54 protein-coding genes (2 of these 54 running past the window's edge) are annotated in these 56,058 nt (G+C 71.5%); 28 read left to right on the top strand and 26 right to left on the bottom strand.

The genetic code is table 11. The annotated features are described in order from the left end of the window. Positions 1–147, top strand: the 3' portion of a protein-coding gene (locus ACFC96_RS40270) for a DUF1905 domain-containing protein (RefSeq protein ID WP_376617286.1). 141 nt of this gene lie to the left of the window's left edge; 147 of the gene's 288 nt are visible here — the last part of the coding sequence; its start codon lies off the left edge, out of view; the stop codon is at positions 145–147. Between the two features lie 189 nt (positions 148–336). Here the strand turns inward: ACFC96_RS40270 and ACFC96_RS40265 are convergent, their stop codons facing one another. Further along, positions 337–846 carry a DinB family protein gene (locus tag ACFC96_RS40265; RefSeq protein ID WP_376617284.1) on the bottom strand — a complete coding sequence of 170 codons (510 nt, stop codon included), beginning with the start codon at positions 844–846 and terminating at the stop codon, positions 337–339. Positions 847–1,116: 270 nt separating this feature from the next. On the opposite strand from ACFC96_RS40265, the gene ACFC96_RS40260 reads away from it, so the two are divergent. The 8 genes from ACFC96_RS40260 (at position 1,117) to ACFC96_RS40225 (ending at position 7,690) form a co-directional block, all read left to right on the top strand. After that, positions 1,117–1,533, top strand: a complete 417-nt coding sequence (locus ACFC96_RS40260) for a hypothetical protein (protein WP_340456948.1) — start codon at positions 1,117–1,119, stop codon at positions 1,531–1,533. A 117-nt stretch (positions 1,534–1,650) separates the two neighbouring features. After that, the gene (locus ACFC96_RS40255) at positions 1,651–2,043 is read left to right on the top strand and encodes a hypothetical protein (protein ID WP_340456947.1); all 393 of its coding nucleotides are present in this window, start codon (positions 1,651–1,653) and stop codon (positions 2,041–2,043) included. 7 nt (positions 2,044–2,050) lie between these two features. Further along, complete coding sequence (locus tag ACFC96_RS40250) at positions 2,051–2,659, top strand: hypothetical protein (protein WP_376617282.1); 609 nt, start codon at positions 2,051–2,053, stop codon at positions 2,657–2,659. Positions 2,660–2,661: 2 nt separating this feature from the next. Further along, positions 2,662–3,033, top strand: coding sequence for a peptidase inhibitor family I36 protein (locus ACFC96_RS40245; protein ID WP_340456962.1), 372 nt, complete (start codon positions 2,662–2,664; stop codon positions 3,031–3,033). Positions 3,034–3,176: 143 nt separating this feature from the next. Then, entirely contained in the window at positions 3,177–3,629 is a 453-nt protein-coding gene (locus ACFC96_RS40240) for an ATP-binding protein (RefSeq protein ID WP_340456945.1), read from the top strand. A gap of 112 nt (positions 3,630–3,741) precedes the next feature. Further along, positions 3,742–5,082, top strand: coding sequence for an FAD-binding oxidoreductase (locus ACFC96_RS40235; protein ID WP_376617280.1), 1,341 nt, complete (start codon positions 3,742–3,744; stop codon positions 5,080–5,082). A gap of 175 nt (positions 5,083–5,257) precedes the next feature. After that, entirely contained in the window at positions 5,258–6,529 is a 1,272-nt protein-coding gene (locus ACFC96_RS40230; protein WP_376617278.1) for a hypothetical protein, read from the top strand. A 288-nt stretch (positions 6,530–6,817) separates the two neighbouring features. Further along, positions 6,818–7,690: a universal stress protein gene (locus ACFC96_RS40225; RefSeq protein WP_376253954.1), complete on the top strand. Its 873-nt coding sequence runs from the start codon at positions 6,818–6,820 to the stop codon at positions 7,688–7,690. Positions 7,691–7,700: 10 nt separating this feature from the next. Here the strand turns inward: ACFC96_RS40225 and ACFC96_RS40220 are convergent, their stop codons facing one another. Next, on the bottom strand, positions 7,701–7,895 hold the full coding sequence (locus tag ACFC96_RS40220; RefSeq protein ID WP_340456961.1) for a ferredoxin: 195 nt from the start codon (positions 7,893–7,895) through the stop codon (positions 7,701–7,703). 97 nt (positions 7,896–7,992) lie between these two features. Beyond that, positions 7,993–9,201 carry a cytochrome P450 gene (locus ACFC96_RS40215; protein WP_376617276.1) on the bottom strand — a complete coding sequence of 403 codons (1,209 nt, stop codon included), beginning with the start codon at positions 9,199–9,201 and terminating at the stop codon, positions 7,993–7,995. Positions 9,202–9,530: 329 nt separating this feature from the next. On the opposite strand from ACFC96_RS40215, the gene ACFC96_RS40210 reads away from it, so the two are divergent. Further along, positions 9,531–10,037: an FBP domain-containing protein gene (locus ACFC96_RS40210; RefSeq protein WP_376617274.1), complete on the top strand. Its 507-nt coding sequence runs from the start codon at positions 9,531–9,533 to the stop codon at positions 10,035–10,037. Positions 10,038–10,212: 175 nt separating this feature from the next. Here the strand turns inward: ACFC96_RS40210 and ACFC96_RS40205 are convergent, their stop codons facing one another. The 4 genes from ACFC96_RS40205 to ACFC96_RS40190 all read right to left on the bottom strand — a co-directional run bounded on the left by ACFC96_RS40205 (position 10,213) and on the right by ACFC96_RS40190 (position 14,919). Further along, a complete protein-coding gene (locus tag ACFC96_RS40205) occupies positions 10,213–10,395 on the bottom strand; it encodes a hemerythrin domain-containing protein (RefSeq protein ID WP_376617272.1) in 183 nt (60 codons plus the stop codon). Between the two features lie 108 nt (positions 10,396–10,503). Further along, positions 10,504–11,700, bottom strand: a complete 1,197-nt coding sequence (locus ACFC96_RS40200) for a hypothetical protein (protein WP_376253946.1) — start codon at positions 11,698–11,700, stop codon at positions 10,504–10,506. Between the two features lie 96 nt (positions 11,701–11,796). Next, positions 11,797–13,455 carry an amidohydrolase gene (locus tag ACFC96_RS40195; RefSeq protein ID WP_376617270.1) on the bottom strand — a complete coding sequence of 553 codons (1,659 nt, stop codon included), beginning with the start codon at positions 13,453–13,455 and terminating at the stop codon, positions 11,797–11,799. Between the two features lie 42 nt (positions 13,456–13,497). Next, complete coding sequence (locus ACFC96_RS40190) at positions 13,498–14,919, bottom strand: cytosine permease (protein WP_340456937.1); 1,422 nt, start codon at positions 14,917–14,919, stop codon at positions 13,498–13,500. A 136-nt stretch (positions 14,920–15,055) separates the two neighbouring features. Between ACFC96_RS40190 and ACFC96_RS40185 the strand changes: the two genes are divergently transcribed. The 3 genes from ACFC96_RS40185 to ACFC96_RS40175 all read left to right on the top strand — a co-directional run bounded on the left by ACFC96_RS40185 (position 15,056) and on the right by ACFC96_RS40175 (position 17,286). After that, entirely contained in the window at positions 15,056–15,658 is a 603-nt protein-coding gene (locus ACFC96_RS40185; protein ID WP_227299200.1) for a TetR/AcrR family transcriptional regulator, read from the top strand. A 71-nt stretch (positions 15,659–15,729) separates the two neighbouring features. Beyond that, positions 15,730–16,434: a ribonuclease H gene (locus ACFC96_RS40180; RefSeq protein WP_376617268.1), complete on the top strand. Its 705-nt coding sequence runs from the start codon at positions 15,730–15,732 to the stop codon at positions 16,432–16,434. 51 nt (positions 16,435–16,485) lie between these two features. Then, positions 16,486–17,286 (top strand): 4'-phosphopantetheinyl transferase family protein, encoded by an 801-nt coding sequence (locus tag ACFC96_RS40175; RefSeq protein ID WP_376253936.1) that lies wholly within the window; start codon positions 16,486–16,488, stop codon positions 17,284–17,286. Here ACFC96_RS40175 and ACFC96_RS40170 read toward each other — a convergent pair. Next, the gene (locus ACFC96_RS40170) at positions 17,265–18,086 is read right to left on the bottom strand and encodes an endo alpha-1,4 polygalactosaminidase (protein WP_376617266.1); all 822 of its coding nucleotides are present in this window, start codon (positions 18,084–18,086) and stop codon (positions 17,265–17,267) included. The two genes, ACFC96_RS40175 and ACFC96_RS40170, sit on opposite strands and share 22 nt — an antisense overlap. A 143-nt stretch (positions 18,087–18,229) precedes the next feature. Here ACFC96_RS40170 and ACFC96_RS40165 point away from each other — a divergent pair, with 143 nt between their 5' ends. Together ACFC96_RS40165 and ACFC96_RS40160 are read left to right on the top strand one after the other, a co-directional pair. Continuing rightward, positions 18,230–19,141, top strand: coding sequence for a D-2-hydroxyacid dehydrogenase family protein (locus ACFC96_RS40165; protein ID WP_340456959.1), 912 nt, complete (start codon positions 18,230–18,232; stop codon positions 19,139–19,141). 102 nt (positions 19,142–19,243) lie between these two features. Then, positions 19,244–20,275, top strand: a complete 1,032-nt coding sequence (locus ACFC96_RS40160) for a hypothetical protein (RefSeq protein ID WP_376617265.1) — start codon at positions 19,244–19,246, stop codon at positions 20,273–20,275. Between the two features lie 48 nt (positions 20,276–20,323). Here the strand turns inward: ACFC96_RS40160 and ACFC96_RS40155 are convergent, their stop codons facing one another. Further along, positions 20,324–21,583, bottom strand: a complete 1,260-nt coding sequence (locus ACFC96_RS40155) for a hypothetical protein (protein WP_376617263.1) — start codon at positions 21,581–21,583, stop codon at positions 20,324–20,326. Positions 21,584–21,957: 374 nt separating this feature from the next. Between ACFC96_RS40155 and ACFC96_RS40150 the strand changes: the two genes are divergently transcribed. After that, a complete protein-coding gene (locus tag ACFC96_RS40150) occupies positions 21,958–22,758 on the top strand; it encodes a GntR family transcriptional regulator (protein ID WP_376253925.1) in 801 nt (266 codons plus the stop codon). Positions 22,759–22,800: 42 nt separating this feature from the next. Next, positions 22,801–23,574 (top strand): sulfite exporter TauE/SafE family protein, encoded by a 774-nt coding sequence (locus ACFC96_RS40145; protein ID WP_376617261.1) that lies wholly within the window; start codon positions 22,801–22,803, stop codon positions 23,572–23,574. Between the two features lie 51 nt (positions 23,575–23,625). On the opposite strand, the gene ACFC96_RS40140 is transcribed toward ACFC96_RS40145, so the two are convergent. Together ACFC96_RS40140 and ACFC96_RS40135 are read right to left on the bottom strand one after the other, a co-directional pair. Next, positions 23,626–24,489, bottom strand: a complete 864-nt coding sequence (locus ACFC96_RS40140; protein WP_376617259.1) for a carbon-nitrogen hydrolase family protein — start codon at positions 24,487–24,489, stop codon at positions 23,626–23,628. Positions 24,490–24,492: 3 nt separating this feature from the next. Then, the gene (locus ACFC96_RS40135) at positions 24,493–25,995 is read right to left on the bottom strand and encodes an APC family permease (RefSeq protein ID WP_376617257.1); all 1,503 of its coding nucleotides are present in this window, start codon (positions 25,993–25,995) and stop codon (positions 24,493–24,495) included. 138 nt (positions 25,996–26,133) lie between these two features. Here ACFC96_RS40135 and ACFC96_RS40130 point away from each other — a divergent pair, with 138 nt between their 5' ends. Continuing rightward, positions 26,134–26,733, top strand: a complete 600-nt coding sequence (locus ACFC96_RS40130; RefSeq protein ID WP_340456924.1) for a TetR family transcriptional regulator — start codon at positions 26,134–26,136, stop codon at positions 26,731–26,733. 60 nt (positions 26,734–26,793) lie between these two features. Here the strand turns inward: ACFC96_RS40130 and ACFC96_RS40125 are convergent, their stop codons facing one another. Beyond that, the gene (locus ACFC96_RS40125; RefSeq protein WP_376617255.1) at positions 26,794–27,435 is read right to left on the bottom strand and encodes a MerR family transcriptional regulator; all 642 of its coding nucleotides are present in this window, start codon (positions 27,433–27,435) and stop codon (positions 26,794–26,796) included. Between the two features lie 88 nt (positions 27,436–27,523). Here ACFC96_RS40125 and ACFC96_RS40120 point away from each other — a divergent pair, with 88 nt between their 5' ends. The 4 genes from ACFC96_RS40120 (at position 27,524) to ACFC96_RS40105 (ending at position 31,372) form a co-directional block, all read left to right on the top strand. Next, a complete protein-coding gene (locus ACFC96_RS40120) occupies positions 27,524–28,003 on the top strand; it encodes a DUF4188 domain-containing protein (RefSeq protein ID WP_340456957.1) in 480 nt (159 codons plus the stop codon). Positions 28,004–28,075: 72 nt separating this feature from the next. Then, positions 28,076–30,160 (top strand): NAD-dependent DNA ligase LigA, encoded by a 2,085-nt coding sequence (gene ligA / locus ACFC96_RS40115; protein WP_376617253.1) that lies wholly within the window; start codon positions 28,076–28,078, stop codon positions 30,158–30,160. A 375-nt stretch (positions 30,161–30,535) separates the two neighbouring features. Next, complete coding sequence (locus ACFC96_RS40110; protein ID WP_340456921.1) at positions 30,536–30,712, top strand: hypothetical protein; 177 nt, start codon at positions 30,536–30,538, stop codon at positions 30,710–30,712. Between the two features lie 273 nt (positions 30,713–30,985). Beyond that, on the top strand, positions 30,986–31,372 hold the full coding sequence (locus tag ACFC96_RS40105; RefSeq protein WP_376253911.1) for a PPOX class F420-dependent oxidoreductase: 387 nt from the start codon (positions 30,986–30,988) through the stop codon (positions 31,370–31,372). A 9-nt stretch (positions 31,373–31,381) separates the two neighbouring features. Here ACFC96_RS40105 and ACFC96_RS40100 read toward each other — a convergent pair whose 3' ends face one another. Together ACFC96_RS40100 and ACFC96_RS40095 are read right to left on the bottom strand one after the other, a co-directional pair. Further along, complete coding sequence (locus ACFC96_RS40100) at positions 31,382–32,428, bottom strand: tetratricopeptide repeat protein (protein ID WP_376617251.1); 1,047 nt, start codon at positions 32,426–32,428, stop codon at positions 31,382–31,384. Between the two features lie 244 nt (positions 32,429–32,672). Beyond that, the gene (locus ACFC96_RS40095) at positions 32,673–34,151 is read right to left on the bottom strand and encodes an esterase (RefSeq protein ID WP_376617250.1); all 1,479 of its coding nucleotides are present in this window, start codon (positions 34,149–34,151) and stop codon (positions 32,673–32,675) included. Positions 34,152–34,561: 410 nt separating this feature from the next. Between ACFC96_RS40095 and ACFC96_RS40090 the strand changes: the two genes are divergently transcribed. Both ACFC96_RS40090 and ACFC96_RS40085 read left to right on the top strand, forming a co-directional pair. Next, positions 34,562–36,703 (top strand): NEW3 domain-containing protein, encoded by a 2,142-nt coding sequence (locus ACFC96_RS40090; RefSeq protein ID WP_376617248.1) that lies wholly within the window; start codon positions 34,562–34,564, stop codon positions 36,701–36,703. Positions 36,704–36,777: 74 nt separating this feature from the next. After that, entirely contained in the window at positions 36,778–37,305 is a 528-nt protein-coding gene (locus ACFC96_RS40085) for a GNAT family N-acetyltransferase (RefSeq protein ID WP_376617246.1), read from the top strand. Positions 37,306–37,449: 144 nt separating this feature from the next. On the opposite strand, the gene ACFC96_RS40080 is transcribed toward ACFC96_RS40085, so the two are convergent. The 4 genes from ACFC96_RS40080 to ACFC96_RS40065 form a co-directional block, all read right to left on the bottom strand. Next, positions 37,450–38,127, bottom strand: coding sequence for an AIM24 family protein (locus tag ACFC96_RS40080; protein ID WP_340456914.1), 678 nt, complete (start codon positions 38,125–38,127; stop codon positions 37,450–37,452). Positions 38,128–38,229: 102 nt separating this feature from the next. Next, positions 38,230–38,814 (bottom strand): hydrolase, encoded by a 585-nt coding sequence (locus ACFC96_RS40075; protein WP_340456913.1) that lies wholly within the window; start codon positions 38,812–38,814, stop codon positions 38,230–38,232. Between the two features lie 87 nt (positions 38,815–38,901). After that, positions 38,902–39,366, bottom strand: coding sequence for a MarR family transcriptional regulator (locus ACFC96_RS40070; protein ID WP_340456912.1), 465 nt, complete (start codon positions 39,364–39,366; stop codon positions 38,902–38,904). A gap of 118 nt (positions 39,367–39,484) precedes the next feature. After that, positions 39,485–40,903 carry a S1 family peptidase gene (locus tag ACFC96_RS40065; protein WP_376617244.1) on the bottom strand — a complete coding sequence of 473 codons (1,419 nt, stop codon included), beginning with the start codon at positions 40,901–40,903 and terminating at the stop codon, positions 39,485–39,487. 258 nt (positions 40,904–41,161) lie between these two features. On the opposite strand from ACFC96_RS40065, the gene ACFC96_RS40060 reads away from it, so the two are divergent. Beyond that, entirely contained in the window at positions 41,162–41,659 is a 498-nt protein-coding gene (locus ACFC96_RS40060; RefSeq protein ID WP_116505392.1) for a peptidylprolyl isomerase, read from the top strand. 135 nt (positions 41,660–41,794) lie between these two features. Here ACFC96_RS40060 and ACFC96_RS40055 read toward each other — a convergent pair whose 3' ends face one another. The 5 genes from ACFC96_RS40055 to ACFC96_RS40035 all read right to left on the bottom strand — a co-directional run bounded on the left by ACFC96_RS40055 (position 41,795) and on the right by ACFC96_RS40035 (position 48,046). Continuing rightward, complete coding sequence (locus ACFC96_RS40055; RefSeq protein WP_376255021.1) at positions 41,795–43,969, bottom strand: FUSC family protein; 2,175 nt, start codon at positions 43,967–43,969, stop codon at positions 41,795–41,797. Between the two features lie 272 nt (positions 43,970–44,241). Next, the gene (locus ACFC96_RS40050; protein ID WP_376617242.1) at positions 44,242–44,805 is read right to left on the bottom strand and encodes a hypothetical protein; all 564 of its coding nucleotides are present in this window, start codon (positions 44,803–44,805) and stop codon (positions 44,242–44,244) included. A 156-nt stretch (positions 44,806–44,961) separates the two neighbouring features. Beyond that, positions 44,962–46,101 carry a phosphate ABC transporter substrate-binding protein PstS gene (gene pstS / locus ACFC96_RS40045; protein WP_376617240.1) on the bottom strand — a complete coding sequence of 380 codons (1,140 nt, stop codon included), beginning with the start codon at positions 46,099–46,101 and terminating at the stop codon, positions 44,962–44,964. A gap of 179 nt (positions 46,102–46,280) precedes the next feature. Next, the gene (locus tag ACFC96_RS40040; RefSeq protein WP_376617238.1) at positions 46,281–47,069 is read right to left on the bottom strand and encodes a class II aldolase/adducin family protein; all 789 of its coding nucleotides are present in this window, start codon (positions 47,067–47,069) and stop codon (positions 46,281–46,283) included. Then, positions 47,066–48,046, bottom strand: a complete 981-nt coding sequence (locus ACFC96_RS40035; RefSeq protein ID WP_376617236.1) for a C-terminal binding protein — start codon at positions 48,044–48,046, stop codon at positions 47,066–47,068. The genes ACFC96_RS40040 and ACFC96_RS40035 overlap by 4 nt, the downstream gene beginning before the upstream one ends. Before the next feature lie 225 nt (positions 48,047–48,271). Here ACFC96_RS40035 and ACFC96_RS40030 point away from each other — a divergent pair, with 225 nt between their 5' ends. The 3 genes from ACFC96_RS40030 (at position 48,272) to ACFC96_RS40020 (ending at position 52,420) form a co-directional block, all read left to right on the top strand. Beyond that, positions 48,272–49,168 (top strand): Lrp/AsnC family transcriptional regulator, encoded by an 897-nt coding sequence (locus ACFC96_RS40030; RefSeq protein WP_340456906.1) that lies wholly within the window; start codon positions 48,272–48,274, stop codon positions 49,166–49,168. A 179-nt stretch (positions 49,169–49,347) separates the two neighbouring features. After that, positions 49,348–51,003, top strand: a complete 1,656-nt coding sequence (locus tag ACFC96_RS40025; RefSeq protein WP_340456905.1) for an amidohydrolase family protein — start codon at positions 49,348–49,350, stop codon at positions 51,001–51,003. A 73-nt stretch (positions 51,004–51,076) separates the two neighbouring features. Continuing rightward, complete coding sequence (locus ACFC96_RS40020; RefSeq protein ID WP_376617234.1) at positions 51,077–52,420, top strand: MFS transporter; 1,344 nt, start codon at positions 51,077–51,079, stop codon at positions 52,418–52,420. A gap of 109 nt (positions 52,421–52,529) precedes the next feature. Here ACFC96_RS40020 and ACFC96_RS40015 read toward each other — a convergent pair whose 3' ends face one another. The 3 genes from ACFC96_RS40015 to ACFC96_RS40005 form a co-directional block, all read right to left on the bottom strand. Continuing rightward, on the bottom strand, positions 52,530–53,882 hold the full coding sequence (locus ACFC96_RS40015) for an MFS transporter (RefSeq protein WP_376617232.1): 1,353 nt from the start codon (positions 53,880–53,882) through the stop codon (positions 52,530–52,532). Positions 53,883–54,023: 141 nt separating this feature from the next. Continuing rightward, positions 54,024–55,781 (bottom strand): sulfatase-like hydrolase/transferase, encoded by a 1,758-nt coding sequence (locus ACFC96_RS40010; protein WP_376617230.1) that lies wholly within the window; start codon positions 55,779–55,781, stop codon positions 54,024–54,026. Then, on the bottom strand, positions 55,778–56,058 hold the 3' portion of the coding sequence (locus ACFC96_RS40005; RefSeq protein WP_376617228.1) for a PadR family transcriptional regulator. 331 nt of this gene lie beyond the right edge of the window; only the last 281 of its 612 coding nucleotides appear in the window; its start codon lies beyond the right edge, outside the window; its stop codon occupies positions 55,778–55,780. Before ACFC96_RS40005 ends, ACFC96_RS40010 begins: the two co-directional genes overlap by 4 nt.

Below are 56,058 nucleotides of genomic sequence, written 5' to 3'. Positions count from 1 at the left end.
GTCGACGGTCATCCGTTCCGGAGCTCGTTCATGGCTCTCGGGGACGGGCGGCACAAGCTGCCCGTCAGGGCCGACGTGCGCAAGGCGATCGGCAAGGAGGCGGGAGACCGCGTCACCGTCCGGCTCGAGGAGCGGCTCGGGGGCTGACGCGGGGGGAGTGGTGAACGGGGCCGCCGGCCTGGGCGTGGGTAGGGAGTGGCCGGCGGCCCCTCCGCGCAGGAGCCGTCAATCCTGTGCGGGGTTTTCCCTCGTAGTGGACTGCGTCGTTCCGATGGCTGGAACCGTGCGAACACAGTGACTGGGTGCGCCCGATTCACACGGGGCGCGCGCCGGGTCTCAGAGGCGCTCGAGAATCCCCCGCACAAAGGCGGCCTGGCCCGCGTGCTGGAGATCGTCCGAGATGACGCTCACCAGTCGCACGCCCAGTGTGACCGGCGGGGACCAGGTGTCGTCGATCACCTGGTCCAGGTCCGCGTCGGTCAGTCCTGCCACGTGGGCGAGGGTGCGCTCGTGCACGGCGTCGAAGTAGCCGAGCAGCAGATCGGCCGACGGGACCTGCACCTTGGCCACCTGTTTGTCACTGTGGCCGTACCCCGTGTCGGAGGGTGGCAGGGCGAGGTCGAGGCGGTCGACCCAGCCGTCGGCGAGCCAGACCTGATCGGTCTGGAAGGCGTCGGAGATATGGTCGTCCTGCACGCGTGAGAGGTGCCAGATCAGCCACGCGATCGAGTTCGAGTCGTCATTGAGCCGGGTGTTGAGTTCCTCGGCGGAAAGATCTTCCATCGCCGAGTGAACCGTTTCGTGGATCCGTCCGAACGCGTCGGTGAGAACGTCCTTGGAGTGCATGACGTGCTGCTTCCTCGATGGCGAGGATTTCACACCCGCGCACCCGTTCCATTCCGGCCATTCGGTGCTCCGAATATGCCAGGAGACTGGCCAGAAAGGCGTGGTGACAGCGCGTCGGAAGTGTCGATACTCGTCTTCTGAGGAAGTTGAATGACGTCCGACCAATAGATCATTTCGCCGGTCCGGCCCGGCGCATCCGCACGGATCACGCACATCGAACGGAAGGAAAGTGAGGCCCGCAGGACGGCGAACGACGCGACGGGGGAGAACGTGCACGAGGAATTCCTGTGCCATGTGACCGCATACGGAATCTGTGGCGGTCAGCGCGTCGGCGTACCGCTCGGAACGTATCGCGCGCCCACTCTGCCGCTCGCGATGTGGTGGCTGCGCGACCGCGCTTCCTGGATAGCCGAACGGCTCGATCCACGCCCCGGAAATCCGCATTTCCCCGAACACGCCATTGCCCCGGTCGCCGACACCGTCCCCGACGTGCCGGCTGCGCTGCGCGACTGGTGCGGCGATATCGAGCGGCAGGAACAAGTGGCCGAGGAACTCGCCGCCGGGAAACTCGTCCGGCTGATCACTCGCGACGACACCACGGAATACGAGTTCCTCGCCGAGTCGGTCGACGCCCTGCGGATGCAGCGCACCCGCGCGTCCCGAGCCGCGCTCGTTCCCCACCCGTGATCGACGCGGCGCCCATATGACTAGTAGCCGGTACGGGTGGCGCTGCGCTTACCTGCGTAAACGCCGGGGGATTGTGGTCATGCACAGCGCAGTCACCACTCTTTCGGAGCCGCTCGAATGCACCGCAGCACCGCCTTGCTCACCACCGCACTCGCCGGCGTCGCCGCCGCGCTGACCCTCGCCGCCCCGACCGCCGTCGCCACCGCGCCGGCCGGTTCCGCGCGCGCCGCGGGACCCGGACAGGTCTGTTTCTGGACCGAGCCGGGGCAGCACGGCCAGGCCTGGTGCTACGCGCCACCCGGCTACGCCGAGGCGGAGAACGGCACCCAGCGCCACGCCTACTCCTTCGACTCCCGGGTCGGCGGCACTGTCTATGCGATCAGCTACGGACCGGGGAACAGCTGTCTCTACCGCGAGATCCGCAAGGACGACTACGACGAGAACTGGGAGGCGTGGGCCACCAAGTTCGACGGTGTCAGCGACAACAAGATGGGATGCGAAGCGGGCTGATCCGTCGATGACCCACCGACCGCGCCCCTGGGTACGGCCGCTCCGGGCACTCACCGTGCTCGGCGCGCTGTCCCTGGCCGGGCTGCTCGTCACCGGCTGCGCGGCCCCGGACCCCGGGCCCGCACTCTCCCCGGACGACACCGTCAAGGCCGCCACCCGGCTCCTGACCGACCGCTGCCTCACCGCACAGGGGCTCACCCCGCCGCGCCCCGGCAGACGGCCCGGCACACAGGCCCAGGAGGAACGCCTGTCCGAAGCCCTCTTCGGCGCCGGACGCACCGAACTCTCCCTGAGGCTGCCGACCGGATACTCCGTGCGCGCCCACACCGACGGATGCCTGGCCTCGGCGCAACGCGACCTCTACGGCGACCAGCGCCGCTGGTTCCAGGTATCGACCGTCGTCAACAACCTCAAGCCCGAAGCGGCCCACCGCAACACCAGCCTGGCCTCGGTGCGGGCCGGACACCGCACCGAGGTCGCGGACTGGCAGCGCCTTCGGGAGCACGCCCTGAACCGTGCGAGGCACCTCCTCGCCCACCAGGAACGGCAGAAGCGGCAACAGCCGATTCAGCACCAGAAGCAGCAAGCGAAGCAGCAAGAGAAAGAGACGCAGTGATCATCAAGAACTCCGCCGCGCTCCTCGCGGCCGTCGCCCTCGCCTGCGGCGGCGCCGTCGCCACCTCGTCCTCCGCCTTCGGAGCCTCGTGCCCCAGCGGCCAGTTCTGCGCCTGGACGGACGCGGACTTCGGCGGTCAGCGCACCAACTGGTCCGGCGACGACCATGACTGGGAGGACCCCATTCAGGACCAGGACTCCTCCTGGGCGAACCATGGCATTTCGGGCCCGGGCATCAAGGACCACGTGCAGGTCTACGAGAACCCGGGCCTCGTCGGTCTCGGCACCGTCTGCCTCGCCCCGGGCCAGGAGATCGCCTCCGACAGCTGGGGCAACGACAGCGGCGACTCCCATACGTGGAAAATGAGCTGCTGACCTCGCGCACCGCGTGACCGGAACGGAACGGGCGGCAGGCCCTGCCGCCCGTTCCGGCCGGTTATGACTGCCGCACGCGCCACTGGGTATCAGGAGGTCTGCAGGGAAGTTACTGTGCCGATCGATTCCATTGAGAGAACCGCATGACCGAGTACCTGGACGGAGCTTTGATGCCGACCGGTGCTGCCGACCCCGCCGAGCCGCTGCGCCGGGTGACGCAGTACACCGGAGAGCCGGGCTGCATCGCAGACGCGCGCGCCTTCGCCGAGGTGTTCCTCGAACAGCTGCGGTCCGAGTGGTGCGCCCTGATCGACGCCAGGTCCCGCGGTGATCTGCTGCTTCTGGTCAGCGAGCTCGTCACCAACGCGGACCGCCACAGCCACGGTCCGTACGTCCTCGATCTCGAGGGATCGAAGGACGAAGTGGCCGTCACCGTCTACGACAGCAGCGCCGCCGTCCCCCGCCTCTTCGCCAGGGATCCCGCGCGCATCGGCGGGCACGGCCTCGAGATCGTCCACGCCCTCGCCACCGAGGTCATCGTGGAGCGGGTACCGGTCGGGAAGTGGATCAAGGCCGTCTTTAGACTGCGACCGTAATCGAACGGTTCTCGCGCGAGGAGACGACGACATCGACACGGCATCCGACCGCGAACTCCTGAACGACCTGGCCGAGGCGCTGCCCGGCCTCGCCCTGATCGAGGACGGCGACGTGCTGTCCGGGCTCAGCCACGACGACGCGGAATGGGCGCCGGTGGGCCGGGCGCTCGCGGCGGTCCGGGTGACGGACGCCGGCGAGGTGCAGCAGGTGGTGCGCGCCTGTGCCGCGCTGTCCGTACCCGTCGTGACCCGCGGCGCCGGCACCGGGCTCTCGGGCGGCGCGAACGCCACCGACGGCTGCCTGGTCCTCGACCTCTCGCGGATGAACCGCATCCTGGAGATCGACACCGAGAACCTGCTCGCCGTCGTACAGCCCGGCGTCGTCAACAACGATCTGAAGGCGGCCGTCGCCGAACACGGCCTCTGGTACCCGCCGGACCCGGCCAGCGCCCCCTGGTCGACCATCGGCGGCAACGTGTCGACGAACGCCGGCGGCCTGTGCTGCCTCAAGTACGGCGTCACCCGCGACTACGTGCTCGGTCTCGAAGCCGTGATGGGCGGGCCCGCGGGCGAGTACGGCAGTCGCGTCCGGTTCGGCCGGCGCACCACGAAGGGTGTCAGCGGCTACGACCTGACCGGTCTGTTCGTCGGCTCGGAAGGCACTTTCGGGGTGATCACCGAGATCACGCTCCGCCTTCGTCCCGCGCCCGCCGCCGAACCCCGCACCGTCGTCGGCGCCTTCGACGGCCTCGTCGCGGCAGGCGCCGCCGTCGCGCTGTGCACGCGGCGCGGCCTCCAGCCCGCCGCCCTGGAACTCCTCGACCGCCACTGCATGCAGGCCGTCGAGGACTGGAAGCACCTCGGGATCGAACCCGGCGCCGCCGCGCTGCTCCTGGCGCGGATCGACGCGCCGGGTGACGCGGGCGCGGCGGAGGCGGCGGCGGTCGCCGAGGCGTTCACGGACGCGGGAGCGCTCTGGGCCGAACAGTCCACCGACGCCGTCGAGGCGGAGGCACTGTTCGACGTCCGCAGGCTCGCCTACCCGGCTCTCGAACGCCTGGGCCCCGTGCTGACCGAAGACATCTGCGTACCCCGCTCGGCCGTGCCCACCATGCTTGCCACCGTCGAGGAGATCGGGCAGCGGCACGGGGTACGGATCGCGACCATCGCGCACGCGGGGGACGGCAACCTTCACCCGCTCCTGATCACCCCGCCCGGTGACGCCGAGGCGCGCCGCGCGGCGCAGGCCGCGTTCGAGGAGCTGCTCGGCGCCGCGGTCGCGGCGGGCGGCACCGTCACCGGGGAGCACGGCGTCGGCCTGCTCAAGCGGGGCGGCATGCGGCAGGAACTCGGTCCCGAGGTCTGCGCGGTGCAGCGCGCGGTGAAGAACACACTGGACCCGCTGGACCTGTTCAACCCGGGGAAGGTCGTCGGCGACCCCGACGCGAGCTGACCCGGCATCGGGGCCCCTCCCGGCCTGCGGGCTCCGGCCCGGCCGGCGCCATGCACAGCGCTTTGCCCGCCGCGCCGACCTAAATGAACTATTTGTGTGCTTATCGGATTTACGGTGCGTGTGTAGTGAGGGGGGCTGCACAACGCGTCCCTCGCGGACGCGGGTTGGGATGCCGATGAGTGAGATCACCCGCAGAGGAGCCGTGGGTCTGGGACTCGGGATCGGCCTGGGCGCCGCCGCCGCGGGTCTTGCCGGATGCGGAACGGGCGCGGACGCGGACCGACCGCCCGCGGGCCCCGGCCGCCAGCCCGACCAGGGCAGAAAGGTCGCGCCCCAGCTGATCGGTGACGGTTCGACGGCGTACACCGGCAAGCAGCCGAGGCAACCCGCGGCGCCCGTCCCGCTCGAACCGGGCCAGACGCCGCCGCAGTTCGTGATCTTCTCCTGGGACGGTGCGGGCGAGGTCGGCAAGGGCTTCTTTCCACGCTTCCTCGAACTGGCCGAGAACCACGGCGCCCACATGACGTTCTTCCTGTCGGGCCTGTACCTCCTGCCCGAGTCGAAGAAGCGTCTCTACGACCCGCCGAACAACCCCGTCGGCGCCTCCGACGTCGGGTACCTCACCGACGCGCACCTCAAGGACACGCTGAAGTACGTCCGCCAGGCCTGGCTGGAGGGTCACGAGATCGGCACGCACTTCAACGGCCACTTCTGCGCGGGGTCCGGTTCCGTCGCCAACTGGACGCCCGCACAGTGGGGCAGCGAGATCGAACAGGCGCGCGCGTTCGTCAAGACCTGGCGTACGAACACGGGCTGGCACGAAGACGACCCCCTGCCGTTCGACTACGACAAGGAACTCGTCGGCGGCCGCACACCCTGCCTGCTCGGCCAGGACAACCTGCTGCCCATCGCCCGCGAGCTGGGCTGGCGCTACGACGCCTCGTCGCCCGGCGGTGTCCAGCGCTGGCCCGGGAAGCGACAGGGGCTGTGGAACCTGCCGCTCCAGGCCATCCCGTTTCCCGGCCACACCTTCGAGGTCCTCTCGATGGACTACAACATCCTGGCCAACCAGTCGAAGAACTCGACGCGAGGGCCCTCCTCCAACTACGCGGGCTGGCGCCGGCAGGCCACCGAGGCGTACCTCGCAGGCTTCAACAGGACGTACGAGACGAACCGGGCGCCCTTCTTCATCGGCAACCACTTCGAGGACTGGAACGGCGGGATCTACATGGACGCCGTCGAGGCCGCTTTCAAGGAGATCGCCGGCAAGGAAGACGTACGTCTCGTCTCCTTCCGGCAGTTCGTCGACTGGCTGGACGCCCAGGATCCGAACGTGCTCGACCGGCTCCGCTCCCTGGAGGTCGGGGAAGCACCCACGGGTGGCTGGTCGCAGTTCCTCGGAGACGTGGTCACGGCACCCACCGGCGCCGCAGGCAGCCGCGCCTAGGACCTGTCGTCACATTCCCGTCTGCCCGGCGGCGTCTGGCACGCACTCCCCCTAGCTCTCGGCTCTGCTCGAGCAGGGGGGACCCCCATGCGGCGTTGCCGAAAAGCCCTGGTAGCTCCGCTACAAGGACTCTCCGGCGCCTTGCGATCGCACGCACCAGACGCCGCCGGGCCCGCCCGTCGGGCGGACGACGGGAATGTGACGACCGGCCCTAGGACGCTCCGGGGTGTCGTCCGCCTCGCTGACGCACACTGGTCGGGACCTGATCAGCGACGGAGAGGCAGGCGCATGGACCGCTGGATCACCGCGGGAGTGGACGGATCGCCGGAGAGCTCGGCCGCCGCGGCGTGGGCGGCGCGCGAAGCGGTCCGCCGAGGGTACGGGCTGCGCCTGCTGCACGCCTGGTCCCCGCTGCCGGACGTGGCGGCGTCCGCGCCCGATGCCGCGGCGCAGGCCGATTGGGCCAGAAGTGTGGCCGATGAGGCCGGGCGCGCCGTGGCGAGCGGTCACCCCCGGCTCCCGGTGTCGGTCGAGTCCCCGTCCGACCCGGCCGTTCCCGCGCTCCTCGCCGCCGCCGCGGACGCGGAGTTCCTCGTCCTCGGCTCGCGGGGACACGGCGCGTTCGTCGGCTTCCTCGTCGGATCGGTCGGGCAGCAGGTCATCGCCGAGTCGCCGCGGCCCGTCGTCCTGGTGAGGGCCGACGACCGCGCCGAACCGGAGGCGGCGGGCCGCGAGATCGTCGTCGGCCAGGAGGGCGCGCCCGAGGACAGCCGCGCGGTCCTCGAGTTCGCCTTCACCACCGCGTCCGCACGCGGCGCGACCCTCAAGGTCGTCCGCGCGTGGACACTGCCGCCCCTGTACGCGTACAGCCCCGCCTCGCTGAAGCTCCTCGACGAGGCCGGCGGCATGGAGCCGTACGAGAGGAAGGCGCTGGCCGAGGCGCTCGAACCGCTTCGCGAGCGGTATCCCGACGTGCCGGTGGTGGAGCACGTCGAGATCGGCAGCGCCGGCCAGGTCCTTCTCGCGTCGGGTGCGGGGGCCCAACTGGTGGTCGTGGGCCGCCGCGCCCGCCGCTCGGCCGTCGGGTCCCGCATCGGCTCCGTCGCGCATGCCGTGATGCACCACGCGCCGTGCCCGGTGGCCGTCGTACCGCCCGTCTGAGCAGGGGACCTCAGCCGTCGGTGACGGTGATGGCCCGCACCGGACAGGCGCGGGCCGCCTCCCGCACCAGCGGGTCACCGGCGCCGTCCTCGCGGCCCTCCAGCACCTCGCTGAAGCCGTCGTCGTCCTGCGTGAACACGTTCGGTGCCGTCAGCGCGCACATGCCCGCGCCCACACAGCTGTCCTTGTCGATCCGGATCCGCACGGTCTGCGCCTCTCTCACGGCTCGGGTTCGGTTCTCATGGGTCGGTTCCCACGGGTCGGTCGGGAAGGCCCGGGCTCGGTTCTGACGGCTCGGGCGGTCACCAGGCGACCGGTAGTTCGAGCATGCCCTGGATCGTGTCGCCTGGCTTGAACGGGATCTCCTCGGCGGGCGCCGCCAGGCGCAGCCCCGGCAGCCGCGCGAACAGCGACCGCAGCGCGATCTCCATCTCGGCCCGTGCCAGGTTCTGCCCCAGGCACTGGTGGACTCCGTAGCCGAACGCGAGGTGGTGGCGCGTGGGGCGGTGCCAGTCTAGGGAGTCGGGGGCCGTGAAGCTGTCCTCGTCGCGGTTGATGAGCGAGGTGGAGAAGACCACCCCGTCGTCCGCCCGGATGGTCTCGCCCGCGACCTCGATGTCCTCGGTGGCGACGCGCAGGATGCCGTCCGCGATGGACAGGAAGCGCAACAGCTCCTCGACCGCGGCGGGCAGCAGCGAGTCGGCGGAGCGCAGCTCCTCCAGCCGCTCCGGATGGCGAAGCAGGGTGAACGTGCCGAGCGAGATCATGTTCGCCGTCGTCTCGTGCCCCGCGATCAGCAGGATCGTGGCGAGGCTGATCAGTTCCTCGCGGTCGATCTCCTTCTCGTCCGGCCCGCGGTGGATGAGCTCGTCGAGCAGCCCGTCACCCCCCGGTTCACGCCGCTTGCGGTCGATCAACGAGCCCAGGTACGCGTCGAGCTGCTCGCGCGCGGCCTCCGTGTCCGTCACGTCCGGCCCGCGCAGCAGCCGCCGTGACTGCTCCTCGAAGAAGTCGTGATCGGCATAGGGCACCCCGAGCAGTGAGCAGATCACCATCGACGGCACGGGCAGCGCGAACGCGCTCACCAGGTCGGCCGGCGGCCCCTGCTCGACCATCGCGTCGAGGAGCCGGTCCACGGTCTCCTGGATGCGGGGCCGCAGCGCCGTGATCCGCTTGAGGGTGAAGCTCGGGATCAGCATGCGGCGCTGGGTGTTGTGCTCGGGGTCGTCGACTCCGAGGAGGGCGATGCGCCGTTTGCGGGACAGGGCGATGCGCTCCGTGGGCATCGGGAAGGCGCGGTTCTCCCGGTCGGTGGACAGACGCGGGTCGATGAGCAGGTCGCACGCGAGCGACTGGCCGGTGACCACCCACACGGTCCGCCCGTCGAAGAGCGAGACACGGGACAGGGGCCGCGCCGAGCGCAGCGGATCGTAGGAGGCCGGCGGGTGGTAGGGACACGTGCGGTCCTGGGGGAAGGCGACGGTGTCCGGCGTGGGGGGTGTCACGGTCATGGTGACCTCGCAGGCGGTGAGTCTTCCTTGGTGATCTTCATTAGATGCCTCGGGCATCCAACCGTCCACGCGAAGATCGGCCACTCCGCCCAGTGGGGACATCTGGCCGAACCCTGTTGCTCGGGCCCGGACAAGGGCGTGTTCTGTCTGGTCGGGGCATGTGCTCACACCGGCGAGGCGGTCGGGGCGTGTGCCGTACGGCCGGAGCCGGTGGGGTGCTCTTGGGCGCGGCGCGGCTTGTTCACGCCCCGTCGGCCGCACGGGTGACGACTGCGCCCGCGAGGAAATGCGGATGCTTGTGCGAGCGGCGGTGGGTATCGTCGCCGCACGTGGAACCACTGAACGAGAAACAGATCCGAGCGTCCTTCGTGAACTGCACGAAGGGTGAGGCCGCCCGGATGAAGCTCCCCCTCGACTTCGCCGAGCTCCCCTGGGAGGACCTGGACTTCCTCGGCTGGATCGACCCGGGAGCGCCTCTGCGGGCCCACCTCGTGCGCCCCGGCCCCGACGGGCCCCTCGGCATCACCCTGCGGGTCCCCTCCGTGAGCCGGACCAGCGCCGTGAAGTCCAGCATCTGCCAGGTGTGCCTGACCGGGCACGCCTCCTCCGGTGTCGCCCTCCTCGCGGCGCCCCTGGCCGGAGCGCGCGGGCGGGAGGGCAACACCGTCGGCATCTACCTCTGCGCGGACCTCGCCTGCTCGCTCTATCTGCGCGGCAAGCGGCAGCCCAAACTGAGGGCGGGCCGCTACGAGGAGTCGCTCTCCCTCGACGAGCGCATCGCCCGTGCCATGAGCAACCTGGACGCCTTCGCGGCGAAGGTCACCGAGGCGGCCTGACCGGTCCTCGGGCAAGGGCCTTGTCGTGACCGGGTTGCGGCCGGGAGGGGCCGGCGTTGTCGTGACCTGGCTGCGGCAGGAGGCCTTGTCGTCACCGGTCTCGTGGCAGGAGGCCTTGTCGTCACCGGTCTCGTGGCACGAGGCCATGTCGTGACGGGACGTGAGGCAGGACGGCTTACCCCGCCGCCGCGTCCAGGAGCGGGATGAGCTGCTCCTCCTCGTGGAGGAGGTGCCTCTCCAGTTGGTCCGTGAGCCGCTCCACCTCGGGGAGCACCAGGCCGGGGCCGGCGCCGTTTGCGGAGAGCGTCTCCTGCAGCCGTGCGAGGAGTGCGGTGATCCGCTCGTGCTCCGCGCGCATCAGCTGCGAGGCGGCGCTCGCCACCGCCCCGGCCGGCGTCGAGCGCGACGCCGCGTTCGCCCGGGCCGTTCCGGGGCGCCTGTCCGGCGCCCCGCGGCGTGCTCCGTCCTACAGAACCTTCGCCTGGATCGCCGAGATGCAGGAGGCGATGGCCTGCTGGAGGTCTTCGAGGCGCTTGAGCATGTCGTCCTCGTAGACGTCGTCCTCGGCGTCGTCGAGGGTGAGCTCCTCGAAGACCTTCGTCGCCTTCTGCAGGCTGTTGTAGAACTTCGCCCTGCGCTCCTTCACCCGGAGGTCGGGGTCGCTCTCGACGGTCTGGGTGACGAGCTCGCGGACGGTGTCGTACGCCTCACGCGCCCACTCACCGGCCTCCTCGCCGTCGTCCAGCTCGTCGATCAGGGAGAGGTGGCGCTCGGCCTCCTCGCGCAGTTCGCGCGGTGCTTCGATCTTCTGGCCGGCCGGCGTCTTGATCTGGCCGTTCTCCGCGATCTGACGCACGTACTCGACCCGGTCGCCGGCCTTCGCCTCGGCGGCGACGGCCTTCTTCAGGTCGTCCGCCCGCACGATGTCCCTGACCAGCTCGGTGCGCAGGGCGGGGTCCTCCTCCAGGCGGTCCATCAGGGCCTTCCTGGCCGCCTCGGCGGTGCCGGGGTCGGCGAGGATCGCGGCGCGCAGCGCGGTCGGGTTCTCGGCGACCTCCAGGGCCTTGGTCGGGCGGATGCCCTCGGCCTCGGCGGCCGCCGAGATCGCGTGGCCGCGCGGTGACACGGCGATGGAGCGCGACGCGTAGTACGACAACCACACGTCGGAGTCCGGGAGTTCGACGTCCTGGCCCGGGGCGAGCGCCTCGAACTGCGGCACGAGACCGTCGTCGGCGGCCTTGTCCCAGGCCTTGTAGTAGCGCATGACGCGCTCGGCCGAGCAGCCCGCCAGCTCGCTGAACCGGCGGGCCGAGATCTTGGGGGTCTCGCCCACGGCCTGCCCGCCGGGACGCACGCTGCGCGCCACCATGAGGGCGAACGCCCAGCCGCCGGTCCGGGCGTAGACACCGAAGGCGCGTGCGTCCTCGGCGACCTGCTCGGAGACCTCCGACGTGTCCTGCGAGCGCGCGTCCCCGGTGAGGTCCGACGTGTCCTTCGACGTCTCGCCCGTCATCTCGTCCGGGGCGTCGTCCGGAGTTCCGCCCGGCACCCAGATGTTCGCCTCGGCATCGGCGGGCCCGGCCTGCGCCGGGACGGCCTCTTCGGAGGTGACGTCCGTCGCGGCGGATTCGGTCGCTTCGGTCGGGGCGATCGCTGAGGTCACGTAGGTTCTCCTGAGGCGTCTCGGGCGGACGAAGAGTGGACGCGCTACTTTATCCCTCCTAATCGACCCTTTTGTGCGCGGGTTCGTGTGCGGTTCTCAGGCGCGGTGCTCGATCTTGCCGGCTACGACGACGGTTTCGGCCACGGTGCCCGGGATGTCCTCGGGCGCGGCGCTCAGGATGTCGCGGGACAGGACCACGAAGTCCGCGGCCTTGCCCACGCTCAGCGAACCCCTTTCGTGCTCAAGGAAGTTGGCGTACGCGGATCCCATGGTGTACCCGTACACCGCGGTCTCCACGTCCACGGTCTCGCCGGGCATCCAGGGCTCGCCGCCGGCCAGCGGGCGTCGGGTCACCGCCGTGTAGATGCCGACCATGGGGTCCATCTCGGCCACGTTCCAGTCGCTGGAGAAGGCGAGGACCGCGCCCGACTCGTGGAGGCTGCGCATGGGCCAGGCCTTGTGCCAGCGGTCGGTGCCGACGTTCTCGGCCCAGTCCTTGCCGGGGCCGGCGACCTCGGGGGCGCAGTGCCTCGGCTGCATGCAGGCGACCACGCCGAGCGCGGCGAAGCGCGCGGTGTCGGCCGGGTCGAGGCATTCGACGTGGACGACCTGGTGGCGGGCGTCCCGCTCACCGTTGACCGTGCGGGCGTGCTCGACGGCGTCGAGGACCGTGCGGATGCCGCGGTCGCCGGTCGCGTGGACGAAACACTGGAAGCCGCGCGCGTCGAGCTTGGCGAGGAGGTCCGCGAACTCCTCCGGAGGGTAGAACGTCTCGCCGCGGTGGTGGCCGCACCCCGTGTACGGCTCCAGGAGTGCGGCGGTGCGCGGCTCGACGACGTCGTCGATGTAGAGCTTCAGCGGTCCGACGCGCAGCCGGTCGTCGGCGTGGCGCTCCGCGGCGGCGGCGAAGTCGTCGAGGTCGGCGTCGGTCGTGCCGCGCGGGTGGAAGAGCGCGGCGACGATCCGCGAGCGGAGCCGGCCCTCGGCGCGGGCGCGCTCGAACAGGGCGAGGTCGTCGACGGAGTTCTGCGGTTCGACGACGGTCGTGATGCCGAAGCGGATCGCGTCGTCGAGCGACTTGGCGAGGCGCCCGTACTGACGGTCGGCACAGGCCCACGGCACGCCGAGCTGCTGGAGCGCGCGGTGCCCGTCGCGTGACAGGCCCTTGACGGCGAAGTCCTTGATGAATCCGGTGGGTTCCCCGGTCTCGGGGTCGGTCGCGGCTTCGCCGAACGGCAGGCTCGTGCGGTCCTTGTCGATGCCGAGGCGGCGCAGCGCGGCCGTGTTGAGCCACGCGGTGTGCACGTCGTAGCTGAGGACGAACGCGGGGGTGTCGCCGGTCACCGGGTCGAGGTCGGCGGCGGTGGGCATCCGGCCGCCGGGGATCGCCGAGTAGTCGAATGCCTCCGCCTCGATCCAGGCGGCTTCGGGGTGCGCCGCGCGCCACACGCGGATCCGGTCGTGGATCTCGCCGAGCGTGTCCGCGCCGGACAGCTGGACACAGGCGTCGTCGGACCCGAGCCGTACGTGGTTGTGCGCGTCGATGAAGCCGGGCAGGACGAGCTTCCCGTCGGCGTCGACGACCTCGGTGCCGGGCCCCGTCCAGGCCGCGGCGTCCGCGTCGGCACCGAGCCAGACGATCTTGCCGTCGCGCACGGCGAGCGCCTGCGCCTCGGGCAGGGCCGGGTCGACGGTGTGTATGTGCGCGCCGCGCAGGACGAGGTCGGCGGGGGCGGGGGCGGGGGAGTGGGACATGAGGGGTAACTCCTCTGGTGATACGGGTGTTCGGGGGAAGGTCTACGCGGCGGGGGCGACGGTCCGCCGGGCGAGCGCCCAGTACACGAGGGCCGAGACGACCGAGCCGAGCAGGGTCAGGTCGGCGCCGCCGAGCGGGGCGACCAGTGGGCCGGTCCAGAGCTCGGAGTCGCAGGTCAGCGAGGCGAAGACGATGCCGGAGAGCAGGGCGACGACGCCGGCCGGGTGGTAGCCGGACCGGTACCAGTACGCGCCGTCGCGGCCGGTGTGCAGGGAGGGGGCGTCGTACCGGCAGCGGCGCATCACCATGTCGGCGAGGAAGACGCCGCCCCACGGCGCGAACACGATGATCAGCAGGGACAGGAACGACAGCAGCGAGTCGGTGAAGTCCGTGAGGAACAGCGCGTAGAGCGAGCCGGCCACGGTGACGCCCGCGCTGATGAGGATCGCCTTGGAGCGGCTCCACGGGATGCCGAGGACCTGGAGGTTCAGGCTCGACGAGTACAGCGTGATGATCGAGTTCGTGACGGAGCCGCCGAGCACCAGGGCCAGGAAGAGCGGCTGGAACCAGCCCGGCAGCAGCCCCTCGGTGCCGGCCACCGCGTCGGACATGTCGGCCTGCGTGGCGGCGGCGACACCCGCGACACCGAGCGCGACCGAGGAGACGAGCCCGCCGAGCGCGCCGCTCCAGGTGATCGAGCGCAGCGACGTGGTGCGCGGCAGGTAGCGGGTGTAGTCGGCGGGCATCGGGACGTACGAGAAGGGGCCCGCCAGCATCACGACGAACGCGAGGCTCCAGCCCGAGGCGCCGGGGACGCCGCCGGTCGAAGCGCCGGTGTCGGCGCCCGGGACGAGGAACACGAGGAGCGCGGCGAAGCCGACGGCGAGGATGTAGGCCATCCAGCGCTCGGCGAACTGCACGGTGGCGTGGCCCCACAGGGCGACGGCGAAGGTGAGCACCATCGTGACGGCCAGCGCGAAGGCGCGGGCGGCGGAGCCGTGCCAGCCGAGGTCCGCGCAGAACGCTTCGAGGGCGAGCGCGCCGACCACCGTGTTCACGATCGTGTAGCCGATCGAGACGATCCAGTTGAGCAGGCCGGCGGGCCAGTTCCCGCGGACTCCGAAGGGTGCGCGGGAGATCACCAGGGTCGCGGTGCCGGTGCGGATTCCGCTCAGTCCGGCGGCGCTGATCGCGAAGAAGGCCAGGCCGCCGATGACGACGGCCGCGGTCGCCTCCCAGAACGAGAGCCCGAAGGACACGGCGAGCGCGCCGTTGATCACGTACGTGAAGGTGAGGTTCGAGCCGAACCACAGCCAGAAGAGGTCCTTGGCGCCGCCGTGCCGCTCCTCGTCGGGGATGGGGTCGATGCCGTGGGTCTCGACCTGGAAGACCTCGTCACCGGTGGCGGCGACCGTCGGTCCGGCCTCCACGGGTCCGGGGTCCGCGGTGTGCTGCTGTGTCATCCCGCCGTCCTTGAATGTCGTTCTAAGTTCTTGAACGGCATTCAAGATGCGCCTCCTCGTCGCGTACGTCAAGACCCTTCTGGGAAATCGCCGGATAGGGTCATGGCGTCGGGACCACGGATCAGGGAGGCGGGCTGTGGCGGCTACGGCGCGACGGCGCGACGGGCAGGTCGCCCAGGAGCGGATGCTCGAAGAGGCGATGACGGCGATCGCCGAGGACGGCCTCGCGTCGCTCACGATGTCGGCGCTCGGCAAGCGTCTGGGCACCAGCGGCGGCCACATCCTGTACTACTTCGGCAGCAAGGACCGCCTCCTCCTCGAAGCCCTGCGCTGGAGCGAGAGCGGCCTGGCCGACCAGCGCCGGGCGCTCCTGTCCCGGCGCGTCACCGCCGAGCGCAAGCTCGACCAGTTCGTCGAGCTGTACCTGCCGCGCGGCCCGCGCGACCCGCGCTGGACGCTGTGGATCGAGCTGTGGGCCCGCACCTCCACCGACGAAGCGCTGCGCGAGGCGCAGGACGAGCTCGACCGGGGCTGGCAGGAGGACCTGGAGACCCTTCTGGACAGGGGCGTCAGGCAGGGGCGGTTCGCGCCCCTCGACACCGCCGAGCGCGCGTCCCAACTCCTCGCCCTGCTCGACGGGTTGAGTACCCGCATCGTGATCGGCCAGCGCGGCGCGGAACGGTCCGCGGTACTCGCCACCGCGCGCTCCGCGGCCGAACGGCTGGTGGAGCGGGCCTGACGGCCGGTGCGGGCGCGCGCGTGTCCGGGGTGGGCGAAGGGGGGTGGCGTTCGCAGCTCACCGGCACTGGCATGATCGGTGTCATGGCAGATCGCGTAATCGCCGCGTGTGACGGGGCGTCGAAAGGAAATCCAGGGCCCGCCGGCTGGGCCTGGGTCATCGCCGACGGCGGGGAGACCCCCGTCCGCTGGGAGGCGGGCGCGCTGGGTACGGCGACGAACAACGTCGCCGAGCTCACCGCCCTGGAACGACTCCTCGCCGCCACGGACCCGGGCGAGCGGCTCGAGGTCCGGATGGACTCCCAGTACGCGATGAAGGCGGTCACGACGTGGCTGCCCGGCTGGAAGCGCAACGGGTGGAAGACCGCGGCGGGCAAGCCGGTCGCCAACCAGGAGCTCGTCACCCGCATCGACGCGCTGCTCGAAGGGCGCGCCGTCGAGTTCCGCTACGTCCCCGCGCACCAGGTCGACGGCGACCGGCTGAACGACTTCGCCGACCGGGCCGCGAGCCAGGCCGCCGTCGTCCAGGAACCGGCGGGCACCGTCTACGGGTCCCCGGAACCCCCGGCGTCACCTGACACGGTCGCCGGCCCGTCGAAGAGGAAGCCCAAGTCGGCCTCGGCCCGGTCGAAGACGGCCTCGACCCGCACGCTCAACGCCAAGTTCCCCGGCCGCTGCGTCTGTGGCCGTCCCTACGCGGCCGGCGAGCCCATCGCCAAGAACCCCAAGGGCTGGGGCCATCCGGAATGCCGCACGGGCGCGGGCGCCGCGGAGTGACCCGGGCGGGCTGTCGGGGCCGGTGGACCGCGTGACGACGACGGGGTCGGCGTGACCCCGGCCCCGGACGTCGCGCCGGGGCCGGACCTCGGCCCCGAGCCCGCGGCTCCGGCGACACCGGGTCCCTGGGACGGCCGCCCGTCCCTGTGGCTGCTCCGGACCCCGTGGCCCGGAGAACCGCAGCCCCCACTCGACGACTCCGCTCTCGACGCGGACGAGCGGGCCCGGGCGGCCGCCTTCAGGCGGAGCTCGGACCGCGGCCTGTACCTGGCCGCACACATCTCCCTGCGTCGGCTCCTCGGCGCCTGTCTGGGGACCTCGCCGGGGAGTGTCCGGTTCACCCGCGAGGCGTGCCCGCGGTGCGGCGGCCCGCACGGACGCCCGGCCCTGCCCGGCCCCCACCCGCAGCTGCACTTCTCCCTCTCGCACTGTGAGGGGCTCGTCCTGATCGGCGTGGCGGCAAGCCCGGTGGGGGTGGACGCCGAGCGAGTGCCGGACCCCAAGGCCGTGGGTGACCTGGTGGAGATGCTGCACCCGGCGGAACGCGCCGATCTCGCCGCGCTCCCGACGCAGGCACACGCCGCGGCCTTCTGCCGGGTGTGGTCCCGCAAGGAGGCCTACCTCAAGGGCGTCGGCGTCGGCCTGGGCCGCGCCCTCGACGCCGACTACGTGGGTGACCGTCCACGCCACGACGCCGTCCACCCTTCCGGCTGGTCCCTGCGCTCCCTCGACCTCGGACCGCTGCGCGGCACACACGCCGCCGCGATCGCCCTGCGGGACACCGCGCCGCCGGTCCTGCGCATCCTGCCTGACGCGTACCCGCTCATCCCTCAACAGGTGCGCCGCACATAACCTTCGCTGCCGGGAGTCGTCACGTCGTGGTCCCTTCGGACGATGTCCAATCGCCTTCCGAAGGCGCGGCACGCCTTGCGCAGGCCGGCGTCGGTGTACTCGATCACCACGACCCGGTCGTCGAAGGCCTTCGCGTACACACCGCACTCGTCATAGGCGCCGCATTCCTCGGCGACGGCGAAGTCGACCCCCAACTGATGGCTGTCGGAGGCCAGTTCGGCGGTGTTCTTCTGGCCGACGGCGAGCCCGGCCCGGTGTCCGCGCTTCACCAGCAACGACATGAACGCCTTCGCGTCCCGCGCGCTCAGCAGGCCCTTCGAGCGCGTGTAACTGTCGTAGTTGTCCGGCTCGAGCGCGTCGAAGCCATGGTCGGCGCAGCCGTCGATCCAGGGGCCGACGCGCGCCGCCACGCGCTCGCGCTTCTTCGCCGTGCCGATGTCGAGGAGCGGCTCGTCCCAGTCCCGGTCGACGACGACCCGACCGTTCCTGTCACGCAGCAGCAAGTCGCCGGGCCAGGCGTCCCGTTCGTCGGGCTGCGCCTGGAAGGCGTTGACGTAACAGATGTTGTACAGGCCGAGGGCGGGCCGCGCCGTCCGGTCGCGGCTCACGACGCGGACGTCCTTCGCGGGCGGATGGGCGCCACCGATCTGGTAGTCGAAGCCCGCGTGCCGGGGCGGCGGACTCCAGCCGTCCCCTGTACCTTCGCCCCTGCCGCCGCCGGACGCGCATCCGGTGACGAGCCAGGACAGCAGGGCGGTGATCAGGACGGGCATGAGTATGTTCGTGTCGCGTGACGCCATGCTCCATTTGATCACCGGCCGAGGCCGTCACGCGGCCGCCTGGGGGAGCCATTAGTGTTTCCGGTACCGGACCTTTCAGGGGAGTTGCGTTGACCAGACTGCGCTGCGCCGTGCTCGACGACTATCAAGGCGTGGCCTTGTCCATGGCGGACTGGACCAGAGTGGGGACGGACGTCGAAGTCCGCTCCCTCCAGCGCCACTTGCCGACCGAGGACGCCGTCGTCGCGGCGGTCGGCGACTGCGAGATCGTGGTCGCGATGAGGGAGCGCACGCCCTTCACGGACACCCTCTTCGCCCGACTTCCGCAGCTGCGTCTCCTCATCACCTCGGGAATGCGCAACGCCTCCATCGACCTGGCCGCAGCGGCCCGGCACGGCGTCACGGTGTGCGGCACCGCCAGCAACTCCGAGCCGCCCGTCGAGCTGACGTGGGCGATCATCCTCGGCCTCGCCCGGAACGTGGTGCGCGAGAGCAACGCCCTGCGCGACGCGGGCCCCTGGCAGAGCACCCTCGGCGCCGACCTGCACGGACGCCGCCTCGGCCTCCTCGGGCTCGGGAAGATCGGCACCAAGGTCGCCCGCGTCGGCCAGGCCTTCGGCATGGAGGTGGCCGCGTGGAGCGAGAACCTCACCGAAGAGCGTGCGGCCGCGGCCGGTGTCACCCTCGCGCCCTCCAAGGAGCAGCTTGTGGAGAGCAGCGACTTCGTCTCCGTCCACCTCGTGCTCAGCGACCGCACCCGAGGCCTGATCGGCGCGGACGAGATCAAGCGCATGCGCTCCACCGCCTACCTGGTCAACACCTCGCGCGCCGCGATCGTCGACCAGGACGCCCTGGTACGTGCCCTGCACGACGGCTGGATCGCGGGCGCCGGCGCCGATGTCTTCGAGACGGAACCGCTGCCGGCCGACCACCCGCTGCGCACCGCGCCGAACTTCCTGGGCCTGCCGCACCTCGGCTATGTGACCCGCCGAAACTACGAGGGCTACTTCGAGGGCGCCGTCGAGGACATCGAGGCGTTCCTCGCGGGGAGCCCGGTGCGCACGCTGACCGCCTGAGCCGGGAGAGGGAGGGCCCGGGCCGGGGCACGGAGCGACCGGCCGGGCCGGGTAGGGTCCGGCGGGACGCGAAAGGCCACGGGGGCCGGACGGTTTTCGGTGGTGACGGGGGCAGGGACGATGCGGCGCTGGATCAAGGTGGCGGTGGCGGCCGCGGCAGTCCTCGGCCTGGGGGGCTACATCGCCGAGCCGTATGCACAGGACTGGTGGCTCGTCGGACGCGCCTGCGACGGTGTGCTGCCCCGTGACTCCGTCGGTCAACTCACACCAGACGACGCGCGGTTCACGAAGGAGGAGACGCGCCGGGTTCCGGAACTCGGCTTCTACCGGTGCAGCCTCGCCTACGACGGGGACCACACCGAGGGCGTGACGCTGGTCGCCATGTCTGCGTACACCGGCCGCGACGACCAGGACCGGGAGTTCAAGAGGGCTTTCAACGAGGGCGGCTTCGGGCAGCAGGCCGTGCTGTCGGGCGGGCTGCCCGGGATCGTCGACGGCTACGGAGGCATCCGGATCGTGACGCCGTGCCCTACGCTGGGCAAGGACGCCGAGGGCAGGCCCCGGAAGATGCTGGTCCGCGTCGGGGTGTCCAGGGACGAGGAGAAGAACGCCCCCGGAGCCGTGTACCGGACGGCAATTGCCCTCGCCAACGCGGCCTCGAAGAAGCTCGGTTGCGGCGCGCGTCCCCTCAAGATGCCGCGCAAGGCGGCCGGGTTCGACACCGAAGAGCGATGGCAGCGAACCGTGTCCCCGGCGAAGGCGGAAGGCACCGGGTGTGACTGGGTGGCCCGAGCGGGTCTCGCGAAGGACGCGGGGTGGCGTCTCGTGGCGGAGACGAACGACACGGCTCCCACGGGCACCTGCTCTCTGCGCACGGACGACAGCTACCAGGCCGGCATGACCTTCGGCGCCTGGTACGGGGACTGGAGCAACCGCCTCACGGCATCGGACGACAACGGCGAACGACGGCCCCTGACCGCCACGGCCCGCTGCGACGGCGAGGCGGCCAATTTTGCGCTCGACGCGACGAAGGACACTCCCGGCGTCGGCAGGGCGGACCGGCGGCGTCTGCTCGAGGAGTTCGCCGAGGACCAGGTGCGGCGGCGCGGCTGCTCCGGACTGCGGTTCTTCTGAGGGACGGCGCCTCGGCGCTTCTGAGCGACAGTGCCGCGTCGCGGCATGTCAGAAGCGCTCGACGTGGATCATCCACAGGGCGCGTACGTAGGAGTCGTCCATCAGCTGCCGCATGGCGGCGGCGCGTTCGGCCGGGACGCCGCGCTGCGTGGCCCACCGGTCGAGCACGGTGAACATCTGGCGCCGGCCGTCCATCACGTCGCCGCGCAGAGGCCCCGACGTGGGCCGGTCGGCGATGTCGCCCATCGGTGGTCGGGTCGTGAGGTGATGCGACACCGGTCGGAAGGTGCCGCGGCTGTGCTCGCGCACCGACCTGTCGAACGCCGCGACGTCCTGGACCGTGCCGTCCTTCGCGTAGCCGGAGCGCAGGGCCATGAGGGTGCCGATGTGTTCGGCCAGGTCCTGGAGGTCGTTGTCGGTCCAGGTCGTAGGGGTTGCGTACCTGTCGCCCGGCCGGTACGCGGGGTCGCCGCCCTGGCGGGTCAGCCGCTCCAGATAGTGCGCGAGCTGGGCACGGTGCGCGTCGTAGAGGACGGCGAACGCCTCCGGGTTCTTGGCGAGTTCGGCGACCAGAGCGGGGATGTCCGCGGTCACGTCCGCGTACCGGTCGCCGTACTCGAAGGTGGCGTGCGCCTCGCCGGGGGAGAGGAAGCGGCCCAGCCGGACCCAGCCGTGGTCGTCGAGGGCGGCTTCGGCAGCGGGGACGGCGGGTCCCGTCACGTCGTCGCTGCCGAAGCCCTCGAAGCCGTCGTCGCGGAGGGCGTCCACCTCGTACTCGGCGAGCATCCGCGCCACCGAGGGAGCGAGGGCCGCCGGGACTTCACGGCCGCTGAGCGCCGCGGCCACGGCGTAGGCGCTGCGGGCCTGCGCCATGGTGTGCGGCTTTCCGGGGCCGGACGCGCGCGTGCCCGCGTCGATGACCCGGCCGAGAGCGCGAGCCCCGTCCCCGCAGAACCCGTCGTGTGCGAGAAGCCGCTTCGCGCCACCGAAACGGTCCAGGCGGTCACCGGGGTCCAGTGCCTCGGTGGCGGCGGCGGGATCGCCCGCGAGGGCGCGCGTCGCGTCGGACACCGGGGTGCACGGCCGGGCGTCGGCACCGGATCCGGCGAGGACCAGCGGCACGGCGACCGCCGCGACGACGGCGACCGCCACCGCCGACGACAACAGCCGGTGAGCACGCAACCGGCCGGCCAGCCGCCGCACCGCGGTGGCACCGGCACCGCTCGCCGGTGTCGCGTCACCGTACTCGGCATGCCTCTTGTCGTCGTTCTCGCTCATGGCGCTGTCGCCGCTTCCCCCATCGCGCATCCGGGCAGAGTAGCGGCCGGTGGGGCTGCCGCCGTGGGCGGGGGAGCGCGCCGAGGAGGTGCGACAGCATGCCTGGCGAAGAGCCGGCTGTTGTCGAGTCGGAGCGCAGCGACACCAGTCGGAGAAGCCCCAACATGATGCTGGTCACCGGAACATCGGCCCGCCCGGCCCGCACCTTCGAGCAGCGAGCCCCAGAGCACGCGAGCGGAATCCGGCACGAGGGGTACGTGCGCGGCCCGGCGAAACCCGGAAGTCCGACCACAAAGCCGCAGCTCAACGGTTTTCGCAGGTCACGATGGGTGGCGTAACGCCGGCGTGACACGGCAGGTGCGGGTGGTGGGGTAGCTTCGGGCCCGGAAAGCAGGTGACGAACGGTGGCGAACCACCCCCAGCGTGACGAACAATCCCCGCGGCAGGGCCGGCCCCCGCACCCCGGCGGTACCCCACCCCGGGCCGAGCGGGCGCGGCGGGTCGCCGACACGCTTCGTCAGCAGATCACGTCCGGTGTCTACGCGCACGGGACGCTGCCCGACGAACGCGAGCTCGGCCGTGCGCTCGGCGCCACCCGCAATGTCATCAGGGAAGCCCTCGCTCTGCTGGGCGACGAGGGGCTGATCATCCGAAGGCGCGGCATCGGCACCCGGATCGTGACGGCGAAATACGGGCACGGTCTCGAACGCCTCACCGGCCTCGCGGAGACGCTCGTCGACTACGGCACCGTGACCAACGAGGTGCGCGCGGCCCGGATCGTGCCCCACGCGCCGCACGCGGTCACCGAACGGCTGCGGCTCCCCGACGGGTCGGGGGCCGTGTACCTGGAGCGCCTGCGGAGCCTGGACGGCCGTCCCCTCTCCGTCGACTCGACCTGGCTCGCCCCCGACATCGGCCGGCCCCTGCTCGACCGCGACCTGGCCCACCGGGACGTCTTCGACCTCATCGAGGAGACGACGGGACACCGCCTCGGCAGCGCGGAGGTCACGGTGCACGCCGTCACCGCCGAACCGGACACCGCGCGGCTGCTCGAAATCCCCGCGGGCGCAGCCCTGTTCGCGATCGACCGCCTCACCTGTCTGGCCGACGGCCGCCCCGTCGACGCGGAGACCCTGCGGGTGCGCGCCGACCGGTTCGCCCTGCAGGCCCTGGTCCACCGGGGCCCCGTACCGCCCCGCGCCTGACCGAAGTCCCCGCACGCACGGCCCTCTTCTGGAGACACCCCCATGCCCATGGACCTCGACGTCCTCACTCTTTTGCTCCTCGCCCTGTTCGGACTCGCGGGAGGCATCGGGATCACCGCGGTGGGGCCCGGCGGTGTGCTGCCCACGATCGGGATGTTCCTGCTGACGGGGCTCTCCCCGGCCGGCGTCGCCGGGACCGCCATCGCCACCCATGTGGCGACCGGCGCGCTCGGCACGGCCGCGTACACCCGGTCGGGACAGCTGCGGGACGCGGCGACGCGGCGCACGGCGACGGTCCTCGCCGTGGCCGCGCTCGTCGGCACGCCTCTCGGTGTCCTGCTCAACACCCTCGTCTCGGGGCGGGGGTTCGGAATGCTGCTCGCGGGTGCCGTCACGGTGACGGGTGTCCTGGTGTGGCTGCGCGAGCGCCGTACGCCGGTCGCGGGGAGCGAGCCGGTGAATGTGCCGCGAACGCTGGTCGCCCTGGTGGGCTTCGCGGTCGCCGTCGTGGCCGGGCTCTTCGGCCTCGGCGGTCCGATGCTGAGCGTGCCCCTCCTGGTCGTCTGCGGGCTGCCGGTGCTGTCCGCGCTGGCCGCGGCGCAGGCGCAGTCCGTGGTGATCGCGGCGATCGGCACGGTCGGGTACGTGCTGCACGGTTCCGTCGACTGGGTGCTCGCCGCGCTGGTCGGAGTCCCGGAGCTGGTCGGCGTGATCGTGGGCTGGAAGATCGCCCACGCCGTGCCCGCGCGCCGGCTCAAGTACGCCCTCGTAGCAACACTCCTGGCGCTGGCTCCGTACCTCGCCTTCCACTCCTGAAGTCCGGGCCCGCTCCTTCGGTGGCCGAAGGGCGGGCCCGGGGCGAGGAGCTCAGCCGCGCTCGGGCCGCGGCTGGAACGTGCCGCCGTACATCGGCAGTCGGATGCTGGAGCCGTACCTCTCCAGCTGGGCCCAGGGCCGGTTGAGGCCCGAGGAGCCGAACGCGCGGACGCGGGTGACGGCGTCCAGATCGAGGACGTCCGCCAGGAGTTCCTGGCCGGGGCCCGCCTGCTGGCGGACCGTGCCCTCGGGATCGACGATGACGCTGTTGCCGACGGCGGCGGGGTCGGAGGCGTTGACGTTCACCACGTACACCTGGTTCGTCCAGGCGTTGGCGCGGGCGCAGACGATCTCCATGTCGCGGTCCCTGGTGGTGGTGAGGGTGGGCTGGACGATCACTTCTGCGCCCAGCCAGGCGAGCTGGCGCGCGGTCTCGGGGAACGAGCCGTCGTAGCAGATCGCCAGGCCGATCCTGCCGATGCCCGGCATGTCGAAGACGACGAACTCGCTGCCGGGCGCCGTCGTTTCGTAGGGCTGCCAGGGGAAGACCTTGCGGTAGCGCGCGACGATCTCGCCCTGCGGGGAGACCGCGAGGGCGGTGTTGTAGACGGTGCCGTCGTCGGCGCGCTCGTAGACGCTGCCGGGTATCAGCCACAGGCCCGTCTCGCGGGCCAGGTCGCAGAGGCGGTCGGTGAGCGGCCCGGGGACGGTGACGGCCGCCTTGTCCATCCAGTCCTCGCGGGCGTCGAACAGCGGCGCTTCCGCGGACAGCATCAGCTCGGGAACCACGACGAGCTGGACGTGCGGAAGCATGGCGCGGGCCGCGCGGACCCGGTCGGCGAACAGCGCCCAGGTGGCCTCGGGATCGAAGGGGACGGGAGCGGTCTGTACGGCGGCGATGCTGAGGGTGCGCATGGATCAGTCCTCGGTGACGGTCAGGCGGATGACGGCCGTGCGGCCGTCGCGGAAGAAGGGGCGGAAGCGGTGGCGCAGCGCCAGCATCACGACCAGGCCGAGCAGGACGGAGCCGACGCCCATCAGGAGTACGCCGCCGACGCCGAACAGTGAGGTGGAGCCGTACGAGGGCTCGGTCATGTCGATCGCGCTGCGGACGAACGCGGCGAGCATCACCAGCCCGCCGGCGAGCGGCAGCACACCCTTGAGGAGTGCGTCGCGCCAGGACCGGCGCAGCTGTCCACGGAACAGCCAGGCGCAGGCCAGGCCGGTGACGCCGTAGTAGAGCGCGATGAGCAGGCCGATGGAGAGGATCGCGTCGCCGAGGAAGGCGGGCGAGAGCCAGGTCAGGGCCGCGAGGAGCACCGCGGCGGCCGTGCCCATGAAGACGGTGCCGAACGACGGTGTGCGATGGCGCGGGTGGACACGGGCGAACGCCGGGGGCAGAGCGCCGTGGACGCTCATCGACAGCGTGGCCCGCGAGCTGCCGACGACGCAGGTGAGCAGCGCGGAGATCGCGGAGACGCAGACGGCGAGCTGGACGCCCTTGGCGAGTGCCGAGCCGAGGACGGGTGGCCCGAGAACGGACAGGACGTCGGCCGCGTTGCCGGCGTTACCGAGTCCCAGGCCCGAGGTGCCCGTGCCCGCGAAGCTGATCGCGGCGACCGCCGTGAACAGATACGTGACCAGGAGGACGAGCGTCGAGATGAGCGCGGCCCTTCCGGGAGTGCGTTCGCTGTCGCGGGTCTCTTCGTTGACGGTGAGCAGCGCGTCCCAGCCCCAGTAGATGTAGAGGCAGAGCAGGACCGCCTTGGTGAACGCGCCGAAGCTGTCGAAGCCGAACGGGTCGAACCACGCGAGCGAGGGCGTGAGTGCCCCGTGCCGGGCGAGCGCGGCGGCGCCGAAGCCGAAGAGGGCGAGGAGTTGGAGCCCGAGGAGGACGTACTGGACGACCGCGGCGAGCTGGAGGCCGCGGTACGCGATGACGGTGATGGCCCCGATGAGCAGCGCCGCGGTGACGGCGACCGCGGTCTCGTCGGAGGCCAGTGAGTCGAGGCCGAGGAGCCCGAGGAGGTATCCGGCGCCCACCTGGGAGAGCGCGGCCATGGCCGTCACCGTGGCGAACTGGGTGACCCAGCCGCCCAGGAGCCAGCCGGACGAGGGGCCGAAGGCGCGCGTCGTCCACACGAAGGTGGTTCCGCAGTCCGGCATCTCCTTGTTGAGCTCGCGGAAGGCGAACGCCGTCAGCAGGATCGGCACGAATCCGAGGAGGAGCGCGGCGGGCGCGAGGTGTCCGACGGCCACCGTCACGAAGCCGAGGGTCACGGCGATGCTGTAGGCGGGGGCGACCGACGACAGGCCGAGCGCCACGGAGGCGAGCAGTCCGACGGACCCGCTCCGCAGGCCTTTGGAGGGGGGCGGGGACGTGGTGGCGGGGGCGAGTGTCTGAGGGGGATCAGGGTTCACGGCGGCCTTCTGGTCGGCGGCGACGTTTCATTAAACGCAGATTTAACGAATGAGCCATGAGACCTGTCAAGAGCGGGTTCGGTATCTTTACCCCAGCATCAGTGAATCGGGTGGGACCCGGATCGGACGGAGGCGGTCGTGGGACGGCGCAAGGACCAGGAGGCGCGGCGGGCGCAACTGCACCAGGCCACGCTGCGCGCCCTGCACAGCCGAGGCCTCGAAGGCCTGCGGCTGCGCGATGTCGCCGAGGAGGCCGGGGTCACGTCGGCGGCGGTGCTCTACTACTACGACGACCTCGACGAGCTGATGTACGAGACGTTCCAGCGGGCCATCGAGCGCTTCAGCCGCGAGCGCGAGGAGAGCGCCGAGAAGTTCCCGGACGCCCGGGACCGGCTGCGGGCCTGCGTCGAGCACGGCGTCGCCGACGGGCCGGACGACCTGCTGCCCCGGCTGCTCTTCGAGTACTGGCCGCGCAGCCTGCGCGACCCCCGGGCGGCGGCCCTCGACGCCACACTGACGGAGCGTCAAATCGCGGTGTACTACGCCACGTTGGTTCTCGGTGAAGCGCAGGGGCACTTCGTGCTCGCCGAGCCCGCGGGGCAGCTGGCCGCCGGGTTCGTGGCGATGGAGGACGGCTTCCAGATGGAGGTGCTCGCGGGGCGCCGCACCCGCGCCGAGGTGATCGCCATGCTGCACGCGTACGCCCGGATGGCTACAGGGTTCGACCCGTCGGTGTGAGGTGGCGCGCGCGGACGCGCGGGGCCACCGTCCTCGTGACCTTCGCAGTTCTCGCGGCCCTCACAGTCCGAACCGGCGCGCCGAGTGCTCCTCCTGGGCGAGCCTGCGCAGCATGAGCAGGACCGGCTCGTACAGGACCGCCGCCGCGACCGCGGCCTCGACCTTCTCCACCTCCTCGGGGAAGGTGTCGAGCCGGTCGATGTCGTGCTCGGCGACGCGCTCCATGTGCCGTGCGTACGGGGTGAGTTCGGGAGTTCCGCAGATGTAGCCGAGACGGTTGAGTGTGGCCACCGTCGTGACGAGCGTGCGGTACGAGGGGGAGTGGGTGCCGATCTCGCGCGCGGTGTCCCAGCCGAGCTCCACGAGGAGCCGGTCGACGGCCGAGGTCGCCTCGACCGTGGCCGGGTCGTCCTCGGGTGCCTCGGGTGGCTGCGGCAACGCCCACAGGGCCGCCCCCATGCGGATCGTGCGGCCCAGTGAGTCGTCGTCCACGGCCGCGAGCACCTCGCGAGCGGTCGCCACCGGCACTCGGCCCACCTGGATCAGTGCCCGCACGAGACGCAGACGGCGCAGGTGGGAGTCGTCGTACTCGGCCTGAGTGGCCGTCATGCGCCGTCCAGGAGGCAGGAGTTGCTCCCGAAGGTAGTACTTGATGGTGGGGATGGAGACCCCGCTCAGTTCGCTGAGTTCCGCGAGCCGCATCTCTTGCACCCCTTCTTGGACAGTGCCACTATCCAAGCACGGGTGTATGGGTAGCGGCACTCTCCAACTCGGCCGAATCGGGGGCGACATGGGTGCGAAGACGTATTCCGGACGGATGACCGCGGGAGCGCAGGGGGAGGTGGTGGTCTTCCTGATCGGCATGCGCATCAACCACTTCTGGGCGGTCCACCGCTGGCTGCCTGTCTTCGTCGCGATGCCCCTGATGCTCAAGGAGCTGAACCGCGACCGCTCCCTCGGCCTCCTGCATCACATCCTGCTCACGGCCTCGCCGCGGACCTACATGGTGGTCCAGTACTGGGAGTCGAAGGAGAAACTGCTCGCCTACGCCGCGGCCCCGGACAAGCGCCATCACCCGTGGTGGGCGCGGATGAACCGGTACGCACGCAAGGGCGGCACGAACGTCGGGATCTGGCACGAGACGTACGTCGTGCCCGAGGGCTCCTACGAGACGATCTACGGCGACATGCCGGCCGAAGGCCTCGGCAAGGCGTTCGGGGTGGCGGGCCTCGGGGACGGGGTGCAGGCGCGGGACCGGCTGCGGGCGTGAACGGGATCCCCTGATCCCGGGCGCCGCCGTCGCCTCCGGTCGATTGTCAGTGCCACCAGGCACGATGGCAGCATGACAACGACTTCTGGTGAGTTCGTCCTGGCCGATGCCGCTGCCTACGCCCAGGCCGTCACGGACGCGTCCTTGGCGGCGGGCGCCTACTACACGGGCGGGACGTCCGCCCTCGACGACGACGCGTACGACAGGCTCGTGCGGGCGGTTGCCGCGTACGAGGCGGACCACCCCGACGAGGTGCTGCCGCACTCGCCGACCGGCAAGGTCGGGGGCGGCGCCGTCGAGGGGGACGTGCCGCACACGGTCCCGATGCTGAGCCTGGACAACGTCTTCGACGGAGAGCAGTTCACCACCTGGACCGCGTCGGTGGCCCGCCGGATCGGCCACGAGGTGACCCGGTGGAACGTCCAGCCCAAGCTGGACGGCCTGGCCATCGCCGCGCGCTATCACGAGGGGCGCCTCACGCGGCTGATCACCAGGGGCGACGGGACGGCCGGGGAGGACGTCTCGCACGCGATCGGCACCATCGAGGGCCTGCCCGACCGCCTCACCGAGCCGCACACGGTCGAGGTGCGAGGCGAAGTCCTCATGACGATCGGCCAGTTCGAGCACGCGAACGAGGTGCGTACGGAGCACGGCGGCGCCCCCTTCGCCAACCCGAGGAACGCCGCCGCGGGCACGCTCAGGGCCAAGGAGCGCGCCTACACCGTGCCGATGACGTTCTTCGCGTACGGCCTGCTGCCCCTGCCCGGCACGTCGGCCGAGCACACCGAGGCACTGCGCTCCCTGGCCCACGGTGAACTGATGGACCGCGCGGCCACGCTCGGCGTCAACACACCGGCCACGACGGCCGTCTCGGGACTCACCGTCGACACCGTCGGGGAGGTGCTCGCGCGGGTCGAACACATCGCGGGCCTGCGCGCCGAGCTGCCCTTCGGCATCGACGGGATCGTCGTCAAGGCGGACCTCGCGGCCGACCAGGAGGCCGCCGGCTCGGGCACGCGCGCCCCGCGCTGGGCCATCGCCTTCAAGCTGCCGGCCGTCGAGAAGATCACCCGCCTCCTCGACGTCGAGTGGAACGTCGGCCGTACGGGCGTCATCGCCCCGCGTGCCGTCCTCGAACCCGTCGACATCGACGGCAGCACGGTCACGTACGCCACGCTGCACAATCCGGCCGACATCACCCGGCGCGACCTGCGGCTCGGAGACCACGTGATGGTCTACAAGGCGGGCGACATCATCCCCCGCATCGAGGCGCCCGTCGCCCACCTGCGCACCGGCGACGAACGGCCGATCGCGTTCCCCGACGTGTGCCCGCAGTGCGGCTCGGGCATCGACACGAGTGAGCAGCGCTGGCGCTGCGAACGCGGCCGGAACTGCCACCTGGTGGCCTCGCTCTCCTACGCGGCGGGCCGCGACCAGCTCGACATCGAGGGCCTCGGCGCCACCCGCGTCGTCCAGCTGGTCGAGGCGGGCCTCGTCGCCGACCTCGCCGACCTGTTCGCCCTCACCCGTGACGGGCTCCTGGCGCTCGACCGGATGGGGGAGACCAGCACGGACAACCTCCTCGCCGCGATCGAGGCCGCCAAGGCCCAGCCGTTGTCCCGGGTCCTGTGCGCGCTCGGCGTGCGGGGCACCGGGCGGTCCATGTCCCGCCGTATCGCCCGCCACTTCGCCACGATGGACCTCATCCGCGCCGCGGACGCCGAGGCGATGCAGCGGGTCGAGGGCATCGGCGCGGAGAAAGCCCCGGTGATCGTCGCCGAGCTGGCCGAACTCGCCCCGCTCATCGACCGGCTGGCCGCGGCGGGGGTGAACATGACGGAACCTGGAGCCACCCCGCCCGCCCCGGACGCCGAGACGGACGGAGCGGGCGAACCGGCCGCCGCGGGCCCGCTGGACGGTATGACCGTCGTCGTCACGGGAGCCATGACCGGCCCCCTGGAGAAGCTCAGCCGCAACCAGATGAACGAACTCATCGAGCGGGCCGGCGGCAAGTCCTCCTCAAGCGTCTCCAAGCGCACCTCGCTCGTCGTCGCCGGCGAGGGCGCGGGTTCCAAGCGGGCCAAGGCCGAGGACCTGGGCATCCGCCTCGCCGCACCGGACGAGTTCGCCGAACTCGTCGCGGACCTCCTGGAGTGATCCGACGCCGTCCGTGGAGAGGCTGCGCAGATGACTCTCCCGGCACGAACGGCGCTCCGGACGGCTCCGCCGACGAGGCGCTCGACCATACGCCGCAGGGGGACAAGGGCCGTCAGATGCCCTGCGGGAAGAGCAGATGGCATCGGGGGATGAGGAGCGGACCACGGCCCCGGAAACAATGGCGGGAAGGCGCCGACCGGTCCGGGCCGGGGCAATCCGTACGGCCCACCACCACTCTGCTCCCCGCTGGGCGGCCCACCGTCGGTCATGGCCATCTCCCTGTGGGTGCCGCGGAGGGCGCGAATCCGCCATGGAGGTCTGCTGCGTGGCTGATCTCGGGCGCATCGTGCTGCCCGGCAAGGGAGTTGATCCTGCGTGATCCAGTCGCACGGACAGCAGGTCCCCATCGATCCCGAAGGCCCGCACGGCGGTGGGTACCGGCCTCAGGTGGGGCACCGGCGCCGGGCCTGGCGTGAGTACGGCACCCTCGTGATGGCGATCGTGGGGCTTTCCCTGTCGCTCAGCACTTTCCTGGCCGCGGCCCTGCGCTGACGCCCCGGCCGCGGGAGTGCCGCACGACTCCAGGAGCGCCGAAGGCATCGGCGCTCCTGGAGTCTCCTGGCCCTGCGCACCCCGATCTGGATGCCATGGAGGAGGCACGCGGCGTGATCATCGTGGCGGGCCCGGGTGGGCTCGGGGGTGCGGATCACCGTCATGCAGAGAAAGCCCTCACCTTCTTCACAAAATGGTGCAACGTTCACACCTTCGGTGGCGGACGTGACGGGACCCCGACAGTCGCCCGCCCGGGCGCCGTAGACTCGAGGCATGGACGACACGCGGCTCGCGCGGCTCGGCGCCGGAAAGTATCTGCTGGTCACGAGCTTCCGGAAGAACGGCAGCCCGGTGGCCACCCCCGTCTGGGTGATCCGGGACGGGGCCGCGCTCGGTGCCTGGACAGCCGCCGACTCGTGGAAGGTGAAGCGGATCCGCAAGCGCGCGGACGTCCTGGTGGGGCCGTGCGACGCCCGCGGGAACCCGACCGGCGATCAGTCGCCCGCCACCGCGGAGATCTGCTCCCCCCAGGACACCGCCCGCTATCGCGACCTGATCCGCAGCAAGTACGGCCTGCTCGGCAGGCTGACGCTGTTCGGCAGCCGTCTGCGCCGCGGCCTCGACGGCACGGTGGGCATCCGCATCACACTCGCGGACTGAGCGCGGCGGTCAGGCCGCCTCACGGCGCTCGGACCGGACGGCGCCCCGAGTGGTCTCCGTACGGAACGCGACCACCATCTCCCGCGCGTGCCGCAGCCCGATCCGTGTGAAGTCGGCCTCGAGAACGTCGAGTTCGGCGAGCGTGGCGCGTCGCCCGCGGCCGAGCCGGGAGCGCGACTTGACCAGGCCGAGCCGGCACAGCGCCGCGCCGCGCGGTTCGTGCAGAGCGCGGAACTCCGCGAGTGTCGAGGCGTAGGTGTCCCGGGCCGCCTCGTAACGCCCGTCCCGGTAAAGGACGTTGGCGCGCATCTTGCGGTTGTACGCGAGCGCGCTCGCCAGATCCATCGCCTGGCAGATGCCCTCGGCCTCGGAGAGCAGGGCCAGTGCCCGGTCGGTTTCGCCCCGCAGGGACAGCACATCGGCCACGCCGCGCAGCGACCAGGCGCGGCCCCGTGCGTCGTCCGCCTCCGTGGCCACCCTGACCGACTCCTCGAAGAGTTCCAGGGCCTTGGCGTGGTCGCCGGTGTTGCGATGCATCTGGGCGATGCCGGACATCGCCCAGACCATGTGCCGGGGTTCGCCGTGCGCCCGGCCCTGTGCGAGCAGCTCCTCGTGGAGGGCGGCGACGGCCGGGTAGTCGCCCTGGATGCGGCCCGTCTCCGCCAGGCCCGCGAGCGCGTAGCCGTGGGCGAGCCGGTCGTCGCTTCCGGCGGCGAGGGTGACGGCGTGTCCGAGGAGCCGCCGCGCCAGACGCAGCGAGCCGCACTGGCGGGCCAGCGTGCCGCCGCTCCACAGCGCCCAGGCCATCGCTCCCGCGTGCCCGGCGGTGCGCGCGTCGCGATAGCTGCCGCGCCACGCCTCGCCCGCCTCGCGGACCCTGCCGAGCCGTCGGTTCGCCTCGGCGAGCGCCAGGGCGGCGCGCGCCCGCTCCAAGGGGCCCGCCGCCGTTTCGAGGGACCGGTCCGCTGCCGCGCGCACATCCTCGTAGGAGGAGTTCACCCCGAGGGCCGTGCGCAACTCGCCCTGATATTCAGGGGCGAATGCCTTGCCGTACATGTAGCCGTGTCCCTTCGCCGGTCCCGTCGTGCCGCTGCGTTCCGATCAAGAACGTACGAGCGGCGAGGGTCCCGGCGGATCCGTCCACGTATGTGTTGTGCCGTACGCCTTGAGTGCTACCTGGCGTCGGCCGGTCATCAGATGGACGTACGGGAAGTGGGGAAGGCCGCCCGTCTCCGAGGGGGTGGAGAGGCGGGCGGCCTGGTTCGGGTGGCCCTCCTGGCGGTCCTGCGCGTCGACGGCGCTACTCGTCGACGGCTGCGCCGAACAGCGCGTCCGCGGACGGAGCGCCGAGTGAGCCCGCGCCGTACGTCCACGAGCCGGAGGCGGTGACGCCGCCGGAGCCCGCCGAGAACACCCAGACCACGCCGTCGTTCGTGTTCTCGCCCGGTGCCGCCGCGAGCAGGCCGAAGCGGCCGTCGCGGTTCGGGTCGGTGAGGCGGACCTGGCCGCCCCACTTGTCGCCCTTCTCCGGCACGCCCGGCACGTTCGCCGAGTTCTGGTCCCAGGACTGCGCCCCGGTCGCGGTCAGGCCCGAGGACGCACCGCGCAGCACCCACACGGCGCCCGCGTCGGCGACCGTGCCGATGTCCTCGCCGGCCGCGCCGACCGCCACGTCGGCGTACCCGTCCCCGTTCGTGTCCGCGACGGACAGGTCCGTGCCCCAGCCGTCGCCGCGCTCGGCGGTGCCGGGCACGCCCGGGGAGTCCTGCGTCCACCACCGCACGTCGGACGAGGGCCCGTCGGGGCCGCCCGGGCGTACGCCCACAAGGCCGCCGGTCATCGAAGCTCCGCCGTCGTCGGGGGAGTTGGGCTCACCGGTCACGAGGTCGTCGTATCCGTCGCCGTCGATGTCGCCCGACGCGGCCACGGGACCGCCGCGCAGATCGCGTTCGTAGGTGAGGCCGTCGGCGTGTCCGGACAGGTACGACGACCAGCCGTGTCCTGGCTCGGAGCCCGCCGTCACGCCCGAGACGACGAGGTCCGCGAAGCCGTTGTTGTCGTAGTCCCCGGTGGTCAGTGACATGGGCACGATGTCGCGTTCGTCGGCCGATCCGGACAGGCGGTTCGTGGAGCGGCGCTCCAGCGGTGCCTTCGACGCGGGCTGCGGTGCGGAGCCGTAGGCGAAGAGCTCCAGGTCGTCCCGGTCGAGGACGGCGAGGACGTCGCCCGGCGTGTCGTTCGTGAAGTGCGCCGCCGTGACGCCCGTGCCGAACTTCTCCCCGGCGGCGGGTTCCTGTGTCTCCAGCCAGTCGCTGGCGGCACCGGTGAGGCCGGCCTCGGAACCCCAGAGGACGGCCACACCGCCCGCGTCCGTGGTCGTGCCGATGTCCTCGCCGGGGATGCCGACGATCGCGTCGTCGTAGCCGTCCCCGTCCAGGTCGCCCGTGGCCACGGCCTTCCCGAACGCGTCACCGGTCTCGGCGGCGCCGGCCACACCGGAGGTCGACTGGCTGAAGCGGGCGACGTGGGTGGTCCCGATGCCCCTCGACGATCCGTACTGCACGGTGACCAGGCCGGCGCCCTTCTTCCCGCTGACGGTGGCGCCAGGTGCGCCGATCAGGACGTCCTCGTAACCGTCTCCGTTGAAATCGCTGTTGCGGTCGTCGGCGTGCGTGCCTCCGGGTGTTCCGGCGTAGGCGGAGGGCGCGGTGGCGATGGCCGCACCGGACAGAAGGAGGAATGACGCCGCCGCCAGGGCGGCGGAACGGTTCTTGCGCATGAGCGGCTCCTGACGAGAAGGACGACCGGGCAGCGCGGGGGATGTCCGGAAAGGGCCCGTTCCTTGTCCGGCGCCCTGTTCGACAGCGCATGAGGAGCAAGGGTTGTACGGGAGTTCGCCCGGGGTTCACCGGCAACCCGGAGGTCAACGGGCGGATGATCGCGGCGAATTGGGGCACATGTCGCCTAACTGCCACACCAGTTGATTGTTTGTGCAAGAAGTCGCCATACATCTTGCAGGAACGAGCTTCTCTCGGCACGGTGTCTCCGTCGCGTCATCCCCGGCGCGCTCGTAGACGCTCGTAGACGGGAGATCCCTTGTCCGGGAGAGCTCACAGAGAGCACAGATCCGCACGGCGCCGCACCACCTTGCACCCCTCGCGCCGCAGCCGGGCCCGCGCCGTTCGCGCCGTGTCCGTGGCCGCCACCGCCGCGGCACTCGCGCTCGGTGGTCTCGCGGGACCGTCCGTCGCACCCGCCGCCGCGGCCACCACCCCGTACCCCAACCTCACCCCGACCCCGCCCATGGGCTGGAACAACTGGTCCTACTACGGCTGCGACATCAGCGAGGAAACCGTCCTCGCCAACGCCCGCGCACTCGTCTCCTCCGGGCTGGCCGCCAAGGGCTACGACACCGTCACCACCGACGACTGCTGGATGACGCACACCCGCGCCGCCGACGGCAACCTCGTCCCCGACCCCACCCGCTTCCCGCACGGCATGGCCTACGTCGGCGAGCAACTGCACTCCATGGGGCTCAAGTTCGGCATCTACGAGGACGCCGGTACGGCCACGTGCGGCGGCTATCCCGGCTCGTACGGCCACATCAAGCAGGACGCCGACCTCTTCGCCAAGTGGAAGGTCGACTATCTGAAGCTGGACGGCTGCAACGTGCCCGTCCCCACGGGCCAGAGCGCGGACGACGTCTACCACAAGCTCTACGGCGACATGAGCCAGGCGCTCCTCGACACCGGCCGGCCCATCGTCTACTCCGTCTCCGCGCCCGCCTACTTCGAGGGCGAGAAGGACTGGCACCACGTCATCTCCTGGTCCGCCGAGGTCGGCAACCTGTGGCGCGAGGGCGCCGACGTCGCCATGGAGTCGTCGTCCGCGCGCGGCAAGTGGGCCTCCATCAAGTACAACTACGGCTACAACGTGCCGCTCGCCGATCTGCAGAGCCCCGGCCGGTGGAACGATCCCGACTTCCTGCTCGCCGGGCAGTCCCGGCTCACCGGCGACGAGATCCGCAGCCAGATGTCGCTGTGGTCCGTGATGGCCGCCCCTCTCATCTCCAGCACCGACCTGACGAAGGCCTCGCCCGACGCGCTCGCCGTCCTCGGCAACAAGGACGTCATCGCCGTCGACCAGGACGCCAAGGGCCTCCAGGGACGCATCGTCCAGCAGGGCGACGGCTACGACGTCCTGTCCAAGCCCCTCGCGAACGGTGACCGGGCCGTGGCCCTGTTCAACTCCTCCGACGAGGCGCGGACCATCACGACGACGGCCGCCGAGGCGGGGCTGCCCGCCGGATCCTCGTACCTCCTCAAGGACCTCTGGTCGAAGCGGACCACGCAGACCACGGGGACGATCGCCGCGAACGTGCCCGCCCACGCGACCGTGCTGTACCGCGTCCACGCCGGCGCCGCCCACCGCGTGCAGCCCGCCACCGCGATCACCTGGACACGGACCGGAGGTGAAGGCGCCGCCTCCACCTGGAAGATCGCGCTCGCGGACCACGGCCCGACCGGACTCACCGGCGCGCAACTGCGCATCAGCGCCCCCGAAGGCTGGCGCCTCAGCACGTCGAAGGTGTCCCTCGGCAAGGTCCGGCCCGGCGGCTCGGCCACCGCGACCGTCACGGCGAAGGGCCCCGACGCCGAGCCCGGCACCACGGTCTCGACTCTGACCGCGACGGCCCGCTACCGCGCGGGTGGCGCGGGTGACGGCTCCGTGTCGGGACGCGCCTCGATCGTCACCGAGGTGCCGTACCCGAGCCTCGACGCCGCCTTCAACAACGTCGGCGTGACCAACGAGGCGGCGCCGCCGGCCGAGGGCAACTACACGACCGGCAACTTCGACGGCGGTGGCGACAGCTACTCGGCCCAGGCCCTCGCCGCGGCCGGGGTCACCCCCGGGGCGAAGGTCAGCAAGGACGGCGTGACCTGGACGTTCCCGGCCGCCAAGCCGGGCACTCCGAACAACGTCGCACTCGCCGGCCAGTCGATCACCCTCACCGGCAGCGGCTCCAAGCTCTGGTTCCTCGGGGCGGAGGCCGGCTTCACCTCGGGCCAGGTCAAGGTCACGTACACCGACGGCACCACGAGCACGGGCAGTCTCGGCTTCCCCAACTGGTGCTGCACGGCGGGCACGGAGTACGGCGCGACGACGGTCGCCACGTCCGACCACCGCAACACCCCGACCGGCCCCGCCAACTTCGGCGTCGGCTACAAGCTGTTCGGCAACTCCGTCCCGCTCGCCGCGGGCAAGACGATCCGCACGGTCACCCTGCCCGACGCGGACGCGATCCACGTGTTCGCGATCACCGTTCAGTAGAGCCTGGGCGGGCCGGTGCGCCGGATGCCGTGGTCGCGGTGTCCGGCGCACCGGCGTGGACGTACGGTGGCGCGATGGACAGACTCCGCGAACCCGTGACCGCGACGGACATCGCGACCAGAAGGCTGGAAGTCCTGCCGCTCGAGGTGGAGTTCGCCGATGAGATGGCCGTGGTGCTCGGCGACCCGTCCCTGCACACGTTCATCGGCGGCGCGCCGCTGTCGGCACTGGATCTGTGGGAACGCTACGGGCGTCTGCTCGCGGGCTCCCCGGACCCGGCCGTCTCCTGGTGCAACTGGGTGCTCCGGATCAGGGACGAGGAGTGTCTGGCCGGCACGGTCCAGGCCACGGTCGGCCCCGGGGACGACGGGCTCGAAGCCGAGATCGCCTGGGTCGTCGGAGCGCCGTGGCAGGGACGCGGCCTCGCCACGGAGGCGGGGCTCGCGTTGGTCGACTGGCTCGGGCGGTGGCCCGTACGCACCGTCGTCGCGCACATCCACCCGGACCACGCCGCGTCGGCGGCCGTCGCCACGGCGTGCGGACTGGCACCCACGGACCGGATGCACGACGGCGAGGTCAGGTGGCAGCGCACCTTGAGATGACGCCTTGAACCGACGCACTTTGAGATGACGCACCTGGCGCCGAAGCGCCTTGGGGTGTCGCACCCGGAGCCGACGCGCCTCGGGGCGACGGCTCACCGGCTCCCGGGGCCGACATCTCGCCGGGCGCGGGGACAACAGGCGTCGTCAGTGCTGCTGGGCCTTCTGCGGAGTCGCCTCGCTGGGACGCACGACGACGTATCCCTCACCCTCCAGCTTCAGCTGGACGGCCTCGCCCGAACCGCCGCGGATCATCGACCCGATGGACTGCGACCGGTGCAACGAGGTGTTCAGATGCGCGGTCCAGCCCACGACCGCGTCCGTGTCCACACACACCGGCTGCTGCGGGGACACGGGGATGACCAGCGGGTTGCCCTCGCAGATGAGACCCAGCCTGCCCTGGCCGGTGAAGACGCTGTTGAACAGGCCTCCGCCGGATATCCCCGCGCCCTTCACGGTCTTGATCTCGTAGGAGAGAGTGGAGTCGAAGCACAGGACGTTGCGCCCGTTGACCGTCAGCGCCTCGCCCGGTTCGACGTCGACGATGAAACAGTTCTGCGCCTCGTGCGCGAACCAGGCCTCGCCCTGCCCGCGCACCGTCATCAGCGGCAGGCCCTCGCCCGTGACCGCGCGCTTGAGCATGCCACCCATGCCCTGGCCCTTGCGCTCGAACTGCAGATTCCCGCGGTAGGCGACCATCGCTCCCTGTCGGGCCATCATGTCGCCATTGACCACGTAGCGGATCGACTTCGCGTTCTGCGCGGTCATTCCCGGCGCGGAGGCGGGCTGTACGACGTGCTCGCTGGAAAAGAGATCACCCTTCATGGGGGCATCCTGTCCCGGACGGGTCCGTTCCGCCAAGGTCGGGCGGCGTACCGGCCGGAATCCGACCAGTGGCGGGGCGGTCGTCACGGAGCAACTCGCTGGTCAGGCGCGGGTCTTCGCCAGGAGTTCGGCGATCTCCTCGGTCGTGCCGGTCTCGCCGAGACGCGGGAAGATCCGCTCGATGCTGTTGCGGTGCGCCTCCACGTCCAGGTCCGTCATCGCGTCGGTGGCCAGCGTGACGTGGTAGCCGTGCTCGTGGGCGGCGCGGGCGCTGGACTCGACACCGATGCTGGTGGCGACGCCGGTCATCACGACCTGTGTGATGCCGCGGCGGCGGAGCTGGAGGTCCAGGTCGGTACCGAAGAAGGCACCCCAGTTGCGCTTGGTGACCGTGATGTCCTCGGGGTGGCCGGACAGCTCGTCCACGATGACGTCCCAGCCCTCGGGCCGGGCGCCGGTGCGTCCCTGCGTCTCGTTACGTCCGGGTACGGCGTCCGCCCCGTCGGCGGCGGCGCTGACGCGCACGAGGACGACCGGCAGGCCGTGCGAGCGGAAGGCGCGAGCCAACTCGACCGAGCGGGCGACGACTTCGGCGCCGGTGTACGGGGTGGTGGGCGCCCCGACAATGCCCTTCTGGAGGTCGATGACGACGAGGGCGGTGCGCTCGTCGAGGGTGGTGAGAGCCATGAGTGGGGCCTTTCGGGGTGGTTCGGTACGGGGCGGGGCGGGGCGGGGCGGGTCGCCGAGGTCGACGGTGACGGGTGTGCGTTCCCGTCAGGCTTCCGTGAGCCGCTCCAGCAGGGTCAGCGCGGAGACGACGGTCCGGCGCTCCTCTTCCGAGTACTGGTCCTGGAACGCGCGGGCCAGCCATTCCCCGCGGGCCTGCCGGGTGCCCTCCGCGCTCTCGCGGCCGGCGTCGGTGAGGGTGACCAGCTGGCGACGGCCGTCCTCGGGGTCGGGGCGGCGCTCGATCAGCCCGTGCTGGTCGAGCGCGGCGAGCGTGGCGGCCATGGACTGCGGCCGCACGCCCTCGGAGGCGGCCAGACCGCTGGCCGTGGCGGCCCCCGCCTTGCTGAGCCGGTTGAGCGCGGAGACCTGGGACGGGGTGAGGTCCTGACTGTCGGAGACCTCGCGCAGGCGGCGCCGGAGGCGGCTGAACATCACGCGCAGTTCGCGCGCGGCACGGTCCGCGGATTCTGAGATGCCCTCGGCGTGGTCGAGGCCCTCGGCGTTGTTCATGCGCCCACGCTAAAACCTTCAGTTCAAGCTGTCCAGTCTTAGCTGAAGATCTGGAGGGGAGCGGTCCCGGGCCACTGCCGCGTGCGGCCCGCAGGGGGCACGCCCGGTCTCCTGCCGGTCACCAGGCCCCGCGCCCCCGCCGTGACGAGCGCAGGGAGCGCGCCGCCACCAGAGCGATCAGGCTCCCCCCGATGACCAGCAGGCCCGGGCCGACGCTGCGGGTGGTCACGACCTTGGAGATCGCGGCCACCGGGCCGGTGCCGGGGCTGCCGCCGGTGCCGGAGGCGGTGCCCTCCCCGGTGTCGGTGGCCCCGCCCATGTTCGTCCCCGTCCCCACTCCCGTCCCCGTCCCGCCCGCACCCGCAGCGCCCGCCCCGGAGCCCGCGGGCGGCGCGACCGGTGCCACGTCGCCGCCGCCGGGCCGGGCCTGCCCGGAACCGGCCCCCGCCTGCGCGTCGTCGTCCCCCGACGCGCCGGTCAGGCGCACGCCCAGGGCCGTCATCGCCGCGCCGACGGGCTGGAAGAACGTCGTGCCCCCGGCATCGCAGTTCCCGTTGCCGCCCGACGTCAGGCCCAGAGCGAGCCCGTCTGCGAACAGGGGGCCGCCGCTGTCGCCCGGTTCTGCGCACACCGTGGTCTGGACGAGGCCCGTGACCGTGCCCTCCGGGTAGTTCACCGTCGCGTTCAAGCCCGTCACCCGGCCGGAGTGCAGCCCCGTGGTGCTGCCGCTGCGGAAGACCTGTTGGCCCACCACGGGGTCGGCCGCCCCGGTGATGCGCACGCCACGGCCGCCGCCGATGGCGACGACATCGCTTCGGGCGCGTGGCACGCCATCTCCGTAACGCACGAGGGAGAAGTCGTTCCCGGGGAAGGTGCCGCTCACCGTGGTGCCCAGTGCCGTGGCGTCGCCGGGCCGTGCGAACCACGTCGTGCCGACCGGGCCGCAGTGGCCGGCCGTCAGCAGGAACGCGTCCCTGCCGTCGGTCACGTCGAAGCCCGCCGAGCAGCGCCCTCCGCTCGCGAAGATCGGCGCGGCGCCGTCGACGCGCGTGGTGAACGTGCCCCGGACGCGCTCCATGCGGACGGACGCGCCGATGGTCCTGGCGACGCCGCCCAGCCGCGACCAGTCCCTCGCGGAGACGGTCGAATCGGCCCGCACCACGACCTCGTTCGAGCCGTAGTCCATCGACCACGCCGTACCCGACACCCGCGGAGCCGCCCGCAGCGTCGCGGCGGCCGAGCGCAGGTCGCGCATGCTGTGGCGCACGACCTCGGCCCGCGCCCCGGCCCGCCGTACGTCCGCCGCCGCGCCCGTGTCGGTCACCGCGACCACCGTCCGCCCGTCCGCGTCCAGCCAGCTGCCCGCCGTGCGGGCGGCGCCGAGCTGGTCCACCAGCCGTTCGCCCACCGGGACGGGGGGAGCGAAGGCGCCGGGTTCGTTCGCCATGGCGCGGGTGACCAGCAGGCTTCCGCAGAGCAGGCCGCCGACGGCGGCAAGGCGTGTGATCCGCCGGGCGGTGCGTCGCGCGTGCCTCATCCAGACTCCCCAAGGTGCGGAACGGCGTACGGGTGAAAGGTCAACGACCATGAAGGGAAAGGGCGTTGAGAACGCCGGCCGGCCCGTCCCCTCGATTCACGTACGTACGAACGGGGTGCCTCGTTCAGCGGGTCGCTGCCCGGCCGCCGCGCCGTCGCCGGTCCGGGAGCGGGCCGATCGAGTGGACGCGCGGCCCGTGCGACGTGCGAAACCCGGCCCGAGGAGCGCGCGGGCCACGGGGAGTGCAAGGATGTCGCCATGGCAATCAAGGCATATTTCGACATCACCATCGACGACAAGCCCGCCGGGCGCATCAGCTTCAACCTCTTCGACGACGTCGTCCCGAAGACGGTGGAGAACTTCCGCGCCCTGGCCACGGGCGAGAAGGGCTACGGCTACGCGGGGTCGTCGTTCCACCGCATCATCCCGCAGTTCATGCTCCAGGGCGGCGACTTCACCGCCGGCAACGGCACGGGCGGCAAGAGCATCTACGGCGAGAAGTTCGCCGACGAGAACTTCCAGCTCAAGCACACCAAGCCGGGCCTGCTCTCCATGGCCAACGCGGGCCCGAACACGAACGGCTCGCAGTTCTTCATCACCACGATCGTGACCGACTGGCTCGACGGCAAGCACGTCGTGTTCGGTGAGGTCGCCGACGAGTCCAGCATGGAGCTCGTCAAGAAGATCGAGGCCCTCGGCTCCCGCAGCGGCGCGCCCTCGGCGAAGGTCACCATCTCCGAGTCCGGCGTTCTCTAGCCTCCGGAACAACGCCCGTCCGCCGGCCACTCGACGGCCGGCGGACGGACACGGTCGACGGGCCGGGGCAGCCGATCAGGCCGCCCCGGCCCGCTCCGTGCCCGGCTTCTCACAGCGCCATAGCGCCTGGGCGTCTCAGCGCCGACGTCCCGCGACCGGCACATCGAGCGGCCGGGCGAGACCCACGACCCCCTCGTCGAGTCGCTGGAGATGCCGCAGCACGCGGAAGGTGACCGTGCCCGAGCGCAGCGCCCCGGTCCCGTCCGCCTCCAGCATCGAGGCGATGCTGGCGCCCGCCTGGACCTCTCCACCGGTCTTCTCGTCCCGCACATGCGCGTCGATCACGCCGATGTTGTGGGCGATACGCACCCCGGCCCGCTCGAGCCGCGGATCCGCCGCGATGGTCTTGCTGTACGGCACCAGCTCGGCCGTCGCCGCCAGGGACCGTGCGTGATAGGCGCAGGTCTCCAAAAGTGCCACCAGATAGCGGGCCGTCTGCCGCCGCACGCGGAGCGGCGTGATCGGGTGTGTCAGCGGCTTCGTGGAGGCGCGCAGATCGTCCAGGGCCGTGTCCAGGTCCCGGGCCTTGTCGAGCAGATCGACCGCGGGTCCACCGCTGAGCTGCTCCACGGCCGCCGACACGACGTCCCCGAGCCTGACCAGGACCGTGCTGAGGAGTTCGTCGGTACGGCGGTCCGTGTGCACCGGCAGCACGAGCACCGCGGCGACGATGCCGCACGCGGCGCCGAGCGCCGTCTCCTCGATCCGCAGGACCAGCACGTCCAGGCTGTAGGTGTTCAGCAGCGTGTAGAGCAGGCCCAGCATCGCCGTGACGAAGAACGACATCAGGGCGTACGACAGCGGTGCGGTGAAGAACATCGCGAAGATGAAGACCAGGACGAGGGTGAACGCCGTCCAGGTGTGGTTGCCGACCACGCCCGCGAGCGCGACACCGGCGACCACGCCGAACACGGTGCCGAGGAGCCGGCGGTATCCCTTGACGAGGATCTCGCCCGTGGAAGCGGTGTTGAGGAAGACCACCCAGCACGTCAGAACCGCCCAGTACCAGCGCTGACTGGACAGGAACTCGCCTCCGACGATGGCCAGGGACGAGCCCACCGCGACCTGGAAAGCGGCCCGCGTCGTGGGCCGCTGGAGCCCGGTGCGGTCGTCCGCGTCGTCCTCGTCCTGCTCGGAGCCGGTGATCGCGAGGTCCTCGGCGTCGAGTTCCTCGCGGGAGCGCGTCGTCGCCGGGGTGTCGTCGGACTCGTCCTGCGGTCCGTCGAGGGCGACGCGCAGACCCATGACGGCGCGTGCCGTCTCACCGATCCCGCGGAAGACGTCCTGCACGGCGGCGGAGCCGCGCGGCAGGTTGTCCTCGTCGCGGTAGGCGAGCAGCCGGTTGCGTACGTGCGCGAGCGCCGTCCCGCGGTCGCCCGACACGGGGCGGGCGACGAGCAGGTGCAGGGCGTTGAGGTCGCGGCGCAGGGTGGCGGTCGCGTCGTCGTCGGCGTACAGGCGCTTCGACGGCTCCGGCACGGGTGCGTGCGGCAGGTGCAGGGTGAGGGTGTCGGCGCGTTCGGCGCTGCGGGCGTTGAGCAGCAGGACGCCGAGCCGCTCCGCCGCGATCTCGGCGTCGGCGACCCTGCGTTGTACGAGGGCGGCCGTGGCCGAGTCCCGGGTGCCCTCCTCCAGGCGGCCCTGGATCATCAGCGCGGTCTCGTGCAGCCGCGCGGTGCCCCGGCGCAGGTCGTCGAGGACCTTCTCCAGCTGGTCGGGTTCGGCGTCGAGCAGTTCGGCCTGTGTGTCCACCAGCTGGGCGAGCCGCGCCCTGAACGCGTCGCGCAGCCGGCCGAGGACCCGCTCCGGTGTCTCGGGCACGACGGCGAAGCGCACGACCGCGCTGCACGCGAAGGCGATGGCCAGCGTCGCGTACAGCAGGGGCAGCGACGACACCGTCGCGGTCACGAACAGGGAGACGAAGTAGATCTGAAAGCCGATCAGACCCAGCGCGGTGCCGCGGTCACCGAATCTGCGGCTGTAGACGGCCCCGAAGATCAGGGCGATGAAGAAGAGGTCACCCCCGATGACCCTGTTGTGCAGCAGCGCGGCGAGCGACACCGCCGCGAGTGCCACGGGCAGGCCGAGCGCGAGGGTGACCGCCTGGCCGCGTACGTCCTTCTCCCTGATCGCGAAGGTGGCCACCATCGCGGCCATGGCGCCGGCGACCATGTGTGTCACATCGGTGTGGAGCGCCGCGAGGACGGCCAGGGTGAGCGCGATCGCACCGACCGTCCGCAGCCCCGCCATCAGCCGCAGCAGCCCCGGATCGGACGCCACGAACCGGTCCCACGTGCCACCGACCCTTGTCAGCCGTGTCACTGCCCTCACTCTGCCGCACTCTCCTGATCCAGCCATGATCCGCGGACGCCTCAGCATCCCATGCGCGTCAACCGAGCTCGGAGGCCGGTCTTAGGAGGTGGGAGGCGGTATGGGACCTTCGGCGGCAACGGTGTCCAGGGTGGCCAGTTGACTTCAGATGCCCGCCGTCCAGTAGAGGGCGCTGGGGGAGCGGCCGGAGCTCACCTCGCGGGCCTGCGCACCCACACCTGACTGTCACCCGCCCCCGGCGCGTCGCCGGAGCCCGACGTGCCGAGGTCCAGCCAGCCCCAGGAGCGCAGCAGCGCGGAGCCGGGAGCCTCGGGCACGGCGGGCTCGGGCCGGGGCACGGCGGCGACGAGCAGGTCGGTGTCGTGGCGCGCCAGGAGCCGTGTCCGCAGATCCGTCGCGACGCCGTGGCGCCGGTGCGCGGGCAGCACCATGACCTCGGCGAGGACGAAGGTGCGGCCGGACGCGGTGAGTTCCTCGAACTCGGTCGGCAGGTCACCCCGGAAGCCGGCCCACCAGTCGCCGGTGCGGTCGGCCCGGTACCCGTAGAGGCAGCCGACAAGACCGCCCGAGTCGGCCACCACCATGTCGAAGTCGGGCCGCCGGCCGTGATGCTCGAACCGGGCCAAGAACCCCTGCCGGTCGCGGTACTCGGCCCCCGCGGCGCCGTGGTACGCCGAGACGTACACATCAGCGACGGCTTCCCGCTGCTGCTCCGCCTGCCACCGCGACAGCCGCCGCAAGTACACCTGAGCCATACGAGCCTCCCGTCAGGCCGCGGGACATGCCCGGGCTCAGCATGGTGACACTCACGGGCGACGAGGGGAACGGGGCGTCACGCCCTGCCGCGCGAACTCGCGCTGACCTCGGCGTATTTGGGGGAAGGCGCGCGCGGAGGGTGCGGTCCCGATGCGTCAGGAAAGGGACTGCACGGTCTGCCGCACCTGAGCCGCGACGGTGTCCGGCAGGGGCGCGTAGTGGATCCGGGTCAGCGCCTGCTGTCCCTCGTCGCTCGCGGTGTAGGCGAGGAAGGACTTGAGCGCCGGGAGCGTGGCGGGCCGGTTGCCCTTGTCGCACACGATCTCGTACGTGACCAGGACGATCGGGTACGCCCCCGCGGCCGAGTGGCCGTAGCGGAACTTCAGTGACATGTCCTTGCCCTCGCCGGCCACGCGGGCCGCGGCGATTCCCGCGGACGCGGACTGCGGCGACGGGGCGACGGGATCCGCCGCGCCCGTGTCGATGCGCACGGTCGGTACGTGGCTGCTCGCCGCGAAGGACAGCTCGAAGTAACCGATCGACCCGTACGAGGCGTTGACCTCGGAGACGACTCCGCTGGAGCCGTTCGCCGAGCCGCCGCCCCTGGCCTGCCAGGACTTCTCCGCCGAGTAGGGCCAGGCGGCCGGGGCGGCTCCGGCGAGGTAGGCCTGAAGGTTCTGTGTCGTGCCCGAGTCGTCCGAGCGGTGCACCGGGCGGATGCGGGTCGAGGGGAGTTTCGCGCCGGGGTTGAGCGCGCGGATCTGCGGGGCGTCCCAGGTGGTGATCCGGGTGTCGAAGATCCCGGCGAGGGTCGGGGCGTCGAGGACCAGGCCGTCGACGCCGGGCAGGTTGTAGCCGACCGCGATGGGGCCGCCCGCCATGGGCAGGTTGATGGCCCGGCCGCCGGTGCACGTCTGCTTCGACAGCTCGACCTCTTCGGGCTTCAGCGCACTGTCCGAGCCGCCGAACGCGGTCGCGCCGCGCAGGAACTGGGCGGCGCCGGCGCCCGATCCGAGCGGGTTGTAGGCGATCTGGACGCCGGGGCACGCGCGCTGGTACTGGTCGATCCAGTACTTCATCACGTTCTGCTGCGCCGTCGAACCCGAGCCCGGCACCTGGCTCTTGCCGGCGCAGTGGATCTCGGCGACAGGGGAGGCGCCGGCCGGGGACCCGTGACCGCCAGTGGCACCCGGGCCGTCCGCCCCGCACCCCACGAGCAGGAGCGTGGCCGCGACGGCGGCCGCACCGGCCGGGACGCTCCGCTGGATCACACGTCTGGCACGGGCGCTCTGCACTGTCGTTCCCCCTGATGAAACCGCGATCGGAAGGACAGATGCTTACCGATCACGGCGGTCGCGGGGTGACGTGAGGATGAACTCCGGGCGAAGCGCCACCGTACGAAGGGCGAGCGGGGCCCGACGGGCCCCGCTGTCCACTTCGTCAGCCGACGCCTGGTTCGGCGCTCGGCCCCCGCTCAGTCCTTGTAGTCGGGCGCGATCCGGTCGAGCAGGCGCAGCATCGCCGCCCACGCCAGGTCGTAAGCGTCCTCGTCCTGGAAGTCCGAGTCGGCCTCCGCCTCGCCCGCGAGCTGCCGGGCGGTGTACTCGCACACCTCCGGGGAGGGAACGGTGAGCGGAACGCCGCCGGCCTGCGCGGTGACCTGGATCTCGCAGGCCTTCTCCAGGTAGTACATGCGCAGGAACGCCTGGGCCGCGCTCTCGCCGACGGTGAGCAGGCCGTGGTTGCGCAGGATCAGCGCGGGGTGGCCGCCGATGTCGTCGACGAGGCGCTTCTGCTCGTCCAGGTTGAGCGCCACGCCCTCGTAGTCGTGGTAGCCGACCCGGTTGTGGAACTCCATCGACATCTGGTTCAGCGGCAGCAGCCCGCCCTGCTGCGCGGCGACGGCGCAGCCCGCCTTGGTGTGCGTGTGCAGGACGCAGTGGGCGTCCTCGCGGGCGGCGTGGATCGCGCTGTGGATGACGAACCCGGCCGGGTTGACCGGGTAGGGGGTCGGCTCCACCGGGTTCCCGGACAGGTCGATCTTGACGAGGTTGGAGGCGGTGATCTCCTCGAACAGCAGCCCGTACGGGTTGATCAGGAAGTGGTGGTCCGGGCCCGGCAGGCGCAGCGAGATGTGCGTGAAGATCAGGTCGGTCATCCGGAAATGGGCCACGAGCCGGTAGACGGCGGCGAGTTCGCGGCGCAGCCGGAGCTCCGTCTGCGCGGCGTCCTGATCGGTGGCGGGGGTCAGCAGGTCGGTCACGAGACGGCTCCTTCGAGAGTCGGGTCGACCACGGGGGTGAGGGGGCGGCCGGTGCGGTGCCAGGCGATGACGTTCTCGGCGGGCGCACACACGTATGCGCGCTGCGAGGCGTCGGTGAGGAACGCGCTGTGCGGGGAGAGCTGGATGCGCGAGTGAGTGCGCAACGGGTCGTCGGCGGGCGGGGGTTCGACCGGGAACACATCGAGTGCGGCCCCGGCGAGATGCCCGCTGTCCAGCGCCCGCACGAGCGCGTCGGCGTCGACGAGTTCACCGCGCGAGACGTTCACGAGGAACGAGCCCGGCCGCATCCGGGCGAGCAGGGCCTCGTCCGCGAGGCCGTGGGTCTGCGGGGTGAGCGGGGTGTGCAGGGACAGCACGTCGGCGCGGCTGACCAGCTCGTCCAGGCCGAGCCGGTCGACCTCGGGCGGCCAGCCGGCCGGATCCGCGTGCGGGTCGAACGCGGCCACGCGGCCGAAGACGGGCGCGGCCATCCGCGCCACGGCGCGCGCGATGCGGCCGAACCCGACCAGGCCGAGCGTCAATTCACTTGCGCGGCGCGGGAGTTCACCGAACTCCGTGTTCCAGCCGCCGCTGCGCACCGTGGCGTCGGCGTGCGGCAGGTGACGTACGAGCGAGAGCGTGGCGGCGAGCGCGTGCACGGCGACGTCCTCGGTGGCCGCGTGCGGCAGGTTGCTCACCCACAGGCCGCGCCGGCGGGCCTCGGCGGTGTCCACCATGTCGTGGCCCGCGGACATCGTGGCCAGCATGCGCAGGGTGGGCAGCCGGTCCAGGAGGGCCGCGTCCACGGGGGCGTAGCCGACGATCAGTGCCTCGGCGTCGTGCGCGGCCGCCGCGATCCTGGCGGGGTCGCGACTCCCGACGACGCGGACCTCGAAACCCGCGTCGCGCAGCAGGCGTTCGCCCGGCTCGACATCCAGCTCCTCGGGGTCGGTGAAGACCACCACGGGCTGACCCATCTCAATTCTCCCCACGCCTGGAGCGACAAACTCAGGGCGACGAATGATTCGTCGGTCGCTTCGGTGTTGAAGTTACGTTTCGTCTTCCATAATTGTCCAGTCCGCATGAGACGGGTGTTCGTGAGGGATGTCACGGATGTCCGGCGCCCGCGCCGCCGTGGTCGACAATGGGCGCCGACACCGGGTGCGGCCGCACCCGGGCAGCCGAGCTGAGGGGAAGCCCCGGTGGACCTGGACCACATCGACCTCGCCGTCGTCCGCGAGCTGCAGGCGGACGGCCGTCTGACGTACGAGACGCTGGCCCAGCGGGTCGGCCTCTCCCGGCCCGCCACCCGGGCCCGCGTCCAGCGGCTCCTCGAGGGCGGTGGTGTGCTCGTGGCGGCCGTCGTGCACCCCGCCGTCCGGGGTCTCACCGCGTCGGCGCATCTGTCGATCGGTGTCCGCGGCCCGGCCGGGCCCGTGGCGCGCGCCATCGCCGCCATGCCCGAGGCGCCGTTCGTCACGCTGACCGCGGGCGGCTACGCGGTCATGGCCGAGCTGCGCACGAAGGGGATCGCCGAGCTGGACCGGGCGATCGAACGCGTCCGCTGTCTGCCCGGCGTCGACGTCGTGGACCCGCTCATCTCCACCCGCCACCTCAAGGATCCGTATCTGCTCGCGGGGGAGCCGGCCGTCACGGAACTCGACGAGACCGACCAGCTCGTCCTGCGCGAGCTGGAGGCCGACGGCCGCCTCCCGTTCGCGGAGCTCGCCGAGCGGGTCGGCCTGTCGGCCGGCGCGGCCCGCGCGCGCACGCTGCGGCTCCTCGACGGCGGCGTCGCGAAGGTCCTCGCGCTGGTGCGGCCCGAGCTCCTCGGCCTCGGCATCCTGTGCGGCTTCGCGGTGCGCGTCGAGGGGGAGCGGGACGAGGTCGCCGCGCGTCTCGCGGAGCGTGAACAGGTCTCCTTCTTGTCCTCCTGCATGGGGCGCGCGGACCTGGTCGGCACGATCACGGTGGAATCCCTCGCGGCGATCCGGACGGCCGTCGAGGACATGCGGGCTGTGCGGGGTGTGCGCACGGTCGAGAGCTGGGTGCACCTGGAGCTCATCAAGGAGCGCTACGAGGATCCGACCGCCGAATGAGGGGCGGGTCGGATGATACGTAAGCGATGACTCTCCTGAACTTACGAAAAGTTTCTCAGCGGTACATCTAGTCAAGTCAACGTCGGTTGCTTATCGTCCATGCGAACGAATCAGTCGCCGCGCTCTCTCTGTGCGCGGCGGCCCTCATGGTCTTCCCACGGTCGAAAGCAGGCCCCCTCATGCACCACCCCCTCGATGACGCCGACCGCACGCTCCTGGTGACCGGCGCGGCGGTGGCCGCCGCCGGAACCCCCGTCCGCGCGGAGGCGCTCGCCGTCCGGGGCGGCCGCGTCGTCCACGTCGGCACCGCCGACACGGCACGCGCCGCTCTCGGCGGCCGGATCGACGAGAACCTCGAACTCGACGGCGGCCTCGTCCACCCCGGCTTCGTCGACGCCCACTGCCACCCCGTGATGTACGGGCAGGCCCTGGCCTGGGTCGACTGCAGGCCCGAGCGCGTCCCCGACATCGAGACCCTCGTCGCCGTCCTGACCGACGCCGCCCGCGAGCTGCCCGCCGGAGTCCCCGTGCGCGGCTTCGGCTACGAGCACCGCAGGCTCGCCGAGCGCCGCCACCCCACCTGTCACGACCTCGACCGCGTCGCCACCGACCGCGAGGTGTACGTCATGAACGCCTCCGGTCACGGCGGCGTCGTCAACTCCCACACGCTGCGCACCTGCGGCGTCACCGCGGGCACCCCCGACCCCGAGGGCGGCAGCATCGGCCGTCTGCCCTCCGGCGAGCCCGACGGGCAGCTCTGGGACGCGGCCTGTGACCTGCTCACCGGGCCCGGCGGCGTGAAGATCGGCAACCACGGACCGAACTTCCACCTCTCCGAACCCGACGCGATCATGGCCGACCACCTGCTGCGCGCGCAGGAGGTCTTCCTCGCCGCCGGCGTCACCACCGTCGGCGACGCACAGGCCTCCCGCCGCGAGATGGAGACCTATCTGAGGGCGCGCCAGGACGGTTCGCTGCGCCTGCGCGTCTCCGCCTACCTCACCTCCGCGCTCCTCGACACCGCGCTCGACCTGGGAGTCGTGAACGGCTTCGGCGACGACCACTTCCGCGTCCAGGGCGTGAAGTTCTACGCCGACGGCACACTCGGCGGCTGGACCGCGTACTTCCCCGACGGATACGCGGCGGACTGCTGCCACCACGGGCAGCTCTACCACTCGGCCGAGGAGTACGCCGAGCTCGTCGGCCGCGCCCACCGCGCCGGCCTGCAGACCGCCACGCACGCGCAGTCCCCGTACGCCATCGGCATGGTGCTCGACGCCGTCGAAAAGGCACAGGCCGACCGCGAGCGCCCCGGCATGCGGCACCGCATCGAGCACTCCGGTCTGCCCACCGACGAGCAGATCGCCCGCATGGGTGAGTTGGGCGTCGTACCCGTCATGCAGCCCCAGCACCACCTGCGGACCGGCGACGGCACACTCACCGCCGTCGGCGACCTCGGCCACCGCTACAACCCGGCGGGCGCCTGCCGCGCCGCGGGCGTGCCCGTCGTCTTCAGCTCCGACGCGCCCGTCGCGCCCCCCGCCCCGCTGGAGGCGATCTCCGCGGCGGCCACCCGGCGCACCGTGCTCGGCACCGTCCTCGGTGACGCCGCGCTGCGCATGCCCGTCGCGGACGGCCTGCACGCGCACACCGCGGCGGCGGCCAGTGCCCTGCACCGCGAACACGCGGTCGGCGCCCTGGCCCCCGGCATGCTCGCCGACTTCGTGGTCCTCGACAGCGACCCGCTCACCGCGGACCCGGCCGAACTCGCCTCCATCGGCGTACGCGAGACCTGGATCGGTGGCTCCCGCGCCTGGGCCGCCCCCGGCCGCTGACCTCGCCACCGCACAGTTCCCTGCCGCACAGCCCCCTCCGCCCTTCCGCGCCTCTCCTGTCCCCGGAGGCTTCATGCCGACACAGCCCGCCGCCACCCGACAGAGCCCGTACAGAGCCGCCTTCGCGGCCCTCGCCGGCACCTCCATCGAGTGGTACGACTTCTACGCCTTCGCCACCGCGGCGGCGATCGTCTTCGACGACGTGTTCTTCCCGCAGGACATGTCGCCCTACCTCAAGACCCTCTCGGCGTTCGCGACCTTCGCCGTCGGCTTCCTGCTGCGCCCGCTCGGCGGCATCGTCTTCGGTCACATCGGCGACCGCGTCGGCCGGAAGAAGACCCTGGTCATCACGCTCATGATGATGGGCGTCGCCTCGTTCGCGATCGGTCTGCTCCCCACCTACTCCCAGGTCGGCGCCCTGGCCCCGGTCCTTCTCATCACGCTGCGCCTGATCCAGGGCATCGCGATCGGCGGCGAGTGGGGCGGCGCGGTACTGATCGCGGTGGAGAACGCCCCGCCCGGAAAGGCCTCGTTCTTCGGTTCGTTCGCCCAACTCGGCTCATCCGTGGGTGCGTTGCTGTCGACCGGTGCCTTCAGCCTCATGAACCTCTTCGGCAGCGACGCGTTCATGAGCTGGGGCTGGCGCGTGCCGTTCCTGGCGTCCGCGGTCCTCGTGGTCGTCGGCCTCGTCGTACGGGTGAAGCTCGAGGAGTCGCCCGTCATGTCGGAGGTGCGTGAGGAGCACGCCGCCACCGAACAGAAGCTGCCCGTCGTGGAGGTCTTCCAGAAGGCGTGGCGCACGGTCCTCATCGGCGTCTTCGCCCTGGCCACCGCGACCGGCGGCTACTACGTGGTGACCAGCTTCCTGCTCTCCTACGGCACCGGTGACCTCCACCTGTCCGAGTCGATGCTCCTCAACGGCCTCACCCTCGCGGCCTTCCTGGAACTCCTGGTCACGCCGTGGCTGTCCTGGCTGGCGGACCGGGTGGGCCCGCACAAGGTCGTCATCGCGGGCCTGGCCGGCGTGATCGTCCTGGCGATCCCGCAGTTCATGGTCCTCGGCACCGGCAGCGTCGTCCTGATCTGGCTGCTGATGCTGGCGATGCGCCTGGTGATGTCCGCGCTGTACGGGCCCATCGCCTCGATCCTGGCGGAGGGCTTCGCGCCGCACGTCCGCTACACCGGCATCTCGCTGTCCTACCAGATCTGCAACCTGGTCTTCGGTGGCCTCGCGCCGCTCGCGGCGGTCTCGCTCGCCGCGGCCGCGGGCGGCCATTACTGGCCGACGGCACTCATGCTCATGGTCATCTCGGCCATCGGCATCTGGTGCACGGCCCGACTCCGACGCCTGCGGGGGCTGCAGGCACCGCAGAGGACGGCTGAGGCGACGGAACACGGGGTGGCGAGCGGCGTCTGAGGATCGCCGACCGATCACCGCGGCCGGGCAGGACCCGTGCACGTCGAGGCGCACCGCGCGCCGGGCGGCACGGATCCGGCCCGGCCGCGGTGCTGTCGTCACCCCGATCTCACCCCGTCCCCAGAGCCATGCTCCTGCGCCGGTCGAGTTCTCCCTGTACCCGCGCCACGTCCTGCGCGTAGGGGCGGTACAGCAGGGTGAGGACCGCGCCGTTGACGAGCATCAGGATGACGAGGACCCACAGGAACACCGGCCGGAGTCCGACCATGTCGCCCAGGAACCCCGCGCCGAGGCTGAACGCCGCCCAGGCGATCGCCTCGAAGACGGAGACGTAGATGGCGAAGGCGGCGGCACGCTGCTCGGGTGGGGTGACCGCCATGACCATGGGCCGGTTGACCGGCGGGTTCATCCCCTGGGCCACGCCCATGAGGCCGAAGAAGACCGCGAACAGGGCGATGCCGTCGTACTCGATCTGGGTACCGAAGAACGCCGTCACGGCGAACGCGAACTGCGCGCCCTGCAAGACCGCGACCAGCCCGTACCGGGGGCTGCGGCGCGCGGCCCAGTCGGCCGCGAAGCCGCCGAGAAGCGTGCCCAGGAAGTAGCCGACGCCCATCGGGAGCAGCACCACCGAGGCGACCTGGGTGCTGAAGCCGAACACGTCCACCAGATAGACCACACCGAACGTGGAGATCAGGAGGTGGCCGGACAACAGCCGGGACACCAGCAGGATGAACAGACTGCGGACCCTGAACAGCGCCACCGCCTGCGACCAGGTGACCTTGGCGACGTGTGCCGCGCGGGCCTCCTGGTCCAGGTCGGCGAGTTGCCGCTCCGCGGCGCCCCGGCCGGGGTCGCGGAACCACAGCCAGATTCCGCAGCCCAGCGCGATGTTGAACGCGCCGATGCCCCACAGTCCCCAGCGCCAGCCGTCGTCGACGCCGGCCAACTGCCCCTTGAGCGGCCCGATCACCGAACTGACCAGCGCCACGGCGCCGTACACGAATCCGACCGCGCGGCCCCGTGACGAGCTGTCGAAGAGGTCGCCGATGATCTCCGTGATGACGGGGTGGGCGGCCGCGTAGCCCGCCGCGAGGATCGTGTAGAGCACGAGGAGCTGCGCGAAGTTCTGGGAGAAGCCCGCGGCCACCCCCCAGACACCCCACAGGCCCGTCGCGAGGACGAGGACGCCCTTGCGGGACCAGCGCTGCGCGGCCCACACCCAGAACGGGCCCGTGAACACCCCCACGATCTTGCTCGCGGCGGTGAGGACGCCGAGTGCCCCGAGCGAGATGCCGAGCGACTGCCGGATCAGCGGGAACAGGCCGCTGACGAGGCTCGCCTCGGTGCTGTCGACCAGCAGCGCGCCGCCGAGCAGCGACAGCTGGCGCCCGCGCCGGTGCACTCCGGGTGGTCCGATGTCCTTGGTCGTTCTCGCTGGCCCATCGATAAGCTCGGGCATGGCGCCACCCTTTCTTGGCATGGTTCTTCGCGGAGCGGTGCGGAGGGAGAGGTGCCTGCCGGTGACGGGGTGGCCGCCCCGTCACCGGCGTACTTGCGGTGGTGCGGCGGCACGGACCTGCCGGCCCGGGCCGCGGTTCGGTCAGAGCGCGGCGAGTTCCTCGGCGACCCTCCGCAGCCGCGGCGCCGGGAAGAGCCCGCCCGCCAGGGCGGCGACGTCGATCAGGGGCGTCGGACCCAGGATCTGCAGGAGTTCCGAGTCCACGACGCCCGGCAGGTGGCGGCGCAGGACCTCCACCGCCACCGGGTCGGAGATCAGGGCCCGGATCGGGGTGCGCAGCGAGAAGCGGCCCTCCGGGTAGTCGTCGGCGCGCGGCAGGGGCTGCGTGGCGACCTCGGCCTGTTCGCGCTGGGCGCGCACCAGCAGGTGTTTCTCGGTGACAGGCCCCACCGCGGGCAGGCCCAGCCGCTCGTACTGGCCGGGCGGCGCCTCGTTCGCCCGCATGAGGTCCACCATCAGACGCGCCATGCGCAACTCCACCGCGTCGTCGACGAGCGGGGTGCGCTGCTCGGGGTCGGACTCCAGGTCGTAGAGCAGCGTGCCGTGCTGGTACGGGTTGAAGAGCGTGCGCCCGGACATGCGCAGTGTGCGGACGCCCTTGGTGAAGCCGAAGGGTTCGGCGAGTTCGAGGTCCGTCAGCTCCTGAGGCGTGAACCGGCCCCGCATGTGTGTCGGCATCAACGTGTGCTCGTGCAGTGGAGCGTTATCGGGGGAGACGGGCGCCCTCATGTAGACGTGGCGGCCGTCGGTGACATTGACGTGTCCGCCGTGCATGCCGAACAGGCCCGCCTCGCGTACAGGCATGTCCGAGAGCGGCGCGCCCTGCATGTCTGCGGGCCGCGGGACGTCGAAGAACTCCAGGAGGGTGGGCGCCAGATCGATGGTCTGCACGAGGTCCCCGCGCCGCTCGCCCGTCGCGCCGGTCCGGGGATCCCAGGCGAACAGGGGCAGATGGACGAGTTCGTTGTACCAGGGCTGCACGCTCTTGCCCCACCAACCCTTCTCGCCGAGCAGCAGACCGTGGTCGGTGCAGACGAGGAGCAACGTGTCGTCCCACAGGCCGAGTTCGTCCATCGTGTCGAGAACCCGCCCGAGGGAGTGGTCGCACATGGACAGCAGTGCCGCGTACTCGTACCGGGCGTGCCCGACCTGGTCGTCCGTCTCCACCACACGTTTGTAGTCGGGCCAGTCGAAGTGCGGGCCGTCGTAGTCGTGCGGATAGAGGTCCTTGAAACGCTGGTGGCTGAAGAACGGCTCGTGCGGGTCGAAGGTCTCTATCTGTACGAACCAGTTGTCCGCGTCGTGATTGGTGTGGACGAACTCCAGGCCCGCGTCGAACGTCAGGGTCTGCGGATGACGGTCCTCGGTCGCCATGTGCGCGCGGTTCACCCAGTCCTGCCGGTAGATGCCACCGAACCGGACCTTCTTGAGGTCCTCGGGCATCTCGGGATCCGTGACCTGCCCCTTCCACGGGTCGCCCTCCTGCCCGCGGAAGAACTCCCAGGTGTTGTACCGGCCGTGGTAGGTCGCGCCGCCGTCCTCCCAGTAATGGGGGTGGTCGCTGACGAGGTGGGTGTAGACGCCGCTCTGCTTGAGCAGTTCGGGCATCGAGTCGTCGAACGGCTCCAGCGGGCCCCAGCTGCGGTGCAGGAAGTTGTGCCGGCCTGTGTGGATCTCCCGGCGGGCCGGCATGCAGGGCATCGAGCCCGCGTAGCAGTTGTCGTACGTGACGGACCGTTCGGCGAGCCGGGCGAAGTTCGGCGCATGCGTCCAGTCGCCTCCGTAGGGCGGCAGCATCCGCCGGTTGAGGCTGTCGAACATCACCATGATCGCCTTCACGCGGCGTCTCCTGTCTGCTGCTGCGTAGGTGTAAGGCCTTCGGACTCCCGTCGTCCGGTCTCCAGGCGCCGCAGCATCCCTTCGAGCCAGGCCACCCAGCGGTCGACGGACGCGGCGCCGTAGGCGTGCAGCTCGTCGCTGATCTCGCGCGCCAGGTCCTGGTCCAGCTCGGGCAGCGGGTTCTCGAATCCGATGTGCCGGTCGCGGTCGCGGTTGCCGGCGATCTGGGCGCGCCGATAAGTGAGTTCGGTCCTGATCAGCCGGATCGCCGCTTCCT

This window comes from Streptomyces sp. NPDC055955 (assembly GCF_042270245.1).
GTDB lineage: Bacteria > Actinomycetota > Actinomycetes > Streptomycetales > Streptomycetaceae > Streptomyces.
Note: the sequence above shows the minus strand (reverse complement) of the source record. Positions and strands in the feature narration are given on the sequence as shown.

Excerpts from the sequence above, each read along its gene's own strand:
- ACFC96_RS40085 (WP_376617246.1), top strand. The coding sequence starts at position 36,778 with ATGGACAGACTCCGCGAACCCGTGACCGCGACGGACATCGCGACCAGA.
- ACFC96_RS40250 (WP_376617282.1), top strand. The coding sequence starts at position 2,051 with ATGACCCACCGACCGCGCCCCTGGGTACGGCCGCTCCGGGCACTCACC.
- ACFC96_RS40095 (WP_376617250.1), bottom strand. The coding sequence starts at position 34,151 with ATGCGCAAGAACCGTTCCGCCGCCCTGGCGGCGGCGTCATTCCTCCTT.
- ACFC96_RS40195 (WP_376617270.1), bottom strand. The coding sequence starts at position 13,455 with ATGTCCCACTCCCCCGCCCCCGCCCCCGCCGACCTCGTCCTGCGCGGC.
- ligA (WP_376617253.1), top strand. The coding sequence starts at position 28,076 with ATGACAACGACTTCTGGTGAGTTCGTCCTGGCCGATGCCGCTGCCTAC.
- ACFC96_RS40190 (WP_340456937.1), bottom strand. The coding sequence starts at position 14,919 with ATGACACAGCAGCACACCGCGGACCCCGGACCCGTGGAGGCCGGACCG.
- ACFC96_RS40170 (WP_376617266.1), bottom strand. The coding sequence starts at position 18,086 with ATGGCGTCACGCGACACGAACATACTCATGCCCGTCCTGATCACCGCC.
- ACFC96_RS40180 (WP_376617268.1), top strand. The coding sequence starts at position 15,730 with ATGATCGGTGTCATGGCAGATCGCGTAATCGCCGCGTGTGACGGGGCG.
- ACFC96_RS40015 (WP_376617232.1), bottom strand. The coding sequence starts at position 53,882 with ATGCCCGAGCTTATCGATGGGCCAGCGAGAACGACCAAGGACATCGGA.
- ACFC96_RS40065 (WP_376617244.1), bottom strand. The coding sequence starts at position 40,903 with ATGAGGCACGCGCGACGCACCGCCCGGCGGATCACACGCCTTGCCGCC.
- ACFC96_RS40155 (WP_376617263.1), bottom strand. The coding sequence starts at position 21,583 with ATGCGCGATGGGGGAAGCGGCGACAGCGCCATGAGCGAGAACGACGAC.
- ACFC96_RS40225 (WP_376253954.1), top strand. The coding sequence starts at position 6,818 with ATGGACCGCTGGATCACCGCGGGAGTGGACGGATCGCCGGAGAGCTCG.
- ACFC96_RS40070 (WP_340456912.1), bottom strand. The coding sequence starts at position 39,366 with ATGAACAACGCCGAGGGCCTCGACCACGCCGAGGGCATCTCAGAATCC.
- ACFC96_RS40050 (WP_376617242.1), bottom strand. The coding sequence starts at position 44,805 with ATGGCTCAGGTGTACTTGCGGCGGCTGTCGCGGTGGCAGGCGGAGCAG.
- ACFC96_RS40080 (WP_340456914.1), bottom strand. The coding sequence starts at position 38,127 with ATGAAGGGTGATCTCTTTTCCAGCGAGCACGTCGTACAGCCCGCCTCC.
- ACFC96_RS40020 (WP_376617234.1), top strand. The coding sequence starts at position 51,077 with ATGCCGACACAGCCCGCCGCCACCCGACAGAGCCCGTACAGAGCCGCC.
- ACFC96_RS40125 (WP_376617255.1), bottom strand. The coding sequence starts at position 27,435 with ATGCGGCTCGCGGAACTCAGCGAACTGAGCGGGGTCTCCATCCCCACC.
- ACFC96_RS40165 (WP_340456959.1), top strand. The coding sequence starts at position 18,230 with ATGGCGGACTGGACCAGAGTGGGGACGGACGTCGAAGTCCGCTCCCTC.
- ACFC96_RS40230 (WP_376617278.1), top strand. The coding sequence starts at position 5,258 with ATGAGTGAGATCACCCGCAGAGGAGCCGTGGGTCTGGGACTCGGGATC.
- ACFC96_RS40060 (WP_116505392.1), top strand. The coding sequence starts at position 41,162 with ATGGCAATCAAGGCATATTTCGACATCACCATCGACGACAAGCCCGCC.
- ACFC96_RS40145 (WP_376617261.1), top strand. The coding sequence starts at position 22,801 with ATGCCCATGGACCTCGACGTCCTCACTCTTTTGCTCCTCGCCCTGTTC.
- ACFC96_RS40035 (WP_376617236.1), bottom strand. The coding sequence starts at position 48,046 with ATGGGTCAGCCCGTGGTGGTCTTCACCGACCCCGAGGAGCTGGATGTC.
- ACFC96_RS40265 (WP_376617284.1), bottom strand. The coding sequence starts at position 846 with ATGCACTCCAAGGACGTTCTCACCGACGCGTTCGGACGGATCCACGAA.
- ACFC96_RS40120 (WP_340456957.1), top strand. The coding sequence starts at position 27,524 with ATGGGTGCGAAGACGTATTCCGGACGGATGACCGCGGGAGCGCAGGGG.
- ACFC96_RS40255 (WP_340456947.1), top strand. The coding sequence starts at position 1,651 with ATGCACCGCAGCACCGCCTTGCTCACCACCGCACTCGCCGGCGTCGCC.
- ACFC96_RS40025 (WP_340456905.1), top strand. The coding sequence starts at position 49,348 with ATGCACCACCCCCTCGATGACGCCGACCGCACGCTCCTGGTGACCGGC.
- ACFC96_RS40055 (WP_376255021.1), bottom strand. The coding sequence starts at position 43,969 with ATGGCGGGGCTGCGGACGGTCGGTGCGATCGCGCTCACCCTGGCCGTC.
- ACFC96_RS40205 (WP_376617272.1), bottom strand. The coding sequence starts at position 10,395 with ATGCGCGCGGAGCACGAGCGGATCACCGCACTCCTCGCACGGCTGCAG.
- ACFC96_RS40240 (WP_340456945.1), top strand. The coding sequence starts at position 3,177 with ATGACCGAGTACCTGGACGGAGCTTTGATGCCGACCGGTGCTGCCGAC.
- ACFC96_RS40215 (WP_376617276.1), bottom strand. The coding sequence starts at position 9,201 with ATGACCGTGACACCCCCCACGCCGGACACCGTCGCCTTCCCCCAGGAC.
- ACFC96_RS40140 (WP_376617259.1), bottom strand. The coding sequence starts at position 24,489 with ATGCGCACCCTCAGCATCGCCGCCGTACAGACCGCTCCCGTCCCCTTC.
- ACFC96_RS40105 (WP_376253911.1), top strand. The coding sequence starts at position 30,986 with ATGGACGACACGCGGCTCGCGCGGCTCGGCGCCGGAAAGTATCTGCTG.
- ACFC96_RS40075 (WP_340456913.1), bottom strand. The coding sequence starts at position 38,814 with ATGGCTCTCACCACCCTCGACGAGCGCACCGCCCTCGTCGTCATCGAC.
- ACFC96_RS40100 (WP_376617251.1), bottom strand. The coding sequence starts at position 32,428 with ATGTACGGCAAGGCATTCGCCCCTGAATATCAGGGCGAGTTGCGCACG.